Source organism: Haloarcula sp. Atlit-47R, assembly GCF_003665985.1.
In the GTDB taxonomy this organism is placed as follows: domain Archaea; phylum Halobacteriota; class Halobacteria; order Halobacteriales; family Haloarculaceae; genus Haloarcula; species Haloarcula taiwanensis.
Genome location: NZ_QPLQ01000004.1, coordinates 1 through 52,626, shown reverse-complemented (window position 1 = coordinate 52,626; position 52,626 = coordinate 1). Strand labels below are relative to the sequence as shown.

Below are 52,626 nucleotides of genomic sequence, written 5' to 3'. Positions count from 1 at the left end.
CGCTGTCGACGAATCGAACAGCGAAATCCTCCTCGACGTCGCGAAAATCGAAGCGCCTGTCGAAGAGCCGGAGAAATAAGCGGTCTGTACGGCCACGTAGCGTGCTGTAGCCTACTTCAGGGGTCGACGCGGTCGATCCACAGCGTCGGCGTCTCTATTTCGTCTTCAGTGGGAAGGGTGTCCGGCGAGTCCCAGACGCGCCCGGCCGCAGCGACGCCGCGGGCGTCTGCGACTGTGTCAAAAAACGCCTTTCCGCGTTCGTACTGCTGCCGTTTCATCCCGAGACCGAGCAGTCGTCGCATAAGCGACGCGATGGGACCACGTCCCTGTCGGCGCTGATCGACTTTCCGCCGCAGGTCGTCGTACGCGTCGTCGAAGGCACGGTCCATCAGCAGTTCCGCGTACCCCTCGACGGCGGTCATCGTCGTATCGAGTTCACCAAGCGTCGTCCGGTCGATGTTGCCGTCGGTGAGGTTGTCGATGGCGTCCTCCATCGCCGTTTCGAGATGGTCCGAGAGCCACGGGGCCGCGCCGAACTCCGCTGCGTGGGTGACCTCGTGGAACGCGATCCAGCGGCGGAAACGGTCCCGCTCGACGTTCAACTGATCGGCGACCCGGTTGATGTTGGGGCGCACGAAGTACAGCGCGTGGGCGTCGTTGTCCGCGAGCAGGACGGGGTCGTACTGGCCAAGAACGTTGTTTCCCAGGAACGACAATGCAACGGCCATCGACCCGGTGTTGACGACGCGGGCGATGCCGGGCATGTACTCGGCCTGCTGTTCGATCGGCTCCATCACGCGACTGAACGTCGCGACATTGGCGTCGATCCAGTGGTGGCGGTTCTGGATTTCGACAGTCTCGGGCAGATCAAAGGCGAGTTCACCGACCTCACGAACGCGGTCTCTGGCGTCCCGAACGTCGGTGGCGTAGCCGTCGCGTTCAGGCTTCTCGACGGTGAGGTCGCCTGTGTCAGTGGCCCCCTTTGCGGCGTCGGCGACAGCACTCCAGTCGATGGGGCCGTCGCCGGTCGCGCCGGCGACAGCCTGTACACTGTGGTATAATCCCATACGTCTGAAATGTGGCGGGAGGAAATAGGCCTTCTCCCTGTAAAAACGACTCCCCGCGTCCGGTTCGGGAGCGGGGCCTATCCGCTACAGGTCGCCATCGCTAGCAGCACCGTCATCGGACCCGCCGAGGTACAGGCGCAGCACGAGCGCGACAACTGCGACGACACCGAGTACCGCGAGTGCGAGGCGAGCGACACTGGGGCCACTGCCGCCTTCTGCGTCCGTTTCGTCGCGTGATCTGTCCGTCCGCGACCACGACGACGTGCTGTCTGAGCCGTCGTCATCGTCACCAGCGCTGAACGGAGCGTTCGCAGTGAACTCCGCACCGTCGAGATGTACTTCCAGGAAGGTGAATTCTGCCATAGTGACAGTTCGACGCCGCGGCTCTTAGCCGTGGCGGTACCGGGCTACGACGGCCGGTCCCATCCGTGTGCAGTCCGCTGTTTTCATGACCACGGGGGATCTATGTCGCCTATGGACACACGACGACGAGAGTTTCTCGAATCCCTTCTGACAACGCCCGGTCCGTCTGGATACGAGGCCGACAGCCAGCGGGTGTGGCTCGACTACGTCAGCGAGTTCGCCGACGAGGTTCGAACGGACGACTACGGGAACGCCGTCGCGAAAGTCGAGGGCGGCGACACGACCGTCGCCCTCGCGGGCCACGGGGACGAGATCGGCTTCATTGTTCGGGACTTCACCGACGACGGCTTCGTCAAACTGGGCCGCATTGGCGGCTCAGACAAGACTGTCTCGCGCGGGCAACACGTCACCATTCACACGGCCGACGGTCCCGTCTCGGGCGTCGTCGGACAGACCGCGATTCACCTCCGGGACTCGGATGACGACTCCGTGCCGGAGATCACCGAACAGCACGTGGACGTGGGTGCAGCGGACGGCGACGAAGTGGAATCGCTCGTCGACCGTGGCGACCCGGTGACGTTCGTCCAGACGCTGAGCGAACTGGAGAACGGCCGGCTGGCGGCCCGGGGGATGGACAACCGCATCGGTATCTGGGCGGCCGCTGAGGGCCTTCGCCGTGCGGCAGAGTCGGATGTGGACGCGACGGTTTACGCGGTCTCGACAGTACAAGAGGAGGTCGGCGTGCAGGGTGCAAAGATGGTCGGGTTCGACCTCGCGCCTGACGTTGCCATCGCCGCTGACGTGACTCACGCGACGGACGCACCGGGCTCGCCCGGCAAGGCCGCGACGGGTGTGGAACTCGGCGAAGGACCGGTCGTCGCTCGCGGGAGCGCGAACCATCCGGTCGCGGTCGACGCACTCCGGGAGACCGGTAAAGAGGAGGACATCGACATTCAGTTGCAGGCGACGGGCATCCGGACCGGGACCGACGCGGACGCCTTCTACACCTCGCGGGGTGGAATTCCGTCGGTCAACGTCGGCCTGCCGAACCGCTATATGCACACGCCGGTCGAGGTTATCGACCCCGACGACCTCGACGCGCTCGCGGACCTGCTGGCTGGTTTCGCCGTCCGAGCGGCCGACCGAGCGCCGTTTAGCGTCGAGGTCTAGGATATCGGAACCGTGGTGGGAGTGCCATCGCGCAAACGGTACGTTTAAGCGGCCATCACTATCCAAACCGTACATGAGTGGACGACCGCTGGATGTACTCGAAGCGTCCCTCGGTGAGACAGTCACCGTACAGCTGAAGGGTGGCGAGCTGTTCGAGGGGGAACTCACCGGCTACGACCAACACATGAACCTCGTCGTTGAGGATGAAGACACAACGATTATACGCGGCGATAACGTCGTCTCAATTACTCCATGACTGGCGCAGGAACTCCGAGTCAGGGCAAGAAAAACACCACGACGCACACGAAGTGCCGACGGTGTGGTGAAAAGTCGTATCACACGAAAAAGAAGGTCTGCTCGTCGTGCGGTTTCGGCAAGTCGGCCAAGCGGCGTGACTACGAGTGGCAGTCGAAAGCGGGCGAATAACACACTCAACACAAATGCACGAGAAGTGCGGCGTTGTTGGCATCTCTTTGGAGGACCGTGACGCCGCCCGACCGCTTTACTACTCCTTGTACGCGCTTCAGCACCGCGGCCAGGAATCGGCTGGCATCGTCACCCACGACGGGTTCCAGCAGTACAGCCACGTCGAAATGGGACTCGTCGGTGACGCCTTCGACCCCGGTGATCTGGAGGCGCTCAACGGCCCGAACGGTATCGGCCACGTCCGATACCCGACCGCCGGGAGCGTCAACGCCTGCTGTGCCCAGCCGTTCTCCGTTTCGTTCAAGTCGGGGTCGCTGGGCCTCTCGCACAACGGGAACCTCGTCAACGCCGACGAAATCGGCGACGAACTGGCCGACCTCGGCCACGCCTTCACGTCCGACGGCGACACCGAGGTCATCGCCCACGACCTCGCGCGTAATCTCTTGGAGGAGGACCTGGTCCGGGCCGTCAAGCGGACGATGAACCGTATCCACGGGTCGTACTCACTGACCATCATGCACGACGAGACGGTGCTCGGTGTGCGCGACCCGCAGGGCAACCGGCCGCTGTGTATCGGCGAACTCGAGGACGGCTACGTCCTCGCCTCCGAGTCGGCCGCCATCGACACGCTCGACGGCGAACTGATCCGGGATGTCAAGCCCGGCGAGCTCGTCGTCCTGCACGCCGACGGGACCGGCTACGACACGTACCAGCTAATCCAGCCCGAGAACACGGCCCACTGTTTCTTCGAACACGTCTACTTCGCGCGACCGGACTCGACCATCGACGAGAACCTCGTTTACGAGGTCCGGCGCGAACTAGGCCGGAAACTCTGGGAAGAGTCCGGCGTCGAATCGGACGTGGTGTTGCCGGTGCCTGACTCCGGACGTGCGTTCGCCTCCGGATACGCCGAAGCCGCACAGGACGACGGTTCGGACATCGAATTCGCTGAAGGGCTGATGAAAAACCGGTACGTCGGCCGCACGTTCATCATGCCGACCCAGGACGAGCGCGAGCGGGCCGTCCGGCTGAAGCTCAACCCCATCAAGTCGACTATCGAGGGCAAAAGCGTCACCATCATCGACGACTCTATCGTCCGCGGGACCACCTCGACGCAACTGATCCAATTGCTGAAAGACGCCGGGGCCGAGGAGGTCCACGTCCGCATCGGAGCGCCGCCCATCGTCGCGCCCTGTTACATGGGCATCGACATGGCCTCACGGGACGAACTCATCGCCGGGAACCAGTCCGTCGACGAGATCCGCAGCGAAATCGAGGCGGACTCGCTGTCGTATCTCTCCATCGACGCCATCGCAGAGACGCTTGACAAGAGCCAAACTGACCTCTGTCTCGGCTGTGTCACCGGCGAATACCCCTACGACATCGAGGGCGAGGCGACGGACCGCGACGTTGCCCGCCCCGATATCGGGACGCAATCGAGGCCGGCTGACGACTAGCGTCGTCGGTGCAGACTGGCACCACATTTTTGCGCAGTCCGAGCAAGGACTCACGCATGCCAGGGCCGTCCTTCCTCGCAACTGACCGAACTGCCCTCCGGTCCCCGGAGCGGGATGACCTCGACTGGATACAGCGCGTGTTTCACGACGAGAAGGTCTGGGGGCTGGGGACGTACGCCCGCCCGCCGACCACCGACCAGATGGAGTCCTACTACGAGGAGACGCTGTCCGACGAGGACTCGGTCCATCTACTGGTCTGTATCGACCCGGACGGAAGTCCCGGACGGGTCGAGGACCGAACCGAGCCGGTCGGACTCGTCGCCATGACCGACCACGACCCAGAGCGGGGCACAGCCGAACTGGCCTACTGGCTCGACCCGGATGCCTGGGGCCAGGGGTACGCCACCGAGGCAGCGGGCAGACTGGTCCAGTATGGCTTCGACCAGCGGGCGCTCCGGAAGTGGTCGGCGAAGATTGTTGGCGGGAACGACCGTTCCGTCGCAGTGGTCGACCGACTGGGATTCAGCAAAGAAGGCACGCACCGGGCGGAGTGGTATCTTGACGGCGCGTGGCGAGACATGTTGTGGTTCGGCCTGCTCAGAGCGGAGCGCTAGTCTTCACCAGATCAGGTACAGCATCGCGTAGACGGCGATACCCATCGAGAACGAGATCAGCCACAGCCCCGCGGCCAGCTTTCCGGCCCGCGGGTGGTTCGTCGACGGCAGTTCCGAGACGGGGTACGTGTAGGCCAGCAGCAGGACGTAGTACACCGCCGGGATAGCGATGATGGCAAGCAGGATGTGGATGGCGAGAAACGGCAGGTAGAAGTACATCTCGACGACCGACGGACCGGTGAAGTCCGTTGGCCCTTCGAGCGTTATCCGATAGAGATACAGCACGAGAAACAGGGCGAACAGGCCAAACGAGGAGAGCATCAGCTTTCGGTGTCGCGCGACGTTGCCGCGACGGATTGCTCGAACGCCACCGACGATTGTGCCGATAGCGAGGGCACTGACCACAGCGTTGGCGTGAGGGATTGCCCCGAGCACGCTCGCGGGCGCAGCGGGGAGAGCCGACCGGGGAATCGCCCCGAGAACGGCCCCAAACACGAGCGCGAGCGACACGACCGTCAACAGGCCAGTGAGTGCTGGCACGCGATACCGAGCCTGAAGATCCATACCGCAACTCCGGACTGGATGCAAAATACGGTTTCGAGTCACGTACGGCGAGGCGGGGTCGCTACGTGGGTTTCGCTGACGGCCGCTCAACACCGGTCACGTGCAGCCGGACCCGTCCCGTCGGGTCGTTGGAGAGGGCGATTTCCCACCCGTGGCCCTGTGCGATTTCTCGGATCACGGCGAGATGGAGTCCGCCACCCTCGTCACTGGAAGCGTAATAGAGCTCAAACGGTCCCTCCTGTCCCACCTCTAACGGGATGCTGTCGTGTTCAAGCGCGAATCCGTCGGCCGTGTCGGTGATCGTTATCTTCCCGGTGTCACCCTGCTCCGTGGCGAGCCGAAAGAAGTTTTCCGCAAGCTGACGCAGGCGGTTGCTATCGGCCAGTATCGTCTCGGTACAGTCGATTTCGATGGTCGACCCATCGGTGGTGACCGTCGTCCAAGCGTCGGCCATCACGTCGGAGAGCGCGACTGGCTCGACGGTGTACTGTCTGCCGCCTTCTCGGGCGATCTCCATGAGATCGTCGATGAGAAACGACATCCGGGTGTGGCTGCGCTGGATGGCGTCGAACTCCTCGGCGGCGTGTTCAGCGGCTAGCAGCTCGACCCGACCCATCGCCGCCTGAAGCGGGTTCCGGAGTTCGTGTGAGATAATCTGTGCGAGCTCTCGGAGCCGCTCTTTCTGCTGTTCCAGCTCCGTCGTCCGCTGCTGGAGCGCGTCTTTCGTCTGGCTGGCGTCGATAGCCAGCGCGATGTTGTGCCCGACCTCCCTGAACGTATCCTGTTCTTCCGCGTCGAAGGTGTCGACACTGTCGGCGTATACTCCGAGGACACCGTACGAATCCCCGCCGTACACCAGTGGGACCGCAAGAATTCGGGTGCAGTCCGTCTCCAGTGCCTCTGTGTCGTCTGCGACCGTTGCGTGGTCGATGTCTGCAACGACCAGTCGGTTTTCTGACTCAGCGCGGCGCAACGGGTCCGGTGCGGTAATAGAAACGTGGTCACGCTGTGACCCCAGCGCTCGAACGACCGGCCTGTCGTACTGACAGGTCACCGTACAGGCCTCAGTGTATCTGGTTGTGCCTGCCAGAACCGCCGTGACATCGCGTTCGATATCCATCCGCGACTGTGAGCGGACGAGCGCCTGATTGACCAGCCGGACAGCCTCGTTGAGCTGTTTTCGCTTGTTCGCCCGCTGCCGGGCCGGACTGGAAGCGACAGCGGCATCGACCTGTGCCAGAAGTCGCTGGTGGGCATCGCTTACTGTACTCGGAATGTAGCCGAACACGTCGCGGCTGTAGGCTTCACGGGCGATGTCGCCGTTTGTCACTTCGGCAAAGAGGACAACCGGGAGTTCGGGGTGGCTCTCCCGCAGCCGTTCGATCACGGTCAGCCCACCGAGATACTGTGTCCCGTCCACGTTCTCCACTTCGCAGTTCGTGACGACGCAGTCCGTGTCGTAGTCCTCGAGCGCACACTCCAGATCACGAACCCCGTCGAACTCGTTGACGGTGAGGCCACTGTCCCGGAGCATCGAAATCGCGGCCCTGTCCTGGCTCGGACTGCGGACGAACAGGACGGTGGGCTGTGACTTCATCACCCATCCAAAGAGACACGCACATAAAGAAGTTACACCAGACCTCTCTCTGCTGATGACGGTTCCCGTCTCAGCGCCGCTTGCTTCCGATTCAGGAGACAATTTATACACGTAGCACCGAATTCTATGCTGATGGGACAATCGGGACTGGAAATCCACCGGACCCAGTCGTCAGTCATCAGTGCGATGCAATCACTTATTGAAAGTGCCGATGAGAGTCTCACGATTGCGCTCCCGAAATCGGCCCTCTCTGCGTTTATGCCGCAACTCAGCGCCGCTATCGAGCGGGATGTACTGGTATTGTTACTTGTCCACGGCGATGAGACAGCATCGACGCCCGCATATGAGGACATCGCGACGGCGGTCCGGACAATCGAGAGCGGCATTACCCCGCTGCTTGTGACCGCCGATATGCAGCGCGGGCTCACTGGGCATTCCGGACTGCTGACTGACTCGATGGCAGAGCATCAGGCGACTACATTCGACAACGAGAACCTCGCACATGACGAGTTCACGATGTTTCTCGGCAGTCACTGGCTGATGGGAACGGAATGCTACGTCGCCGACATGTGTGCGTTCCCGCGGACGTTCTCCGCGTTTCAATTTGCAGTACTCATGGCGGCACTGGCGCTACGGGAAGGGACGCCGATCACTGCTCGCGCTCGGGTCCTTTCGACGACGGACCGAACTGAGACAACGATATCAGGACCCGTAATAAATGCCCGGCAGAGTCTCGTCTATCCCGCATCGAGCAAGAACCCGGCGGAACGGTCGCTCACCATCGACGCCGATTCAGGACCGGTCACTGTCGGCGGGGCCGGTGCGACAAAGGAAGCCTACGAATGTCTCGAAATCACGCTCGACAGGCTTGACGATCATTAACGCAACGAAAATCGACCCTCAACTGCGGAAAATCAGCGCTGGTGTGTCGCCCGTCCCTATTGGAAGGTGCGGCTGGCCGTGCTCTCTTCGGTGACGCCGGGTTCGGCCCGGTCGAAGCGCTGTTCGATCTCGTCGTAGCGCTCGCGGGTCTCCTCGGTGACGCTGGGGCCGACCTCCTCAAGCGCGTGCTCGAAGTGGTCCATTGTCACGCGGACGTTGCTGACGCTGTCACCGATTTCCTCGGGGTCCACGCTGTTGATGAACTCCCGGGTCGCGGCCATCGACGCTTCGCGGGCGACCGCTTCGATGTCCGCGCCGACGTAGCCGTCCGTGCGGCGGGCCAGTTCGTCGAGGTCGACGCCGTCGGCCAGGGGCTTGTTCCGGGTGTGGACCTGGAAGATGGCGCGCCGGGCGTCCTCGTCGGGGACGGGCACGTGGACGTGCCGGTCCAGCCGACCGGGGCGCAGGAGCGCGTCGTCGATGAGGTCCGGGCGGTTCGTGGTCGCGACGACCACGACGTTCTCCATGTCCTCGATGCCGTCCAGTTCCGTCAGCAGCTGGGAGACGACGCGTTCGCCGACGCCGGAGTCGGTCGTGCCGCCGCCCCGTTCGCTGGCGATGGAGTCGATTTCGTCGAAGAACACCACGGTTGGGGCGTTCTCGCGGGCCTTGCTGAACACTTCGCGGACGCCCTTCTCGGACTCGCCGACGAACTTGTTCAGCAGCTCCGGCCCCTTCACGGAGATGAAGTTCGACTGGGCCTCGTTGGCGACTGCCTTCGCGAGGAGGGTCTTCCCGGTGCCGGGCGGGCCGTACATCAGCACGCCCTTGGCGGCTTCCAGATCCATCGACTCGAACACGTCTTCGTACTCGAGCGGCCACTGGATAGTCTCCCGGAGTCGTTCCTTGGTGTCTTCGAGGCCGCCGACGGAGTCCCAGGTGACATCAGGGACTTCGACGAAGACCTCCCGGAGCGCGGAGGGCTCGATGCCCTTCATCGCCTCGCGGAAGTCCTCGTCCTCAATCTCTAGACGTTCGAGCACCTCGGCGTCAATCTCGTCGGATTCGAGGTCGAGTTCCGGGCGGATGCGCCGGAGGGCGTTCATCGCACTCTCTTTGGTGAGGGAGGCGAGGTCAGCGCCGACGAAGCCGTGGGTGTTCTCGGCGTAGTTTTCGATGTTGATTTCCTCGGAGAGGGGCATCCCGCGGGTGTGGACCTGCAGGATTTCCTTGCGGCCCTCCTTGTCCGGGACGCCGATTTCGATTTCGCGGTCGAAGCGGCCGCCGCGGCGCAGCGCCGGGTCGATAGCGTCGACGCGGTTCGTCGCGCCGATAACGATGACCTGTCCGCGCTCTTCGAGCCCGTCCATCAGCGAGAGTAGCTGGGCGACCACGCGGCGTTCCACGTCGCCCTGGGTCTCGCCGCGCTTGGGCGCGATGGAGTCGATTTCGTCGATGAAGACGATGGCGGGGGAGTTCTCGGAGGCCTCGTCGAACACCTCGCGGAGCTGCTCCTCACTCTCGCCGTAGTACTTCGACATGATCTCCGGGCCGGAGATGGTGGTGAAGTACGCGTCAATTTCGTTGGCGACGGCCTTAGCCATCAGCGTCTTCCCGGTACCGGGCGGGCCGTGCAAGAGGACGCCCTTCGGCGGCTCGATGCCGAGCTGCTGGAACAGCTCGGGGTGGCGCATCGGCAGCTCGATCATCTCCCGGACCTGTTCGAGCTCGCGGTCGAGACCGCCGATGTCCTCGTAGGTCACGTCGGGCGTGTCGCTCGCTTCGGGCGCGCCCTCGCCGCTGTGGACCTGCTCGGCGGGCATCTCGCTGACCTGGATGTCCGTGGAGTCGGTCACGACGACCGTGCCGGAGGGTTCGGTCTCCGCGATTTTCAGGGGAATCTTCTGTCCGGACATCGAGGAGAGCGGGCCGAGGCCGAAGCTCACCGGGACGGTCTGGCCCTGCGTGACGGCCTGCCCGCTGAGGTTGTTGCGAATCATCGGCCCGACGTTGCCCCGGACCCGGAGGTTCTGGGGTAGCGCGACGGTGACCGAGGTCGCGGGGTTGACATCGGCTTTCTCGATGTTTACGTGGTCGTCAATACCGACGTTGGCTTCCTGCCGGAGCTGCCCGTCGATACGGACGATGCCCTTCGCCTCGTCCTCGGGGTAGCCGGGCCAGACGCGGGCGACCGCGCGGCTGTCCTGTTTCCCCTCGAGAACGATGTAATCGCCGTTCTCGAGGTCGAGTTCGTCCATCGCGGCGCGGTCGATAGCCGCGAGGCCTCGGCCGGCGTCTTTCTGTTTGAGTGGTTTGACAGTAAGTCTCATCAGTTATCTCCCTCGCGCTCTGACAGTTCGATAGTGAGAACCCCGTGGTTCATAAACGCTCGTGCGTCGTCACCAGGGAGTTCCTGTTCGTACTGGTGGCCGTCAGCGACGACGATGACGGTCCCGTCGACCACATCGACACTCGCGTCGGCATCGGGTCCCACGTCCGCCGCGAGCACGACGCTGTCGTCGTACTCGAATCGGCGGAGGGGCGTCTCGTCGAACAACTGCTGTTCCGAAGTCATGCTAACTCAAAGTAAGCGAGATTAGTATATAAACCTATCGCTGAAATGCGCTGTACTGCGGGAAAATACTGGAAGTTGATTGAATGCGGTTCACACTGTATCTGGGCGCGCCAATCTTTTATCCACACCGCTTCCGAACGGTACCGCATGGAACGGGTCAGTCACCACGGGCGAGTCACGGCGTACAGACAGACACAGCCTGCTGGGGGAGGACCGACAGCGCTGTATGTCCACGGTAGCGGCGCGACACACCGAGTGTGGGGTCGCCAGTACGCCCCGTCCGGGCCAACCCACCCCGCTGTCGCGCTTGACATGTCAGGTCACGGAGAGTCGGACGATATCGACACCGCGGCCGGGACCACGACACTCGACGCCTACGCGGACGACGTAGTCGCTGTGGGGCGGGAGACAGACGCGGACGTGCTGGTCGGGAACTCGCTTGGCGGTGCCATTGCACAGTGGGTCGCGCTGGAGCGAGACTGGGCGCCCGAAGCGATTGTGTTGCTTGGGACCGGCCCCGAACTTCCGGTGTTCGAAGGGCTGCAAGAATGGCTTGCGGACGACTGGGACCGTGCTGTCGAGTTCCTGCACGAACGGGACCGCCTGTTCCACGACATCGATCACGCGGCCGTGTCGCGCTCACGCGAGCAGATGGAGGCAGTCGGGCAGGCAGTGACCCGCCGCGACTTCATGACCTGTCATGGCTTCGACGTGCGGGACCGACTGGGCGAGATTGATGTGCCCGTGCTGGCTGTCTGTGGCGAACACGACAAACTGACCCCACGAGCGTATCACGAGACGCTGGCCAGCGAGATCCCCGACGGCGAGGTGTCGTTCGTTCCCGACGCTGCCCACCTGGCGATGGTCGAACGAGCCGAGGTCTTCAACGACACTCTGACGGAGTTCATCGAGGAGGCGGTCTGAGCGGAGTGCGACCGGCGAGGGTTACTCGCCGGGGTAAACCCACGGACCGAGCGCGAAAAACAGCAGCGCGATGGCGAGCATCGCCCGTGGTCCGGCCCGGAACAGTGCCGCCGGCGCAACGACGGCGACCGCCTGCACGACACCCATCGGGATGGCGTGTTTTGGTCCCGGCTTCGGGTAGTCAAAGGGCGCGATCATCGCAAGCGAGAGCGCGAGCGCGCCGATACTCAACACGAGCGGGTTCGTGATACCGCTCAGATACGCCGTCGCGATGATGATACTCCCGAGCGTGTTCGGCATACCCGGCCGCTGGTCGGGAGAATCAAAGTACGTCGAGTAGAACGCCGTCCTGACGATGGAACAGACAACGTACGCGGAGGCGAGCAATGCGAGACCGACGAACACGGCCGGATGTGCGACCTCGATACCGCCGTAGGCGTCTGTCAACAGCACGTACAGAAAGAGACTCGGTGTCGCACCGAACGAAACCACGTCGGTCACCGAGTCGAGCAGCGGGCCGACCGCCGAACTGTCGCCGTTCCGGGCGACGATGCCGTCGATTGCGTCAGCGATGACCGCCAGCAGAATGAGGCGAGCGGCCAGATGCGGGTCGGTAAAGGCGATGGCTCCGGCGACGAACCCGACGACGGCGTTAAACAACGTCACCGTGTCGGCGACACTGAGTCGTCGGCGTACCTCGAAGCCCATGGTTCTCCGGTTGGCCACGGCGTATATGAAGGACTCGAAAGCGAACGCGCCTCGGTGCCGACCGACGCTCTATCACTCGTCCGAGAGGTCGTGGCCGAAGCGGAGACGAGCGGCGGTGGCGAGCGTCCCGACAACGAGGATGACCAGCTCCCAGCCGCTCCGGGCGATGGGGAACACGCGGTCGACGGCCTCGGGTTCCGGCTGTCCCGGGTTGGGGTCGATGCCGGTGCTCATCTGGACCTCGCTGGAGTTGCCCATCGACTGTGTGGTCGACCCACCGCTGCCCCCCGTGCCGGTGCCGCCGGGCGTCTGAGCGCGCGGTTCGGGCAGTTCGACGAACGTCTGGACGATGCCGCGCTGGCTCGACAGTTCTAGGTGACCGCTGAGTTGATAGAACTGGTCGTACAGCGGCCAGAAGAGGTTTGCACCGCCCGTAATCAGGTCTAGCAGTACGTGCCCGACCACATATACCACGACACAGAACCAACTGACCCGAACACCGTAAGCCCCCCAGCGGCTCCTGATATACGATTTGTCACGCACGTACAGGTCGACTCCGATAAGGAGCGCCAGCACCGCCGGGATAACGAGGTTCGTCGTCGCGGCCCGGTGGCCGGCCTGCCAGTAGAGCCCGATAAACGCGTCAACGTCGGGGAACGTGACGACGAGTATCGACAGTAGCAGCGACCGCTTATCGAATGCAGCGCCAAGCAGCGTTGCAGCGAGTAACCCCACGAAGGCGTAGTGAACCACCAGCGAAGGCATATACATTTCAACACCACCACAGAAATGAGCGTTGTGGTGGGCTCTATCAGAATACGAAACTACCCCACTTGATTAATATGGCCACAGTAAATACATTGTCAGTGGGGACGTGGTGGGGTGGAACGGCACCCATTAACAATTCTGTCGGCAGAGACGACATATCGAGTCACAACAGCGAAAACGACAATTGCTCAGTCCGCCGTTACGTCTTGCTGTGTCGTGGCCGCCGCCCCCTTCATCGGGGCGACGAGCTTGTAGAGCCCGTACAGAGCCAGGACCAGGATGCCGGCCAAGACCAGCCCGGTCCGGAGCGTCGGATCGACCATCGGAGTCGCGATGACCTCGCCCGCCTCGTTCGTCAGCGGTGCCGCGCTGTAGGGCTTACCCGCCAGTATCTCCACGATGCCGAGGACGACGACGCCCAGCAGCATCAGACCGCCGCTGAGTGCCATCGCCGCTTTGTCGATGACGGTGGTGTGTTGTTGCATTGGTGGTCACCTCCTTAACCGAGCAGGTACCTCAGTTTCGGGTTTCGTTTGACCAGTTTGGTCCTCTCGATGATCGCGTCAAGGCCGTAGTAGCGACCAGTCGCCAGCACGATCATCGTCATGAACAGCAGCAGACCCATGAAGTCGCTGTTGACCAGCCCGTGGCCGAAGCTCGCGTTGCCGATCCAGAACAGGGCCATGAAGAAGACCCCGAACACGGAGGCGAGCCTGACCAGCGCGCCGACCATCAGTCCGAGCCCAATGAGCGTCTCGCCCAGCGGGACCATCGCCTGAATGAACCAGCCTAGGTGTTCGCCCATCAGCACGGGGATCGGACCGAGTGCCGTGCCAGTCATCTGCTTGAGATACGTCGGCCCGTAGGTGTAGGCCAGCCCGTTCTCGATGAGCTTTGTCACGCCTGCGTGGAAGAACCACCAGCCGGTCACGACACGCAGGAACGCTAGCCAGTACGCGGTCCACGCCCCGCCGAGCTCGAACTCGAACTCGTCTGCCAAGGGGTTCGCCGCTTGATAGGACATCTGTGTCACCTCACATGTGGAATTCCGAACTACGGTGGCATATAAGGGAACGGGAGTTCTCACAGAGTGAAAACCCATCTCAGCGGCTGAGAAGGAATATATCACCGGGTTAGCCTGTCACCTCCTGTTCGGCCTCGGGTTTTTGTTGCTTCGGCGGAGTGCCAGTCGCTTACGGGCCACCGTGAGGTTCAAACCCTCCATGCGATTACGCTATGACACCAATGGTACTCGAACTGACGGGCGAACACACCACGGCGCGGGTGATGGTCGACGACGAATCGCTCGTCGAGAGCGGGTGTCGAGAGCAGATCGAGACGCTCATCGACCACCCGGCGTTCACCGAACCGGTGCGGATCATGCCGGACACGCACTGGGGAGCCGGCGCACCTATCGGATTCACCATGCCGCTGGGCGACCGTGTCGTCCCGAACATCGTCGGCGTCGATGTCGGCTGTGGAATGGCCGCGACAAACCTCGGACCGGACCTCCCGCTGGAAGACGCCGAGCGCGAGCGACGCGTCCGCGAGGCGGTCCCGATGGGGCGAAACGTTCACGACTACGACGACGCCGTCCACCTCGTCGAGGAGTTCCCGTTCGAGCGGGCTAACCGCGTCTTCGAGCAGTTCGACGCAGCCTACGCGGAGCGGTTCGGCGAACACATCGACCCTGTGGAGTTCGACTTCGACGGCTACGACGAGGAGTACTTCGAGTCGCTGTGTGACCGCGTGCTGGCAGACCAGCGCCAGGGCATGGGGTATATCATCAAGAGCGCGGGGACGCTGGGCGGCGGGAATCACTTTATCGAGTTCGGACAGGCACGCGAATCGGGCGACTACTGGCTGGTCATCCACAGTGGCTCCCGCTACCTCGGCAAGTCCGTCGCCGAATACTGGCAGTCGACGGCGACGGACCGCCGGACCATCGGCGAGATCCGCGAGCAGATTCCCGAGGAGTACGTCGAGTACCTGAAGTTCGACCCGGACACCGTCGAATCCCGGGACCTCTACGCCTGGGTCACCGGCGGCATGGGCGAGTCATACATCCGGAAAGAGCGGCTACGCCGGGAACTCGACGGCTCCGAGATCGAAGACGCCTTCGACGCGCTGGGACAGGTGCAGGACGCCATCCACAGCAGCGACGACGAGGACCGCAACACGGACCTCGATTGGCTCGAAGGCCGTGAGGCCCACGGCTACCTCGTCGATATGCTGTTCGCCCAGCAATATGCCCGCTGGAACCGCGACCTGATGAGCGACGCCGTCTGTGACGCGCTGGGTATCGACCCCGTCGACCGCTTTCAGTCGATTCACAACTACATCGACTTCCGCGACCTCACCATCCGCAAGGGGGCGACCCCGGCCCGCGACGGCCAGCGGCTGCTGGTCCCGTTCAACATGGCCGACGGGTCGATTATCGCACGAGGGAAGGGTAACGACGAGTACCACCAGACAGCACCACACGGCGCGGGTCGCGTGATGAGCCGTCGGCAGGCCCACAGCGAGGTCGACATGGACGAGTTCGCCGCGGCGATGGACGGCATCTACTCGGAGTCCGTCATCGAAGGCGTCCGGGACGAAGCGCCGATGGCGTACAAGGACGCCGACGCGATTCTCTCGGCCATCCAACCGACTGCCGAGGTGGTCGAGTACGTTGACGCTGTCCACAACCTGAAGGCGACAGAGTAAGCCAACCTGTTAGGTTGGCAGAAAGTGATTTGGACGCGAAGGCCGTTGGTCCTGTATGACCATTCTCGTTGCAATCGCCAACGATTCAGTCTCCCCGGCAGTCATCGATACGGCGGTTCGACTCGCAGACGGACTTGGTGAGGAACTGTACGTCGTCCACCTCGTCGACGAAGACACCGCCGACGGCACGGCCATGCAACTCCGGGACGAGATGCGGGACCGATTCCGCGACACCAATGTCGTGGCAACGGTCGCTATCGAACACGTCGGTCGGTCTGCAATGCGTTCGGGCACGCGGGTCGGCAACGAACTACTCGAACTCGCGGCTGACGTGGATGTGCAACATATCGTCATGGGCCACGAGCCGAAAGGTCTAGCCGGTAAAATCCGCGACGGCGACGCGGCGGTTTCGGTCATCGACGCCGCCGACGTGCCAGTCACGGTCGTCCCGGAGAGTCCGTCCGACATCTGAACGCTGTAGGCGTCGTCAAAGTCCAAGTTCTCGGCCGAGTACCATCCGCTGTATCTCGCTTGTGCCCTCACCGATTTCCATGAGCTTCGCGTCCCGGTAGAACCGCTGCGGGGCGAAGTCTGTCGTGTAGCCGTAGCCGCCAAGCACCTGGACGGCGTCTTCGGCGACCTCGCGACAGATTTCGCTGGCGTCGAGTTTCGCAAGCGACGAGAGTCGCGTTACGTCTTCTCCCTGGTCGTACATCGTCGCAGCCTTGTGAGTCAGCAGCCGAGCACGCTCTATTTTGCGGTCCATCTCGACGATTTTGTCCCGGACGGCGTCGAACTTCGAGATGGGACGGTCGAACTGTTCGCGTTCGGTGGCGTAGGATTTCGCGGCCTCGAAGGCCCCCTGTGCGAGTCCCGTCGAGAGCGCAGCAATAGAGATGCGGCCGCCGTTGAGGGTCTGCAGCGTCTGTTCCCAGCCGGCTCCTTCCTCGCCGAGCAGTCGGTCCGCAGGAATCCGGCAGTCGTCGAACTGGAGTTCACAGGTCGGCGAGGCGTTCAGCCCCATCTTGTCCCACTCGGTCGTCACCGCCCAGCCGTCGTCCTCGGGCGCGACGATGAACGTCGAGATGCCGTCGTAGCCCGCTCCGGGGTCTGTGACGGCCTTGACGAGCACCGAGCCGGCGACGGAGGCGTTCGTGATGAACTGCTTGGTGCCGTTGATGACGTACTCGTCGCCGTCTCGCTTGGCCGTCGTGTCCATGTCGCTGGCGTCGCTCCCGCTTCCCGGTTCCGTCAGCGCCCAGCCGCCGAGCTGTTCGCCGGTGGCGAGCGGTGTAAGCCAGCGCTCCTTCTGTGTGGCTGTGCCGAACAGCTCTATCGGCTTACTCCCGAGCGACGTGTGAGCCACGTACGAGAGTCCGATACTCCCAGAGACGCGTCCGAGTTCCTCGGCGACCAGCGCGTACATCAGCGTATCGCCGCCGAGCCCGCCCCACTCCTCGCTGATCGGCACACCCATCACGTCCAGTTGGCCGAGTTCCTCGAATATCTCGGCCGGGAAGCGGTGCTCGTCCTCGATGTCTTGTGCTATCGGTTGAATCTCATTCTCACAGAACTCGCGGACTGAATCCCGTATCATCCGGTGTTCGCCGGGAACGTCGAACTCCATACCGAAGCTATGTTTTGTGTTACTAAATAGCACACGCCGACAGACACAAGCCATTTGCCCGTCCACGGCGTTTCCTAGAGGGAATGGCGTTCCGGCGATTCCTCCGCGGGACGGTCCCCTGGGAGCAACTCGAAGGCGTGGTGCAGGCGGTAATCGAACGGTACGACGAGCCCGCGGCCCACGTGACGTTTCTGGAGGCCGATAACTGGCTCTCGACGCCGCTTGTCGTCAACGACCAGTGGTTCGTGAAGGTCATCACGGGGCAGAACTCGCTGGTTCACACGCTGTTGACCGCCGGCCGCAACATCGGCGCGTTTTCGTCCGGCACAGAGGGCTTTTTCGAGCACTTCGGGACGCCCTACGAGATGGCGGAACACGAGCTGGCGGCGACCCAGCGGATGCGGGAAATCGGCGTCAACGCTCCCGAGCCAATCGAGGCATTCGAATACGATGGAATGGGCGTGCTGGTACTTGAATACATCCCCGACTTCGAGCCGCTGGACGACCTCCCGGCCGAAACCGTCGAGCGACACAGTCCGACGGTGTTTGACTTCCTCCACCGGATGCACGAGGACGGCCTGGCACACGGCGACTTCCGCTGTGAGAACGTACTCGTGGCCCACGACGACCTGTACTTCATCGACGCCACGAGCGTCCGTGAAGCGGCGATCAGTGACGCCCGGGCCTATGATCTCGCGTGTGCGCTGGGCGCACTGGAGCCGCTCATCGGTGCACCGACCGCAGTCGCCGCCGCCGCACGTCACTACGATACGTCTGAGTTGCTGGCCGCGGAGGAGTTCCTCGATTTCGTCAACATCCGCCCGGACCACGACTTCGCCGCCGCAGAAATCCGTGGAGCCGTAGAGAAACGCGCGTAGGCTGACCGGAACGGCCTCAGTCTGCGGGGGGTGCCCCGACGGCTCGACTTCTGGCAACAACGCCGATACCGACGAGCACGACGGCCCCACCGACGACGGTCGACGGCCCGGGAGTCTCTGCGAGCAACAGCAGTGCCAGCAGCGCGCTCGCGACCGGCTCGCCGAGCAGCGAGACACTGACCATGCTTGATTCGACGTGTGCTAGCGCCCAGTTGAGGACGGTGTGGCCGAACACGCCGGGGCCGACAGCCATCGCGAGAAACAGCGCCCACTCCCGTGGTGGGTAGCCGGTCACGGGGTGGCCCGACGCGACGACGAAAACGAGGAGCGATACAGCCGCGACGCTGTAGACGACGGTCACGTACGGGACAAGGGGGAACCGCTGGCGGAGCGAGCGCCCGGCGAGGACATAGCCGGCGGCCATAACGCCACCGACGAGAGCCAAGGCGTTGCCGTACAGTGGCCGCGTGCCGACCGCTCCGCCGCCGAGCAGTTCGCCGATTGACATCACGACGATGCCACCGATAGCGACCAGAATGCCTGCCGTCGTGCCACGCGTGACGCGCTCGTCCAGCAGCGCCCACGCGCCGACGGCGACGAACAGCGGCTGACACTGGACCAGTGTGACCGACGCCGCGACGCTGGTCCACGCCAGACTCTCGAACCACGCGGCGAAGTGCACTGCGAGCGCGACGCCGGTCGCCGCCGCCGCCAGTACGTCCCGTCGAGCGAGCCGCCCGAACGCCGACCGGTGCCGCCCCAGCGCCAGCGGGGCTAGCAGTGCGGTCGTCAACAGAACACGGTAGAACGCCGCCACCGACGCCGCGGCATCGCTCCACCGGACGAGAATCGCGCTCGTACTGACCGCGAGAACGGCGACGACCAGCCCGATTCGCGGGTCGATTCGCGGCTCGGTCACGCCCATCCTGCTCCGTTGTGGCACGGAGACAGCACAGCCACATCTGGTATTGCGACGACACGTCTACTCATCCCGCGATAGTATCCGGCACGGGACTAAAGAAACACCGGATACCATAGTCGGGTCCGTGACGTGTTGGTTACCCTTCGAGCAGTTCCTTCGTCTGCTGATGGCGATACCGGAACATCGGCTCCATCCCGAGACAGCCAAAGGGGCCAAGCGCCCGGCCGAGCGGTCCGCCGGGCAGTTCGAACTCGACGTGGTCGTGGACGAGCGTCTCCCTGTCGCTCAGCGCCCGGAACGTGTGCGTGTGCTCCCAGTGGGGAAACGGTCCCTCCGCCATCACGTCGCGGAACATCGCCTCGTCGTCGCCTTCCTCCCGGGCGACGATGTTCGACACCCAGCGCTGGCGCGGCGGCACGCCGAAGGGCTTGATCGAGGAGACGACGACCGACCCAGCGGTCAGTTCTTCAGGGTCGGGCTCGCCATCCGGTCCCCGCTCCTCCTCGATGCGGATGTTCATCCAGTCGGGAGTCAGCGCGACCAGCCCATCGCCTGTCGCGTGGAATTTCCAGACTTCTGACAGCGGGGCTTCGACGCGAACCTGGCGCTCGTAAATGTCCATACACACAGTAGGGGAAGCGCCGGCAAAACACCCGCGATAGCCGCGACTGAGTCCGGGACGCGGTCAGGGCCAGATGCCGCCTTCCTCGGCCGCAGCGACGACACGCTGGATTGCGACGACGTACATCGCCGTCCGGAAGTTCGGCGCGCCGGTCTGCTCGTATGTCTCGACGAGGTCGTCAAACGCGTTCGTAATGATGGTCTCCAGTTCGTTGTTCACACGCTCTTCGGACCAGTAGAACCGCTGGCGATTCTGGACCCACTCGAAGTACGACACCGTGACGCCACCGGCGTTGGCGAGGATGTCTGGGAACACGGCCACGTCACGCTCGGTGAGGACGTCGTCCGCGTTCGGCGTCAGCGGGCCATTTGCCGCCTCCACGACGATGTCAGCCTGTACATCCTGCGCGAGGTCGCCGTCGATGGCGTTTTCGAGCGCCGCCGGAACGAGCAGGTCCACATCCATCGTCAGCAACTCCTCGTTCGTCAGCTCCTCCCTCGCGCCCTCGTAGCTGGCCAGCGACCCGGTCTCGCTCTTGAACGCCTTCGCGTCGCGGGCGTCGAGCCCGTCAGGGTTGTAGACGGCTCCGGAGGAGTCTGATACTGCGACGATGTTCGCGCCAAGGTCCTCGATGAGTTTTGCAGCCACGGAGCCAGCGTTTCCGTAGCCCTGCACGGCCACCGTCGCGTCCTCGATGTCCTTGCCGAGGTAGTCAAAGGCCTCCCGCGCGGTGAGCATCACCGAGCGACCGGTCGCCTCGACACGGCCCGCACTGCCGCCCGATTCCGGAGCCTTGCCGGTGATGACGCCGGGTTCGGTGGTGTTTTCCAGCGTCTCGTACGTGTCTTTGATCCAGTTCATCTCGCGCTGGCCGGTGTTGACATCGGGTGCGGGGATGTCCTGGTCCTCGCCGATAATCGGGCGGAGTTCCTTCGCGAACGACCGCGTTATCCGCTCGATTTCACTGGCTGAGTACTGTCGCGGGTCGATCTCGATGCCGCCTTTCCCGCCGCCGTAGGGAATGTTCACAGCAGCACACTTGTACACCATCCAGCCAGACAGTGCCTTGACCTCGTCGCGTGTGACCTGCGGGTGATAGCGGATGCCACCCTTGTACGGCCCTCTGTCACCGTTGAATTGTGATCGGTAGGCACGAAACACCTCGACGGAGCCGTCATCCATCTCCACGGAAAGGTTTGCCTCCAGCACTCGCTCGGGGTGTTTCAGCCGTTCAAGCACGTCAGTCGAATATTCGAGATAGTCCGACGCGTCGTCGATCTGCTCCTGTAAACTCTCAAACGGGTTCACCTCAGGCGACATACGGGTTATGTCTCAGACTGTGGGGAAAAGGGTACCGCCGTCCATGGGATTTTCCAGACAGAAATTACGCACAACGGAACTAATAGCCAAACGGAATGTCCGCGCCTGAGTCGCCTACAGCGACCCAATGCGTGCGGGCTGTTGGGTCGGTGAGCGAACGAAAGCTGAGTACAGTATACCCCCGAGGTAGCTACAGACTAATCAGGAGGGCCGCGTTAATCACGACCGCCGCCACCCACGGGAGCGCCAGCCCGAGCGGCACGACGACGCCGCGCTGATCGCTCAGCAGACGGCGGGTCACCCCCGCCAGCCCGAGAACGCCGACTTTCGTCACGCCGAGGACGGCGATCCCGAACGTCTCTATCGCAGCCCGCATCACGGGGTTGCCTTCGTGTAGGCCGTGCTGAAGGCCAACGTGTGTCAGCCACACGTCGACGATAAGCGTCACGGCGACAACAAGCCATAGTTCTCGCTCGACGGCTGCAAGCTCGTCGAGCAGGGCGCTACACCACCCGTCGATGGTCCCTATCGGGACCGTTCGGTCCGTTGTGAACACGTCACCCTCCGCAACCACGCCCCCATGTGGTCTGTTATGTTATTGTCATCCGGTATATTAAATACACACTGTTTACTATTGAAACCGAACTGGTAGGGACTGTATACTCCCTGGAAACGCGATGCCAGCGGGGCGACTGTCAACGACGGGTTCGGTACCCCGATATAGATTGCAGATAGTCCCCACACGCGATTATCACCTCTCATAATGGTGGCGCACCATTGATATCGGGTGCCGGGCTACCCATGTACTATGAGTGCCACCAGTGACCCTCGCGAGACAGCGCTGTCGACCGGGCGTCGTCGCTGGTGGCTTCCGCTGCTCGTTGCCCTTCTGTTGCTCACGCTGCTCGGTACTGTTGCTTCTGGCACCGCTGCGGCTGACGACACCGAGTCGCCGGAGTGGGGCAATGCGACGCGGGGCAACGCTACGACTATCGAGGTAACCCTGTTCGACGACGGCGGGTCGTTAGACACGAGTACGATTCAGGCAGCGGATTTCGAGCTAACTGCGGGCCGAGTAGAAAACGTCTCGGTCACATCAATCGACGCTTCCGGAACAAACAGGACGGGGGTGCGCGTCTCCCTCCTGTTGGAAAAAAAGGTCGACACAGACAACGTCACCGTCAGTCTCCGTGACGCCGCCAGCATCACCGACGAAGCGGGGAACGAGCTTCCGCACAAGTCAGTCACCGTCAGCGGGATGGACTCCGTCGTGCCGAAGTATCAGTCGTTCGAGGTAAGCCGCGTCAATAGCTCCACCGCCCGTATCTCTGTCGGCATTCACGAACCGATACAACAGCTTCGAGTCTCCGTCGGTGGCCCGTCGATAGACACACTCAACATCTCGGGATTCACCGAACGCACCGGTAACGTGAACACGTACACGCGGACGTACACGTTCCCCGAAGAAGGCGAGTACTCGTTGCTGCTGATGTCGGTGACCGACGAGAACGGAAACGAGAACTCTTTTGGACGACAGCAGACGTTCCTCTATGACGACTCCGCGCCGAACGTCAGTGTCGCTGGGCCGGAGAACGCAACTGTCGGCGAGTCAGTGACCTTCTCCGCAGCGGAGACGACAGACAATCAGGGCGTCGATTCGGTCCGGTGGCAAGTCGGGAGTGATACCATCCTCACCGGCGAGAATATCACCGTAGCCTTCGCCTCACCCGGCAGTCACGAGGTAACCGTGACAGTCGCTGACCCGCTCGGGAACACGGATAGTGTGACCAGAGTCGTGTCCGTCGTTGGGAACGGGTCCGCCGGGAACGTAACTGTGCGACAGCCGAACGCGACTACGGCGAACGTCTCGGTGAACGGGTCCGGCCAGACACAGCAAATTCGGTCTCCGGAGGGGCCACTCGTCACCGGTGAGAACGGAACGCTGGAACGGCTTGCCGCGTCGTTCCCGGGTAACGAATCCGCCACACTCACCGTCCGCTCCCGCCAGCCCACGCCAGCGTTCGTGACTGCCACCGGTCACACTGGCGTCAGCCGGTTCGATATCGACCACGGGTCCGTTCCGGCTGAGGGCGCGACGTTCACGTTTACTGTTGACCGTGACACACTGGCGGCAGTCGGTGCGGAACCCGAGGCTGTGACGCTGTTCCGGAAGGACGGCGGGTGGACGCCCTTAGCGACTGCTATTGCCGGCCGGAGCGAGTCACACATCGTCTACCGGGCTGACTCTCCGGGACTTTCGACGTTCGTCGTCGGAGTCGAACGGACGGCAGCGACAGACGTGGATGCGGAGGCGGCGACAACCAACTCGGAAACGTCGACGGCCGAACCCGAGACGACCGAGACACAGACAGAAGAACCCGGACAGCCGGATATCCTGGTCACGAACGCCACGGCAGTTCCATCGGAACTCGGCCCCGGCGAGCGAACCGTCATCGCCGTCGAGCTTGAAAACCGGGGGACTGCGAGCGGCGACCACAACGTGATCGTCGCGCTCAACACCTCGATACTGACAACGCGGACAGTCACGGTCCCCGCCGGCGAGACGCGAACGACGGAGTTTGCCCGCTCGATGCCGGACAACACCACTGGAAACTTGACTGTCGACGGGCAACGTGTCGGGAACGTAACGGCTGACAGCGGTGGCCTCCCGATTCCAGCGCTCCCGTCGGTCGGGATTCCGAACCCGCTCTCGCTGTGGCCCGACGGCATCGTCGGAACCGTTCTCGGCGGGCTACTGGGCGTTGCTATCGGACTGTACAGCGTTCTGAAAGCGCTGGCGATATACCTCGGCTACTGACTGACAGGGCGTCAGTCGATATTCGCTTCGAGCCGGTCGATCAGGTCGTCGTTTCCGAGATACAGCGGCGTCCGCTCGTGTAGCTCGTCGGGTTCGATTTCGAGCAGTGACTGGTCGCCGTCGGAAGACCGCCCGCCGGCCGACTCAAGGATGTAGGCCATCGGGTGGCCCTCGAACTGGACTCGAAGTTTCCCCTCGGGGCGTGACTCCAGTGCGGGATACGAGAAGATGCCGCCGTAGGTGAGCACCTGATTGATATCCGCGACCATCGCCCCGCCGTAGCGGAGTTTCAGTTCGTGGCGGATGTCCTCGGCGTAGGATTCAAATTCGTCGGTCCAGGCGTCGACGCCGCCGCCGAACCCGAAGACCGTGGGGTCCTCCGGAACCGTCACGTCGTCGTCGACGACCCGCTTGTCGCCGTCTTCGAGGATGTACTCGCGGACGCTGCCGTCCCGAGCGACGACCATCGAGGTGATGGGGCCGTAGATGACGAACCCGGCGGCGAGCAGATTGGTGCCGACCGTCGGCGGCTGCTCGCTGTAGACGCCGAAGATCGTCCCCATCCCGCTGTTGGGTTCGAGGTTGCTCGACCCGTCGAGGGGGTCCATCGCGACGTGGAGGCGACCGTCTGTCGTTTTCACGTCCGCGCGTTCTTCGCTGGCGTAAGAGGCGACGCCGTCGATGCCCAGCACCCGCTGCTCGAACAGTTCGTCGGCGCGCAGGTCAGCCGCGAGCTGGTCGTCGCCGGTGGGGTTGACGGAGTTGCTCTGGCCACGGTAGTCGGCAACAGCGCGGCGGACGTCCGGTGTCGTCGCGGCGATGGTGTCGATGACTTCCGTGACAGTCTGCTCGGCTTCGGTGGTCGAGATGTCGAGTGACTTACTCATTTGTCAGATGTAGGGGCAGAGACTGGCCATCCGGTGACCAGTCGAATTTTTCTCCGAGCCTGCTGCCCGCAGGGTCTCTCATCACAAGTTCGTTCTCTGGCACATCATAAGTATCTTTTTGCTGACATTTACTACATTTCGAGTGAATATTCCGCCGCGAAGCAGTGCTTGCCGCTAAGTCTGTGACTGATTCCCTCGGTAGATTTCCGGTCTCGTGATGAGGTGATACCGTCGGCAGACTTACACGACCGCCGGCCGAAGGCGCGGGTATGCATCTCGAAACAGTCGACACCGTCGGCGTCGTCGGCGCTGGAACGATGGGTAACGGCATCGCTCAGGTCGCCGCGACGGCCGGCTACGATGTCGTCATGCGCGATGTGACAGAAGAACTAGTCGCCGCCGGGTTCGAGGAGATTCAGTCGAGCTTTGAGACACTCGTTGCGCGCGATACAGTGACAGAACAGGAGGCGGAGGCGGCGACAGCCCGCATCACCGGCACCACTGAGATGGACGTCCTCGCGGACGCCGACCTCGTCGTCGAGGCTGTCACGGAAGATATGGACATCAAGCAGTCTGTGTTCGAGGACCTCGACGAGATCTGCGGACCGGACACGGTGCTTGCCAGCAACACGAGTACGCTCTCGATTACGACCATCGCCAGCGCCACCGACCGGCCCGAACAGGTCCTTGGACTACACTTCATGAACCCCGTCCCGGTGATGAAAGGCGTCGAACTCGTCGTCGGCGAGCACACCAGCGACGAGACGGTGACGCTCGGTCGGGAGTTCGCTCACGACATCGGCAAGGAGACCTGGGAAGCTGACGACAAGCCCGGCTTCGTCGTCAACCGCGTGTTGATGCCCTGGATAAACGAGGGCATCCGGGCCTACGACGAGGGGGTCGCCGATAAGGCAGACATCGACCGCGGGCTGACGCTGGGGACGAATGTTCCGATGGGGCCGCTCGAACTGGCCGACCACATCGGCCTCGACGTGGTCCTCGACGCCTCTGAAACGCTGTACGAGGAGCTGGGTGACCGCTACAAGCCAGCCTACCTGCTCAAACGCAAAGTCGCGGCCGGCGACCTCGGGAAAAAGTCCGGCAGGGGCTTCTACGACTACGACTGACAGACCCGCGGTGACAAATACCGACAGAGTACAATACCCGGCAACGGGCCGCGCGTTGGCCAACAGTAAAGACCCAACCAGCGTTAGAATCTATCATGGACTTTAGCCCCACACAGGAACAACGCCAGATACAGGACATGGTCGCGGACTTCGTCGACGAGGAAGTCAAGCCGCGGGCAGCGGAGATTGACGAAACCGATGAGTTCCCGTGGGACCTCGTCGACGAAATGGCCGACCTCGGCCTGATGGGGATGCCGATTCCGGAGGCATACGGCGGGGCCGAACTGGACTACCACAGCTACGCCATGGCCCTCGAAGAGATCTCGCGGGGGAGCGGCGGACTGGGCACAATCGTCGCCGCACACATCTCGCTGGCCTGCAATATGATCTACGAGTTCGGGAACGAGGCCCAGAAAGAGACCTACCTCACGCCGCTGGCAGCGGGCGAGGAAATCGGCGCGTTCGCCCTGTCCGAAGCGGGTGCGGGCAGTGACGTGCCGGCGATGGACACCACCGCCGAACCGGTCGACGGCGGTGACGCCTATCTGGTCAACGGCGGCAAACTCTGGATTTCCAACGGCTCCGTTGCCGACACCGTGGTCCTGTTCGCAAAGACCGACCCCGAGGCCGGCAACAAGGGCATCTCCTCGTTCATCGTTCGCCCCGAGGAGGACGACGGCTTCATCGTCGAAGGGACCGAGCACAAACTCGGCGACAAGGGCTGTCCGACCGCCGAACTGCGGTTCGACGACATGCGAATCCCCGCCGACCGCCGACTCGGCGAGGAGGGCCGTGGGTTCGTCCACGCGCTCAAGACGCTCAACGGCGGGCGCATCACCATCGCGGCCCGCGGCGTCGGCATCGCACAGGCTGCGCTGGACGAGGCGTTGAAATACGCCCAGGACCGTGAACAGTTCGACCAGCCGATCAGCGACTTCCAGGCTATCCAGCACAAGCTCGCAGACATGGACACGAAGACGCAAGCGGCCCGCCTGTTGATGCACCAGGCGGCTGATAAGAAGATGGCCGGCGAGTCGTTCGTCAAGGAGGCCGCCCAAGCCAAACTGTACGCCTCAGAGGTGTCCCGGGAAGTGGCCAACGAGGGCATTCAGGTCCACGGCGGCTACGGCTACACGAAGGACTTCCCGGCCGAGCGGTTCTACCGCGACGCCAAACTCAACGAGATCTACGAGGGGACCAGCGAGGTCCTCCGCAATACCATTGCCAGCGAACTTCTCGATTAGGGAATCGAGAGGAGTCCTTCGACGACGACCGCGCGCGTGAAGTAGAACGATTTTCCGTTCGCACGATACCGATTCGCGCTGATGGTTCCCAGCGCGAGGAGTACCGCCACGCCGACCGTTGCGGCGAGCATCCCGACGACTGCTGACGGCTGGATAGCTGTGCGTGCGAAGACGTACGTTGCGATGCTGGCGAGTGCCGCAAACGGGAGGGCGTCCAGACCTGCCAGGAAGAGCGAGCGGGACAGGGACATATCCGTGTTCTATGGGACCGCTCACAAAAGGATACCCCATCGATCAGTGCCGGCGTAGCGAAAGTCGTCGGGAGCCGACGAGCAGCGGCATCAACTGTCCTCGCCGAGCGCCGCCTGCATCCATTCGAACTGGTCCCGAAGCCGCCGCTCGCCGGCGTCGGTCAGCGAGTACTTGTCGGCGATGCCGTCCTCGCGGTGGTCGACGAACCCGGCCGACTCCAGCGCTTCGAGCGCGCCGTAGAAGCTCTTGGGTTCGATTCGCGTGTCGTAGCGGCGTTCGAGCCGCGTCTTCAGCCGTTGGCCGGAGAGTTCCCCGTCCGCTGCGGCGGCCAGCAGGACACACATGTCGCGCCGGCGGCCGCTCTGGAGCCACTTCGCCATGGGTGTCCCTGGCGGCCCGCTCGCTTCGCGTTTGCGGTTTCGAACCGCCAGGTTCGCATACCTCCACGCCATAGGACCGGCGATGACCGACTCCGAACTCCCCGTCGAGGCGTCGGCCGACGGCATCACGGCCACATATCGAGAGACAGACGAGGAACGGCTGTTGACCTTCGAAAGCGACTCCGGGAGCGCCGCGGTCGCACAGAATATCGAGGGGTACGCGATGCTGAAGGTCCGGCCGACCGCCGACGGCGACGAACTGGAGCGGTACTACGGCTTCGACATGGCGCTCGACCACGCGGCGGAACTGCTCGGCGTGTCGCCGAACGCGCTGCCGATTCCCGACCCGGCCGCCGACATGGGAATGTAGCCGCGGGCTACGGCGACTGCCCGTATTACTTGTAACCTGACAGTGTGAAATAATGCACGCGTCGACTATTCAGTTTGCTCACTGGTAAGTAGGTGATTACGAATCGACTCGTGAGGGACCGTCATCGGAACCATTCGGTACACATCCCGCAAAAATAGCAGTATTTGTGATATGTCCGTCAGAATAGAGGTATGTGTCGGACAGGTATCACAAGATTACTCCAGAAACATCATACAAATATTATAAACTTGCTTTAATAATCACTGCTACTCCTCACTCGCATGGTCGATTTCACTCGACGGCAGGTACTTTCACAATCGGTGGCTGCTGCACTTGGGGCCAGCGTCATCGGCGTGGCAAGCGGGGAAGAGGTCGAAGAAACAGACACACCGGGCGCTCCGAGCGTCGCCGGGAGTCTCAAGCGATTCTCGACGACAGCGTTTGGCGCGGAGGTGACCGGGCCGTTCGTCTTCGAAGACGGCTCGCTCCTCTACAGCCTCCAGCACCCGGAAGGGGAGAATCCCGAACCGTTCGGACGAGCCGCAGTGGGCTATTTCAGCGGCTTCCAGTTCGAGTTCGACGGGAGCAACGACGACTTCCCGGAAGTGGGGATTCCGGACACCGAGGAGAAACAGCGACAGGTCCGGTCCGCGGCCGGCGACTACGAAATCCTCGTCCAGGGCCGCGAACCTATCAACGGCGGCGAGGCGCGCCTCGGCGTGGTCCAGACGCCCGACGGGACAGACATCACACAGGAGAACTTCGCGGGCACACAGTACGGCGGCGCGGCGACGAACCCCGACTGCAATCAGTTCGTCCCGAGCAACGACGAGGGGACCGAGGGGTATCTGTTCACCAACTGGGAGAACAGCCCCGGATGCGTCTCGCGGGTCCCGCTCAGCCAGGACGAGAACGGCGAGTGGAGCGCGGACACCGAGAACGCGATGAACCTCACGAACACTGAATCACTCCGCGAACACGGCGGGACGCGGATCAACTGTTACGGTGACCTCAGTCCGTGGGGGACGATGATTTCCGCCGAGGAGAACTACGCACATCCCCGCGTCAGTCTGACGGCGACGGTGAGCGACATCGTCGAGGCTGGGACAGGCGAAGGACTCATTGGCGGGTGTCAGTTCTGGAACCGGCCGAACCCAAGTGAGATTTCCGGCGCAATCGAGTCCTACGCCGAGAGCGGCGACCTCGACGAGAACTTCTATGCACAGGGCTCATGGGCGCTCACCGGCGTCGAGTTCCTCGCGTACTACCTCGGGGCGGAGCGCGACGACCAGGGCGACGGCGAGAACCTCGCGACGACGCTGCTTGACGACGTGTACCCGAACCCGTACCGGTACGGGTACTTCGTCGACTTCCGCGAGCCGACCGCCGACGAACCCGAGGCGGTCAAGTACTACGTGATGGGGCGGGCTTCGTGGGAGGCACCCGACATCGAAGGCGACCAGCGGACCGTCTACGGCTGTTCCGACGGCGACAGCAAGGGCATCTACAAGTTCGTCGCCGACGAGCCGATTCCGGAGTACGACGACCCGATGGATGTCGCCGGAACGCTGTACGCCCCCAAGATTACCAACGACGCGGCCAACGCCGCAGAGGCCGGCCAGCGGAACTCCCCCGCACAGACCCCGCTGGAAATCGAATGGATCGAACTCGGCCACGCCACCAACGCCGAGGTCGAGTCCTGGGTCAGCGAGTACGACAACGTGACCCAGGCCGACTACCTCAGCGCCCACGCTGACTGGGAGGACGGCGACGAGGTCACCGCGGAGACGATCAAGCAGGCCGACCTCGCAGTCATCGAGAACGGGAACCAGAACTACATTTCGAACGAGGAAATCATCGAGTGGGCCGAGCAGTACGAGGCAAATGGGCCTGACGGCGTCGACGAAGAACTCCGGCGCGTCCCGTTCCTGGAGACCCGCGCGGCCGCCAAGGAAATCGGCGCGTCAATCGAGTTCAACAAGGCCGAGGGCGTCGACAGCGTCGACGACTCCCAGCCCGGCGATTTCATCTACTTCGGCATCTCGGAGTTTAACGACGCGCTCGCGGACGACGAGGGCGACATCCAGCTTGACCGCGTCGACGGCGGCGTCGTCTACCGCGGTGTGCTGGAATCGGACTACAACGTCTCGACGCTCGAACCGGTCATCACCGGTCCCGACTTCACCGACTCTCCGGAAGACGCGAACGACGCGCTCCGGAATATCGACAACGTCTACACAATGCGGGACGGTCGCGTGCTCTGCTGTGAGGACGGCTTTGGCGGCCCCGCTCGCTCGTACCCGAACGACGGCCTCTACGTCTACCAGCCCAACGTCGTCGTCAGCGCCAACTCCGCCGCGGTCGGCAGCGGGTCGACAGGCACCGTCTCGCTGACTGCCTCGTCGCTCCCTGCTGGCTTCTCCGGCGCTCGGCTGACCGTCAGCGTCTCGAACCCCGAAATCGCGTCTATCACCGGCGTCTCATTCCCCGACGCACTCGGACTCACCGAGAGTTCCATCAGCGACGACGGCTCGTCGGCGACAATCCGGGTTGCCGACGTCAACACGAACGTCCAGTCAGGCGCGATGGACGTGGAACTCGCGACGCTCGACGTCCGCGCCAACGGCGGCGGCACGACAGACCTGACTGTCTCTATCGAGCAGATGGACGACGAGAGCGGCAACGCCATCGAGGCAGAAGCTCGGAACGGTATCGTCGTGGGCGGCCCGCAGACGGTCGTCGGCGACGCCGCGCCGACTGATCCGGACGGCGACGGGCATTTCGAGGACCTCAACGGCAACGGCCGCCTCGACTACGAGGACGTGCAGGTGCTGTTCTCGAACATGGACTCCGACAGCGTCCAGCTGAACACCGGCGCGTACGACTTCAACGAGAACGGCAAACTCGACTTCGCGGACGTGACGGCGCTCTACGAAGAGGTCAACTAACGGCCGCAACCGAGATTCCCCCATCTTTCGATACAGCAACACAATGACCGACGACACCACTTATTCCATACGCGGTTGCGTCCGAGCCGCTGGCATCCCGCTCGCACTCGTCGCGCTCGTCTGCCTCGCAGGGACGGTCCCCGCGCTCGCTGCAGGGCAGAGTACGCCGACAATCAGCATCGAGACCGACTCCGTCCCTGCCGGTGAAACGATGGCCGCACCGGTCGTCCTCACCAGCGCGCCGAACGGACTGGCCGGCTACCAGCTCGAACTCACAGTTGACGACCCCGCGGTCGCCCAGTTCGAAAACGCGAGTTACCCGGCCAGCCTCGGTCTCACGACTGAACCCGTCATTAGTTCAGACGGCGGGACAATCACGCTTGAGGCGGCTGATCTCGACGGGCAGATCGAGCCCGGTGCCAGCGACGTGACGCTCGCGACGGTCCAGCTCGCTGGCGTCGACGGCGGCGAGACGCAGCTGACCGTCACGTCGAGCCAAATCGATGCCGACGGGGGCGGCGCGGTCGAGCCAACGACTGCGCCGACAGCGCTCGCAGTGTCACCGGGCGCGACGACGGAGACAGTGGCCGGCATGACCGACGCGTCGTCACCCGACAGCGAGTCCACAGCCGGGTCAGCCAGTACCCCGAGTACCGCAGGGACCACAGCGCCAGGCGGCGAGCAGTCGACGACCGGCGCGAACGGGTCACTCCCGATAGCGCTGGTTCTCACTTCACTCGCCGCGGTGGCAGCGCTTGCGGCCAGAACAAGCCGGCAACCGTAACACCAAACCGACCTATCCATGCCAAAATCAGACACCGCTGCTGCAGCGACGGACAGTTCCACCTACCGCGAGTACATCCTCGATGTGCGTATCGTCGAACGAACGACAGGCGAGGGTGACACACGGTACCGATTCGAGGCCCCGGACCACGAGGGGATCGCCTTCGATGACTCCGAGATGGCGACGCTGTACGCCGACGTGTACTTCGACGTGAACGGCTTTCAGGAAGCCGGAACCGGCGAGCGCGGCGTGCCGCCGACGGTTATCCAGGCCGGCCGGGACACGCTTGTCGCCTACTTCCTCACCCAAGAGGGTGTCGACGTCCACTGGGCCGCGTCCTTTTACGGCGAGAAACCGGAAAAAATCGAACGGTACGTCTCACGCGTCCGAAAGCGGTCAAAGAAGATCCGGGAGGGGGCAAAAGAACACGGCCACGTCTAAGTCGTCAGTTCAGCGTCGCCAGCAGTTTCAACGGCGAATTGACAGCGGACGAGGCTACTGCATACGCGGTCGGTACGCTGTCAGGATGGAACAGAAACCCACCGAAGCGACGCTGAGAACGAGGAGTGTCGCCGGAAGCAGCGCTGTTAGAACGCGGGGCTTTTTGATAGCGGGTGTGTGAGCGTCAGATAATGGTCGGTGATCAGTGATGTCGATTCGTGTCGACTGGCGACAGAGTATTGCCTTGACCGGCACTGTGATTAAATATCTCGCCGTCGCAATGCTGGTCCCGCTCGGGATTGCGTTGCTGTATGGAGACGATACCGCTGCCTTCCTGATTTCTATCGCGGTCGCTATCACGGTCGGTGTGGTGCTGGAGCAAGTCAGCGACACTCACGAACTCGGACCACGCGAGGCGCTACTGTTCGTCAGTCTCTCCTGGGGTGCCGTCGCGGTTATCGGCGCGATCCCCTACGTTATCGCGGGGTATGGCACTGAATCAGCGCTCGGTGAGCCCGTGAACGCGCTGTTCGAGTCGATGTCCGGGTTTACGACCACTGGCGCGACCGCCACCGACGAAATATCGTTCACTCGCCACTCACACGCGCTGTTGATGTGGCGACAGCTCACCCAGTGGCTTGGCGGGATGGGTATCATCGTCCTGATGGTCGCCATTCTTCCGGAGGCAGCCGTCAACGGGGCACAGTTGATCGAATCGGAAGCGCCCGGCCCCGAACTCCAGAAGCTGACGCCGAAGATAGCCGAGACCGCCCGACTCCTCTGGCTGTTCTATCTGGGCTTTACTGTCCTGCTCGTCCTCATCCTGTTTGGCCTCGGCCAGACATCGATGGCCCCGAACATGGACGCCTACAATGCCGTTGCCCACGGGTTCACGACGCTGCCGACCGGCGGCTTCTCGCCACAGGCTGAGAGCATCGCCTACTTTTCGCCGGCCGTCCAGTGGGTCATCGTTCCGTTCATGCTCATCGCCGGGATGAACTTCGCGCTGTTTTACCTCCTGTTGCAGGACGACTACGCTGCCTTCCTCAAGGACCGCGAACTACAGGCGTACCTCGGTGCGAACGCCGGCGTGGCCGTCATCCTCTGGGGGCTGCTGTTCACCGGGTCCGCGCCGCCACTTGAATTCGGTGGTATCACGCAGGGAGCGCTTGAAAACTCGCTCCGGCAGGCCACGTTTCAGGTCGCTTCGCTGCTGAACTCGACCGGGTATGCGACGAGCAACTTTGCCGAGTGGGGCAGCACCGCACAGGGTGTCCTGCTGTTCGCGATGTTTATCGGCGGCTCGGCAGGGTCGACCGGTGGCGGTATCAAGATCGTCCGATGGCTCGTCGTGTTCAAGAGTATCCGACGCCAGCTATTCACGACAGCCCATCCCAGCGCCGTCAAACCAGTCCGGCTCGGCGGGCAGGTCATCGACGAGAGCGTTATCAACGCGATATACGGGTTCACCCTATTGTACTTGCTCACGCTCGGTATCGCGACGGTGTTCCTCCTCCTCGATGCGGGCCGTGTCGGGCTCGAACTAACTGTGCTTGAAGCCTTCAGCGCAAGCTTAGCGACTATCGGAAACATCGGTCCCGGGTTCGGGTTTCTGGGGCCGTTCGGGACCTACGAACTCTTCCCGGGGACCAGCAAACTGCTGATGGTCTTCCTGATGTGGATCGGTCGGTTAGAGATAATTCCAGTGTTCGTGCTCTTTACTGGTGCGTTCTGGAACGAGTGAGTCCGGGAAGCTTTCTCCCTATCTGTAGCTGCCAGTTCGGTATATGCCTCCCAGACAGAGATGGCGGTATGTTCAGTCCTGAAAACGAACCGACACCGCCTGAGGGAGTTCCGGATCGGGTTCCGACGGAACTGCCACAGTTGACGCCTGACGAACTCCGCAATACAATCATCTACGCGCAGGAACTCCTGCGATTCCATGACGAGACGCAATCGCCGGTGGAGCGGGGTCCCAGCGAAGAAATCCTTCGCGCTTTACCACGTCGAGGAGGAGACCAGACCCGAAGGCGGCACAAAAGCCCGCTGGCTGTTTCTCGGCGAGGTGTACCCTGACCGAGAGTAAAGGACGGCCGGAGGGATGACCGGCGAGTCACGGGTCCAGCCCGTACAGTCCAGCGCGGATGAACACGAGTATCGGTATTATCTCCAGACGGCCGACCCACATGTTCAGCACGAACATCGCCTCCGCGACCGGAGACATCGACGGGCCGGTGATACCTGTCGAAAGGCCGACGTTCCCCTGCGCGCTGGCCACTTCGAACAGGGCATCGGCGTAGCCAAACGCGGGTCCTGCGACGTTGGTGAGGACAACACTGCTGGTGACGAGAATGATGAGCCACAGCAGCGTCACGATGGCCGCTTCGCTGAACTCCCGCTCCATCGACTCGCGGTCGAGCGTTCGGTCGCCGATGCGGACCGTAACCACTGCGTTTGTCGGGAGAAACACCCGCGAGAACTGCCAGACGATGCCGCGAACGATGGTGTACCCTCGGATGAGTTTGATGCCGCCGACAGTGGACCCCGCAGCACCACCAAGCACCATCGCGCCGGCCACGAGCACCTTGCCGCCGGCGCGCCAGCGACCGATCGGTGCCGACTGGAAGCCGGTACAGCTGAGGGCGCTGACCCACTGGAACGCTGAGTCCCGAACTGCATCGAGCTGTGGGGCGTCAAGCATCGGGACCGAAAACGGCAGGAACGACTGTGTGGCGAACGCGCCGGTGGTCTCGGAGACTGACCACGCGTTTTGTGTCGAGAGAGCGACGACACCGACTGCAAGCAGGATGAACAGCCAGCGGGTCTGCAGGTCCGACACCAGTTTGCGAATCTGCCTGTCATGCAGGACGACGTAGTGGACCGGGAACGCAATCGCGCCGAGAATCATAATCGGCAACAGGACGGCTTCGACGAGCGGCGAGTTGTACGTCGCAATCGAATTGTCAGTGACCGAGAATCCACCAGTCGTGAGGCCGGTCATAGCATGATTAAGCGCCTGCCACGCGACCTTCCACAGCGGCAGCGACTCCGCGTACTCGCTGTCACTGGCGAGGATTGCACCGAACAGCAATGCGAAGGAAAGCACCGTGTAGCCGGCGACGAGTTTCCAGACCGTTCGGACGGTGGAAACGACGCTTGGATGGATCTTTTCCTCGCGGGCCTCGCTCTGATAGAGCGCGTAACTGCCGCTGCCGGGCCGTGAAAGGATAGACACGGTCAGGACGATGACGCCGACGCCGCCGACGTACTGGATGAACGACCGCCACCACTGGACTGCGCGGGGCAACGAGGGCTCGTGAATCGCCATCGTCAGGCCGCTCCCTGTCCACCCGCTCATGCTCTCGAAGAAGGCGTGGAGTGGGTTTCGGAAGTACGCCAGGCTGGAGAGCGTTGTCGTTCCGCCGACCCTGATCGGCTCCCACGTACTCGTGGCCATCTCGGCCGGAACGAACGTGTCCATGACGGCAGGGGGCGTGAACCACGCGGTCAACAGGAGCGGGAGTGACCCGAACGCAGCGACCAGCAGCCACCCGCCGGCAGCAATAACCATACCATGTTTCATCTGTGGGGCTGGGGCATCGGCGAACCCGCGAGTCGCAAGGCCGCCGACAGCGGCAGTCATCCCGGCCGCAGTGACGAACCCGAAAGCGGCGTAGGCCTCCTGAAAGCCCAGCGCAATCGCGGCCGTGATCGTCATCAGTCCAGCTTCCATCAGCAGAAGCGAGCCGATATCGCGGGCAATTGTCTTCAGGTCCGCCGGGAACAGCCCGCCGTTCCGTCGCGACATATCAGCTGTGGTCCTCGGAATGACCGAAGATGTCGGTCACCTCCGGCGTCGCACCGTCCCCCGAGTAGACCGTGAGGAGGTCATCCGCTTCGATGCGCGTATCACCGCGGGGTGTTATCGGGTCGCTGTCGCCGTTTCGCTCGATTGCCACGATGAGCGTCTGCCCGCCGATGAGACCCGCTGTGTTGGCTTCCTGCAGTGTTTTGCCCGCAATCGGAGCCCCGGGCTGGACCGTTATTTCGAACACTTCCGCCTGATCGCCGATGCGCATGAAATCGACGATAGACGGTCGCTTAACCGCTCGATAGAGATATTCGGCGATCAGCCGCTGTGGGTTCTGCATCGTGTTGACGCCGATCTGGCGGAACACGTTCATATGCTCGGGGTTGTGGACGACTGAGACGATGTCCGGCACCGAAAGTTCCTGTGCCAGCAGACAGACCATGATGTTGGTCGCGTCCTGATCGGTTGTCGAGATGAGCGCGTCAGCACGGTCAGCACCGGCGTCCTCTAGCGTATCCTTTGCGGTTGCATCATCGTTAATCACAAGACAATCGTACTGTCTCGACGCGCGTTCCGCTCGCTCCTCGTTGCGTTCGATGACGACGACCTCGTTGCCGCCTGCTGTCGCAATTTCAAGCAACGGCGACCCGATATCGCCGGCACCGACGATGACGAGATACATTTTTGCCAGTGTACTGAACCGACAGTTGAAAGCCTACCGTTCGCAGGCACAGGGCGGACAGTGCCGTCCCTCGGTTACGTCCCGTTCCCAAACCACTATACTGTCCCCGACTGAATTCCACGGTATGGCACATCTCCCCGGGCAGTTCGACCATCCGGCGTGGCTGACAGCCGCCGGGACGCTCGCCGGCTATGGCATCATTCTCCTGTTCATGTTCCTGTTGCTGTTTATTCTGCCGTACCTCCTGTTCCCGGCCTGAGCCAAACCCGTACCGCTCACGTTTACTCGTATCTCGAATCGATGAGAAACCCGAGCGAGATGAGGCCACAGACCATCGACAGGAACCCGGCAATAGCGAGGCCAAACGGCGGGTCGTCGCCCGGATACGTTATGAGTCCGCCGAAGGACCCGACACTGATGACCAACAGTCCGGCTGTCAGCACTAGGTCCGCATACGCGTTCCAGGCGTCTTCGACAGCGGGTTCGAGACGAGCGAGCCACCATTCGGGCGTGTCCGCCTGAGCTGACGACCCGCGAACCAGAAGGCGGCGAACTGCGGGTCGTCCGCCTGCGACGGCGAGTGCAACAGTAGCGAGTACTGCAATCCCCGCCAGCGCCGACACTGGGACCACACGGACCTGCAACAGCACAAATAGGGTAACATAGCCAAGGACCGCGATACCTGCTGTGAGGCCGCGGAGCGCGTTCCCGATACTCATTCCTCGTTGCTGTTTCCTTTGAACTGGTCGATATAGTGTTACTCGTCTTACCGCGAACGGTCGCTTCGGGTGCTGGGGCCACCGTGCCCGATGCAGGGGTATCGCAGTTAGTAAATAGGTCCGCGCGGGAGTACAGGTCGATGGAAGGGAAGGCAGCAGCGCCCGCAGCGGGGACGGTGCTTAACGCGCTCGCGACCGGCCGCGGCGCGGCGTTTGCTATCGACGAGTACACGACAGCGACCGTCACGCTCACGACCGAGACCGACGGCGTCACCGGCGAGGTCGACGGTGCGCCGGACGCCGACACGCGGCTTATCGAACGCTGTGTCGAGTACGTCATCGACGCCCACGGCGGCCCACAGAACGTGGGCGTCCCGGCGGTCTCCGGCGGGACTGTCCGCACAGAGAGCGAGGTCCCGATGGCGTCGGGGCTCAAAAGCTCCAGTGCAGCCGCAAACGCGACTGTCATGGCGACGCTCGACGCACTCGACGCGACTGAGCGGATGAGCCGCGAGGACATGGCCCGCCTCGGGGTCATGGCTGCCCGCGACGTGGGCGTCACCGTCACCGGGGCCTTCGACGACGCGTCGGCGTCGATGCTTGGCGGCGTCACCGTCACCGACAACGAGGACGACGCGCTCCTGGCCCGCGAGGAAATCGACTGGGACGTGCTCGTCTGGACGCCGCCGGAACAGTCCTTCAGTGCTGACGCGGATGTCGAGCGATGCCGACAGGTCGCGCCGATGGCCCGTCTCGTCGAGGACCTCGCGCTCGACGGCGACTACCAACGAGCGATGACGGTCAACGGTCTCGCGTTCTCGGCTGCACTGGATTTCGAGACGGACCCGGTACTCGACGCGCTCCAGCACGTCGAAGGCGTCTCACTGTCGGGGACGGGGCCGTCATTCACCGCCGTCGGCGAGCGGGCGGCACTCGAAGCCGTACAGGACGCCTGGGATAACCGACCCGGACAGACCTGGCTGACGACGACACAAACAGAAGGGACACACACAGTATGAGCACGAATCCGAACCCAGAGGACATGTCGCTAGACGAACTGCGCGACGAAATCCGGACGATCGACCGCGAAATCGTCGAGAAGATCGCACAGCGAACCTACGTGGCCGACACCATCGCACAGGTCAAAGACGAGAAGGGGCTGCCGACGACTGACGAGCAACAGGAGCAGGCCGTGATGGACCGAGCCGGCGACAACGCAGAACAGTTCGACGTCGACGAGAACCTCGTGAAAGCGATTTTCAGGCTCCTGATCGAACTGAACAAGGTCGAACAGCGAGAGAGTCGGTAGCAGGACTAGTACTCCCAGAGGCGGTTGATCTGTGAGGCAATATCGGGATTGGCCGCCCGAAGCGCGTCGACATCGGTTTTTCCGTCGATATTGATAACGTGGACTTCTCCCCGTCGGCCGCCGTACACGTCCTGAAAGTCGTAGACGACCCCGAACACGTCGACGGTGTCGTGCACGTCGTCGCTGTTTCGGAGAAACTCGACCTGTCTGTCGACGTTGTACTCAACGAGTCGGTTGATGGCTGCCGCCCGCTCGATGTCCGTAGGGAGGTGCTCCAGCGCCGGTTCGAGGTGCGGCTTGAGGACGTTGAGACAGTGCTCAATACCCGCCGGTTCGTCCAGCCCGTTGGTCAGATCATCGTACGTCGCCGTCACCGCTCCGCAGCCGGTATGGCCGACGACGACAGCCGTTTCGGTCATCGTGTGTTCGATCGGATACAGCACGTCGCCGGACACCGCCTCGCCGGACTCGGTCCGCTGGATGACTCGGTTTCCGATGTTGCTACACGTAAAGAGATATCCCGGCTCGCTGTTGCCCCACATATGGTCCTGAAGCACCCGCGAATCGGAGCAACAGACCGTGACAGCATCGGGCGTCTGGGAGTTCTGGACCTGATCGAACCGGTCCCGGAACTCCGCCGCGTGGTCGGCGTTTCCGGCAAGTAAATCGCGTAATAACTGGCTCATGCGTGGGCAGATAGCCGCCACCAAGTAAACTCATTGGACTCGGGCAGTGAAACGACACGACGCGAACTGAACCGGATCAATCGGCATCTGTGGGCTCTAATATCCATGATTTTCAAAGCTCCGGCACACTTTTTATATGGATTACCGTAACTGATGTATGGAACCCCGTGGTGTTTCTTCCGTCATTGCGACGATTCTCCTCGTCGGTGTCGTCGTTATTCTGGGGAGTGTCCTCAGCATCTTCACGTTGGGAATCGCTGAGGATCTGGATGCCCCCGCACCACAGGCGAGTTTCGACTTCGACTGGGAGAAATCGACGCGAACGCTGACGATCAGGCATGAGGCTGGGGACGTGTTCGACCAATCGAACACCGAACGCCTTGAAGTCGTCATCCGAGACGAAGACGAAACGGGACAGAACGACTTCCTCATTGCCAGAGGGGACTGGGCGAACCAGTCTGACGGAAGATTGTCCGTTAGGGCCGGTGACACATTCGTTATTACGGGAGAACGCGGCGGTGGCGATATCGACGTTGAACGGGATGGAGCAGATGTCGATGACGACAGTGAAACTCACGAGCCCGAGATAGATGATCCGGTTCAGATCATCTGGTACGGAACGGACGGCACCAGTTTCGTCGTTTCGGAATACGTCATCAAATCCGGCGAAGACCCCTGAAACTCCAACTCAGAGGGCAGACCGACTCATGAACGCCCTCCCCTCACACACATAGAGACCCAATCGATCACCTGCCGAACCATGTCTCGGCGCAATCTTCGGCGTGATTCCCGGTGTCATGTTTGATACCCCGGCTGTCGTCGGGTAGGGCATCGCTGGTCGCTGTCCCTGATGACCCGAACACAGACCTCACGGACAGCCCCGTGGTAAGCGGTGGTCGAGACTCGCGGCTCACCCGCTAGTAATGCCGGAACTACTGCCCGCTCTGGAATAGTGAAGCGAAAACAGCGGAATCCACTGCTTTGTTTTTATAAGGAATGGGGTCGGAGGGTTAGCACCTTTCGAGGTACTGGTGTATTTATCTTCGATTCGGCTGGTCGTACTGCTGTAGGTTGGTCTAACTATCATCGGAATCTGAGAAATCCAGTTTATCGACGAAGGTGCGACGCCGCTCTTCCAGTTTCTCCACATCGCTGGCCTTGTCGTAATATCGCCGAAGCGTATCCGGGTCGCTGTTCACGCGCTCGCCAACGGCCTCGTAGGACAGGCCCGAGTTCAACTGCCACGTGATCGAGCCCGTCCGCACTTGATGGGGAGATCGCGACGACGGGCACTGGCTCGCGGTGTTGCGCTCAGTCCACTCACAGGTCCGCCGGGACTTCCCATGCGGACACGGACCCGCGACGCACGGCAGCGTCGCCTGATAAATCCAATTCTGAACCGTCGAGGTCGCAGGTCGGCCCTGTCGTCCGACCAGCAACGGCCGACGCCCATCCTCGTCACGCCGCTCCTGACGAACCTGCTCAATCCACACGTCCAACACCTCGCAGGTCTCGGCCGGCAGCCCAACAGGGCGCTCGCCGTCGACCTTCTTTTTCAGCGGCGTCGTGTCCGGATGGTGGCGGAACCAGACGAGCTGGTCGTCGGGCTGATAGTCCGACACATCGAGCGACCGAAGCGCCCCAAGCCGCGCCCCAGTGAACCACGCGAGTTCGAGCGCGACATGGTTCACGCTGGCGTACTCGACGCGAGACTCCCGATAATGCTGAATGAGGGCCTGCGCGTCCTCGGCCTCTAACAGCGTGTCGTCGGTCTCGTCGGTCTGGCTGAGAACCGGGATGTTGACCTTGTACGGCAACATCTCGTCGACGGCCTCGATGCCGGCCGCGTACTCCAGCCAGACCTTCAACGCCGTCATCTGGCCCTTGATCGTCGTCGGAGCGAGGTCCTGGCCCTGCCTGAACAGCTTGAACTGCTCCAAGTGCCAGCCCGTCACGTCGCCGATACACTCGATATCGTCGCGGTCTTCCGCCCACTCGACGAACTGACGAAGTCTCGTCTCGTAGTCGCGAAGCGTCTCGGCAGTGTAGTCCAGCTGCCGCGCGTCGAGGAACATCTCGTAGATCTCCCGAACCGACAACTCGCCGGGATCCTCGACCGGTGGCTGACTCACCGCGCGACACCTCCCGGTACTCGACGGTCGAAACAACCAACTGTATGCTCTATGAGTTCCTGCATGGGTCTCTGAGGTGACAGCGAGCGCGGCCAGGGTACCAAGCTGACACGCGCTCGCTGTCGAGAGACCCGCTCGGACTCGAACCGAGCTTCCACCTGTGGGCCTGAATCGCTGAAACCGCCGAGTCGCTACTCTCCGCCGCCTTCCGCCTTCTCAGGGTCGTACCGCGTCGGCTCCGTACCGTTGTTGTGACGCGTCGACCGCGCCTCGCGCACCTCCGCGCCGTCTCGAATCCGCTCCTCACAGAACGGGCAGACTCGGGGCTGATCGACGCCGTCGGGTGTGAACACGCGGGCGTACTGGTCCGTGACCGTCGACCCGCAACCCCGGCAGGTCGGCATCAGCGGCGCACCTCCAGCGCGTCGAGTGCGTCCCGAAGCATCGCCTCATCGGCACCGTTCGCCGCGTGGACGAGCTGCCGGACCAACCGACCCCGTTCCTCAGTATGGTGGTGAGCGTTGGGCCACGGAACGTTCTGCACCTCGGTCCACAACTTGTACATCATCTCTTCGTTGAATTCGAGTACGACGCGCCCCGATTCTTCGGTCGTGACCGCCAGCACCCACTCCTCGTCGTTCGCCGGCCCGTAGGACACGGATGGGTAATCTCCACCGGCTCGGTAGCGAGTGACGTTACGCGTCATCGTTGATTCCTCCGTAGCGATGCCGCAGGCGGTCAAGTTCGTCCATCAGTTCCGACGTGTCCGAAAGCGAGAGTCCGGACACCTCCGCCAGAAGGCGCTGGGAAGGGTCGCGCTTTGTCCGGCCGTCCTTCAGCTGGTCGACAGCGTCGAACAGCGCCTCGATGTCTCGCTTCGCCACGCCAGCGTTTCGCCCGTAGATGAGGTCTCGCGCGTCGTCGTCGGACAGGCCGGTCTGTCGGAGCCGTTCGAGGTCAGCGGTCAGTTCCGAAACCGTCTCAGCGGCTTCGGCCAGCGACTCCAGCCGGGCGACGAACTCGTCGGCATCCAGCGTCGTCAGGTTCTCGACGACAATCTCGTCGGGCCGGTCGGCGGCGTCCTCGATGAAGAGGCGGTCCAGCGGCGTCTGGTCTTGCCCACCGTCGGTGACGAGCTCCTCGTCGTCGCGCTGGTCGTCAGCCGGGTCGTAAACCGTCGTGACCCGCTCCATGTCGGGCGCTCGGCACAGTTCGTTCGTCCCGTTGTCGGCGTAGAAGTGGCTGAACTCGGCGTCGCAATCTGTACAGAGAACGACCTCTTGATTCTGGTAGTTCAGGTCGCCACCGCAATCGGGGCAGGTAACGAACGACCCGTCAGCGTAATGCTCAGTCTCCGTGGCCGTCTGCGTGCCACCATCGGTGATCCGCTCCGCGAACCGGTCACTACAGCACTTGAGCGCCGGGCCGCGCGAGCGGTACCGCGCGCCACAGACGCAGTAGTGCCAGCAGTCGTCGTCACGACCGCGGAGTCGTTCGGCGGTCTCAGCCCAAGACTCGCCGTCGGCGACGCCGATGTTCTGGATATCTTTCTCGGCGGCGTTAGGCATCGTCACCCTCCCGGAGTCCGTCGACCCGGAGACTATCGCCTCGTTCGAGGTTCGCGACGGCGTCACACCACAGCGGATGGTCCTCGTCGACGACGGTCATCTCGAAGTCCTCAACCGTGTCGCGGTCGAGCCACCGGATCTCGCGGTAGGCCTGTCCGGCGTCGACCACCTCGTCGTGGTTCGTAATGTGGCCCTCGTCGTCGTATTCGAGGTCCGCGTCGTCTTCGTAGGTCAGGAAGACGGCTCGGACGGTCGTCGAGTCGGTACGGTCGTCGCTGTCGGTAGTTTCACTCATGCTTGCTCCAGAACGTTTCATTCGGTTGCTTGATACCTAGATTTACAAGCAACGGACTCGGCGAATCAACCATCAGATGTCCGAAAACTGCGCGCTGTGCGGGGAGCCTGATCCCGAGTGGGACCTCCGACCCTGCCGTGAGTGGACGAACTATCTCCGGGAAGAACGAGACCTCGGCTGGGCGAAAACCCGCTGGCTCGTCCCGCTGTGTAGCGACTGCTTCGGGGACGTTGACGCCCTCCACGACACGTTCAAGCGCCGAGAACAAGTCTCCGAGAGTCGGCAAGAGCAGGTCGTCGCCGACGCCCATGCCGAACTCGACAAGCTCGATCTCGATTCCCTCGTTGTAGAGGAAATACAGTAACTCACCCATCCGAACCGACCCCCGGATGCGGCCGTAGAACGTACCCGAGCCCGTTTTCGGACGGTAGTGTATGCGAGATGTACAGACCGAACGTCTGCATCACATCTCGAAGTGGATACGAGTCGCCTTCCGGCGTCGTCACGACCGCCAGCACGTCCTTCACACGGCCGTCAGCATCTGTTCGAACCTCCGCCGATCCCACATGGCGAGTCTCAGATAGTCGATCACGCGCCTGCTTGAGACGGTTGTCCGCCGGTGCTCGCAGCGTGGCCGCCATTCGTTCGAAAGCCGCCGGACTACTGCCGGAGATATCGACCGGCGGCAAATCGTCGCCGTTGCGGATCGCGTCGAGGATGTACTGCTGCATCCCCTCGGCAGCCTCGACAGCCGCTTCGTTCAACCGCTCTCGCTGTTCTTCAGTCAGCTCCTCGGCTATGGAATAGTTCTCACTCATGCTTTTTTAGAACGCGCTCAGTCGTCAGTGCGGCCGCGCTGTGGCCGCAGGGGTCGATGGTCGTCCGGTCGTCCGCGGCGAGCCCGTCGACGGGCGTGCCACAGAACGGACAGGTAACGGTTGCTTTCCACTTAGTAGCCTGTTCGTAACGGTCTGAATCGTGCGGGAGGCTTTTGTCGCCCCCGTGTGTTGCCTTCATCACGGTTGGATTCCCGACCGACGCGGCCTCTCTGTTGTGAGCAGGGGGCCGCTCCCCGTTTTCCGAGGAACAGACCACCACCGTGAGCGCCGCGTCGGTCTTACTCACACGGTCAAATGCGCAAGCACTTAGTGTTTTGCATAGATTAGTGCAGATATGGTAGTGCCAGACGTAAATTGCACTGATAGCACGCATTTCGAAACATTCGGTGGGAATAAGCACCAACTTACCGACGGTGGAGACATGCCTCCAGAGGCCCGTCGGGAACTTGTTTTGGAGTTCGTCGCCCGGCACGACATTCCGCTGCCCCCGCTCGCTATCTGGGCTGGTTTGAACCGGCAGCACCGAGTCACCTTCTCGTATAGAACGATGCAGAATATCCTGGGCGATCTTGTCGAAGAGGGGGACCTGTTCAAAGTTGATACCGAATCCCTCCGGAACGGTGAAATAGAGGAAATTGAAGGCGATAGTTCCTCTCGGCGAGCATACTACTTCGTCACGGAGCAAGGGGTGAAGCGAGTTAAAGACGAAATAAGCGATAACTAACACTCCTTTTTCGTAGATAGACGAAACCACTAAGTCCCCGGAAGCCGTGAGTATCGAGTAGGAACACACGCGCCGCTGGTCGATTTTCCGCGCGAAAGGAAGATCGCCCACCGTGTCATCACCACGGCAGGCGCGTGGGTTCCGATTCGACCCATGACCGAATCCGAACTCCACACTCAAGAACGTACCGCACGCGAACTGCTCACCCAACAACCACTGTTCGTCGGGACGGCCGACGAGGTCGCGGTGTACTGGGACGGCTACGAACGCACCTTCGCCGTCGTCACGGAGGACGGCGACGCCACGACCGTCCCGCTGGCCGAGACGCCCTTCGACACGCCCGCGCAGTACTGCGAGCACGTCCGGGACGAACGCGGCTGGGACGTTGGCCCGCGTATCGGCGGCAGCATCGTCGACGACCTGAAACGCGCGCTGGCATGACCGACGGCGACACCAGTGGGTTCGTCTACGAGCCGGCGCGCGGCCCGAAGCGCCGCGTCGTGTTCGAGCCCCGTTCGGACGGCGACTACCTCCGCACAACCGCAGTCTGGAACGGGTGTCAGTGGCGCGAGACGGGGCGCGAAGTCGTGACGGACCTCCAGCGCGTCTGACTGCGACACCATCCCCGCATTTTTCAACAGCGCTCATGCCTCGATCTCCTCGATACCCAGCCCCAGCAGCGACTCGATCAGCCACTCGGGCAGCTCGGGCTCGGCGAGCAGGTCGTCTGCCACCACACTGGTCGAGAGAAGCGTCGCAACAGCTTCGCCGTCAATACCGAATTCCCAGCGTTCCTCGCGTTCGACCTCGATGCGGCTACTGTAATCGGGATCGCTGTGGTAGATGAACGCCTTCGTCTCGACTCCCTCGACCTTCTCGCGCTTGATTCGATCTGGCGTCTGAGTACGCGGCATATTTGCGGCGACGAGATGGTACGTAAAAGGACTGGGGCGCGGGTGACCGGAAACAGTTTTCACCAAAATTCAGACGAGAGAAAAACGTCTCACACCCACGAGAATCTCAAAAATAGCCGATGAACGGAAGATGAACGGAAGTGAACGGAAAGGCCGCCGTCTGGCGATTCTAAAATGAACGGAAATCAGACCAGTGAGCGGTACGACTTCCCGCGGCCGTTCCCTTCGTCGTCGATGAGGTCGTACTGTTTCAGGGACCGGAGGTAGCGCCGTCGCGTCGGTCGGGCCTTCGGCGAATCTATCTGGTCCTCGTAGCGAGCATGCAATGTCCCGGCGTCGACTTCACCAGCCTGCCGAATGATTCGGAACAGTAGGCGCTGGTGCGTCCCGAGGGCACGGATTTTCCGCTGTTTGACCTCACGCTGTGCGTCGTCGGCGATCTCGTCGACCACCGCCGGTGTCAACTCGCGCATCTCGTTGTCCTCAACGTGGGCAGCGGCCCGGCGCAACAGGGCAATAGCCTCGCGAGCGTTCCCCGCCGCGATGTCCGCGATGAACTCGACCGCGGTGTCGTCGACACGAGACGGCACCAGGCCATGAGTCACACGGGCATCGAGAATATCGATCAGTTCCGCGTGGCTGTACTTCTCCAAGCGGATGACTGGGGCAGCGCTTAGCCGGGAGTACACTCGCTCGTCCAAGTCGGCTAGCCACTCGTCCTCGTCGGTCGTGATACAAATAAACGAAACACCGGGGATCTCGTGGAGCACATACAGCGGCCGCTCGTCCATCACGGAGACCTCGTCGAGGATGATGATAACCTGATCGTCACACTCGCGGAGGCGGTCGACGGCCACCGAGGTCGGGGTCCCCTCGCGCCGTAGATCAGCTCCGAGCCCCATGTCGCGGACGGCCTTGTGCATCACTGCGGCGTCGGTGTTGTCGCTCATGCCGTTGACGTAGGCCCAGCGGACGCCGAGGTGTTCGGCTTCGAGCTGGCCGAGCGTGTACTTCGCGACGGTCGTCTTGCCGGCTCCGCTCGGCCCGAATATGAAGGCATGGTCGCCGCGATCTAGCTTCGACGGCGTGAGTTGTGACGAGAGATGGTCGATCTGGCCCTCACGATGGTAGAGGTCGCGCGGTACGAACTCGTGCCGAAGCGCTCTGGCGTCGGTAATCATTGCACTCCGGATGGTCAACGGAGACCAGTAAAAGGGCGAGCCATGTCCGGAGTGAAAGTGAAAGTGAAAGTAATCATATAGCATCTAATACGCAAAAAGCTAATTAGATGTAGCTAAGACGGTACGCCAGAGTGAGAAAAAATGGTTGATACAAGGGAAGTTGGTAAACAGGCAGGTGTCGCAATACTCGTTTTCGCTACCGTTGGCGTTGGTCTGGGCCTCTCAGGCTATCTCAGCGTCGGTGCTGCCCAGCAACAGTTCATCGGTAGTGGTGACGGGAGTGGCTTTGGACAGGTGTTCGTGGGCATAATTATGTTACAGAGTGGTTTCACAATGTTCCTGCTTGGGCCAGTCGTCGCATCATCTGCCGGTCTTCTGAACGGAATTGTCGGACAAGACCAAATTTCCAGTACAATTGGAACCAGTGCTGGAACGCTCCTTGGATTCTACGTGATGGTCGTTCTGGGCGTTTATATCATGGTGATGGCGGCAGACTTCGGATCGGGTGGTGGCGGCGGTTCGTCTACAGGAAGCGCCAGTAATATTCTCCAGCCCGTGCTCGCGGCAGGGGTTCCGACGACAATTGTAGGTGCGGTATCCTCATTTGTCGGGTCGCAGTTGGCGTAGACACTTGGAATACATTTTTGATCACGAGATCAGGCCGATTGTCGACAGTAACGGCTTCTTATACAAGTCGTAACAGACACCGCGATTTTCACTCGAAACCCGGTGTGTCCCCGCGCCGATCACGCCGTCCGCAACCACTATCCTAACGGAAACTAAAGTAATCGTAATGCGAATCGAAGCCACCGACGGGAACGAACACAAGGTCTGGCTCACCGACAGCGAGATCGAGGACCTCCGCCGAGCCACGAACAGCCAGCGCGACGACCTCATCATCCAACTGGGCGCGTTCGTCGGCCTGCGCGCCTTCGAGATTCCGCAAGTCCGCCCCGTCGACGTGAAGGCGACCGACAGCGGACAGTACCGCCTCCGCGTTCGCGCCGGGAAGGACACATCGGGCAACGGCGGGAAGCCACGGGACGCCTATCTCTCCGACAACGTCGAGCGCGACCTCCAGCGCTACCAGAACGAGCACAACATCGCGCCGAAAGACCCTTTTATCGATTTGAAACAACCCAGCGTCCGCGCGGTCGTCCGCCGCACCGCTGCCCGAGCTGCCGAGACGACCGGCGACGACGACTTCGAGAAGGTCAGCACGCACGATCTCCGCCGCCGCTTCGCTCAGCGTCTCCTGGTCGACGAGCAGGTGAACCCGCGCGTGGTGATGGCCGTCGGCGGCTGGGACAGCTTCGCCGCTATCGAGCCGTACCTGAACGCCCCCAGCGAGGACGTGATCGACGACGCGTTCGCAGAAATAGGTCTGTAGCGCTACTCGCCCTGCTGCTGCCCGTACACATCCTCGTCGACGATTCGCTCGGCGGCCAGCCGGCGGACAGCCTCACACTCGGACAACTCGGGAACGTCACCGTCACACACCCGAACGACGTAGGCACGCTCACCCAGTCGGTCCACGGTCAGATGCGCGTCACTTGGCTCCCCACCTTCGTCGACCAGGCCGTCGCGTTCGAGGAACTGCTTCGGAATCGTCACCAGTCCGGACCCGCTTCGATGCTGTAATTTCTGCATAAGCAGAGTGGCATGTTCTTGGCTATTATGTGTTGCTTCTATGTGAGTTCCGTGTAACGTTTGTCACCATATTCTGTAGCTCAACGGCGGGTATATGACCTGATAGCCACATCGCCGGCCAACCCGCGGCACAGCCGCGGGGGAGTACCCCTACCCATGGACGACAACACGGCCGGCGGCCGGAATCCGCCGGATAGCGCGGGCGAGACCGCGCATCGACCGTATCGAATCGACTGGCACAACATCGACGAGCGCCGCCGCGAGCGAACCCGGCACGAAGCCGCCGGCGCGAGCCGTGATCTCCCCACCGCCGAACTGGTCGGAGGTGGCGTGTGAGCGTCATCGAAGTCGACAACGCCCGCCGGTCGGACCTCTCGGTGGTGGGCTGGCTCGGTGTCGGTCTCTCCGCCACTGGGCTGGCCTACGCCGGCTGGACGCTGATGACCGCAGCGACCGTCGGTGGCGGCATCGTCGACGGACTGGTCGTCGGCGTCGGTGCTGCCCTGCTGGGCGGCTATGTGGCCTATGAGGTTGCCACGCCGGAGGTAGATGGCTCGTGCGACCACTGTGGCGACCGGATTGTCAACCACTCCGGCCGGGACAGCTTTGACGAGCATACCGTCGTCCACTGCAGTTCGGGCCCGCGGCGGGGCCGACTCGGGCCGCTGTCAGTGGTGATGCTCCGACGGCAAGCGGCTTTCTACTACTGTTCTGGCGATTGCGCTGATGCCGATGCTGACCGACGGCGGCTGCAGAGCCCGTCGAGGGTTGACGACTCGACTGCAGCTGCCCGGCTGGCGGCCACCGACGGCGGCACCGAACAGACAGACAACCAGGGCGTTCCCCAGCCCGAAACCGGGGATTCAGACCTATGATAGGACCATTCTCGACTGACACGAACAGTTCACGACCACTTGCGCTGCTGCTGGCTGGCCTTATCTGTGCCAGCATGGCCGTCGCTGGCGTTGGCGGCGCGGCCGCAGCGACGACTGAGACCGCCACACCGACCGAAACTTCGACCTCGGACACGCTGGCAGACAAGACCGTCGCCGTCGACAACCAGACCCAGCAGGTCTACCTCGAAGTGACGAACACCAGCGGACAGAGCGTCGATTACACGGTCTATGGCGTGTCTGACGGCATCACTACGCAGGTTGACTCTGGGCAGGTGTCGGCAGCCGACGGCGAGACCACGGAGAAGACATTCGCCGTTGACTCGTCGGAGTACGACAGCTACCGGATTGTCGTCGAGGAGGACGGCACGGACAGCGACTCCGAATCTGCGGAGTCCATCGAGATCGGCGAGATCGTCCAGCAGGAATCGGGCGGGGCCATCTTCGGCGGTGGCGGCGATGGCCTACTGACGCCGATGAACATCCTCATCGCGGCGCTGCTGGGGGCGGCGGCGTTCGTGCTGGGGCTGTTCGACCCGATCAAGCGCCGGATAGCGGGGTGAGACGGGATGTCATCGGACCCGAGTCTGGACCTCGGCGATGGCAGCGGGCAGGAGTCACTGAGTGGTGTGACAAACTTCCTGCAGGAGGGTGGTGACGCGGGTAAGGTGCTGTCTGCGTCGATTATCGGCCTGATTGTGTCGCCAGTCGTCGCAGTCATCGACGTGGTGAACGCGGTGGCGAACTTCTTTGCCCAGCCGTTCAACAACGCGGGCGATGCGATTGGGTCGCTCCTAACGGGGCTCTTCGAGGCTCCCGGGAATCTGCTGATTGCTGGTGCGGATGTCTCGGAAACCGTCCTGCGTTCGATTCTGGGCGAGACGTTGGCCGGACTGTTCGCGTTCCCAGTGACTGTCGGGCTGGTGATGATCGGGCTGTACGCAGTCGTGCGCTATCTCCGTGAGGACGAGACTGGCGATGTGCTGCCGGGCCTGCCTATCGACGTGCCAACGGATATCTTCGGCGTCGAAGAGGAGGACACGATAGACGAATGACGGCTCGCCAGCTTGACTTGCTGGGAGTGGTTGTATTGCTGTTTGGGTTCGTTGTGGTGGTCCCGACTGCCGATTTCAGTGCCGCCATTGCAACCCTCTTCGTTCGTCCATTCGCGACGAATCCTGTGCTGTCGGCAGGCACCGTCGCTGCTGCCAGCAGCGCTTGGTTGATTGCCTCGTTTATCCGATTAGAGCGGTCTGGTCCGCCCATGCCGCCGATGTCGGTGCCAGAGTGGCTGGCAGCCCGCCTAACCGAGGAGGAGACGGTCAACAAATGACGGCTCGCCAGCCCCACAACTCGGAGGTCACTGCCGATGGCTGATGACTCGGGGCTGACGAGCTTTATCAATAGCTCGGAGTCGTCTTCGGGATACCAGATTGTCGACACGGCGAACCCGGTCAACTGGACTCGCGTCGGCGCGTCGATACTTCTGTCGACAGTCGCGACGGTGTACATCGGCCTTCGGAGGTACATCGACGAGCTAATCGGTATCCCCGAGCGGCTCATCGAGGGCGCAACGTCGTTCGTCGGGGAAGTGTCGACCGGCGAGACACCGACGGGATCGGGCGTGCTTGGTGAGCTGTTCGTCCCGATTCTGCAGTGGTACCAACAGGACCTTTGGGCCAGTAGCGTCGAACAGTTCGGACTCTGGGGCTACCTCGTTGCGGTGGGGTTCACTCTGGTGACGCTGTTCGTCGTCGTGCGCGGCCTTCGAGAGGGAGCCCAACGGCTCGCTGGGGGCGAGTAGTATGGCTGACGACACTGGCCCCGTCACGGACTTTTTCGGCACTGAGAGGGCTACCCTCCTAAGTGATTTCGCGTCCTCTCCGACCGGGTTTATTCTGGGGCTGATCTTGACGCCGCTGCTGAATGGCGTCGAGGGCGTCGTTGAGAAAGTCCTCTGGGCAATCAACTACGTGTTTTTCGGCCATTCTCGGTCGTCAACAGTTGGTGACCTCGGGCTCGTGGATGTCCCGGCCGTCATCGCGACGACGCTCATTGACGCTGGGTCCGCAATCGGTGAGCCAGTGCTCAGTGTCATCGGTTCTGGTGTCCAGTTGCTGATTGACTTTTTCGACTGGACGGGACCGGCGGGGCTGCTGGGCGCGGCGATTGTGTTCGCGATTGTCGTGGTCGCGTACTCGACGTACCTGCGGACAGCCATCGAGAGTGCGCTGGACTTCATCCCCGGCGGAGGTGCCTTTATCAACTGATGTCGCTCAAAGAGTTCCTCACCCACCCAGCAAGTGCGGCAACGGCAACAGCGACGACACTGTTCGGTGCGTTCCAGCTCGACGTGATTGCGGTGCTGCTGCAGTGGGGCTGGGCGAACCTCGGGCAGTTGTTCTACGGAGCGACGTTGTTGGTAAGCTCCGCGCCGGTCCTGCCGATCACGCAGGCGACGGCATCGAAGTTCGTCGCTGGGCTGGCGGCGCTGTTGTTGCTGAAACTGCTGCTGAAAGCTCGCGAACAGATTGACAAACGAACGGACGGCTAAACTCATGACTCAGAACGAACACATCAAGCGGACGTATCGAGCAAGAACGGCGGACAGCGTGGAGGTGAGCCGATGCCAGAAGTGACGACGGCAACGGCGACCGGCTGGGCCATCATCGGGATGGTGTTCTACGTGATCGGCGAGTACACGTCGGTGCTGACAAAGACAGCCTACCCGATCAAGTGGTTCAAAGGCCGCCCGGCCCGGCTGACGACGGGACTGGTG

70 protein-coding genes (1 of these 70 only partly in view) are annotated in these 52,626 nt (G+C 62.4%); 38 read left to right on the top strand and 32 right to left on the bottom strand.

Features of this window, described 5'->3' with window-relative positions; translation table 11 throughout:
- Nucleotides 1-79 carry the end of an Rrf2 family transcriptional regulator gene (locus DVK00_RS15040; RefSeq protein WP_023843253.1) on the top strand. The gene continues 452 nt to the left of window position 1, outside the view, so the window shows 79 of its 531 coding nt (coding positions 453-531); its start codon lies beyond the left edge, outside the window; the stop codon is at nt 77-79.
- 37 nt (nt 80-116) lie between these two features.
- On the opposite strand, the gene DVK00_RS15035 is transcribed toward DVK00_RS15040, so the two are convergent.
- Both DVK00_RS15035 and DVK00_RS15030 read right to left on the bottom strand, forming a co-directional pair.
- Complete coding sequence (locus DVK00_RS15035; RefSeq protein WP_121537572.1) at nt 117-1,067, bottom strand: zinc-dependent metalloprotease; 951 nt, start codon at nt 1,065-1,067, stop codon at nt 117-119.
- Between the two features lie 84 nt (nt 1,068-1,151).
- Nucleotides 1,152-1,430 (bottom strand): hypothetical protein, encoded by a 279-nt coding sequence (locus tag DVK00_RS15030; RefSeq protein WP_101350005.1) that lies wholly within the window; start codon nt 1,428-1,430, stop codon nt 1,152-1,154.
- Nucleotides 1,431-1,541: 111 nt separating this feature from the next.
- On the opposite strand from DVK00_RS15030, the gene DVK00_RS15025 reads away from it, so the two are divergent.
- From DVK00_RS15025 to DVK00_RS15005, 5 genes are all read left to right on the top strand, one after another.
- Nucleotides 1,542-2,600, top strand: a complete 1,059-nt coding sequence (locus tag DVK00_RS15025; protein WP_121577952.1) for a M20/M25/M40 family metallo-hydrolase — start codon at nt 1,542-1,544, stop codon at nt 2,598-2,600.
- 73 nt (nt 2,601-2,673) lie between these two features.
- Nucleotides 2,674-2,856: an LSM domain-containing protein gene (locus tag DVK00_RS15020; protein WP_004517917.1), complete on the top strand. Its 183-nt coding sequence runs from the start codon at nt 2,674-2,676 to the stop codon at nt 2,854-2,856.
- Nucleotides 2,853-3,026: a 50S ribosomal protein L37e gene (locus DVK00_RS15015; RefSeq protein ID WP_004517916.1), complete on the top strand. Its 174-nt coding sequence runs from the start codon at nt 2,853-2,855 to the stop codon at nt 3,024-3,026. Before DVK00_RS15020 ends, DVK00_RS15015 begins: the two co-directional genes overlap by 4 nt.
- Nucleotides 3,027-3,040: 14 nt before the next feature.
- Nucleotides 3,041-4,483 (top strand): amidophosphoribosyltransferase, encoded by a 1,443-nt coding sequence (purF, locus tag DVK00_RS15010; RefSeq protein ID WP_121537574.1) that lies wholly within the window; start codon nt 3,041-3,043, stop codon nt 4,481-4,483.
- A gap of 56 nt (nt 4,484-4,539) precedes the next feature.
- Nucleotides 4,540-5,097: a GNAT family N-acetyltransferase gene (locus DVK00_RS15005; RefSeq protein ID WP_101350002.1), complete on the top strand. Its 558-nt coding sequence runs from the start codon at nt 4,540-4,542 to the stop codon at nt 5,095-5,097.
- Between the two features lie 3 nt (nt 5,098-5,100).
- Here DVK00_RS15005 and DVK00_RS15000 read toward each other — a convergent pair whose 3' ends face one another.
- Both DVK00_RS15000 and DVK00_RS14995 read right to left on the bottom strand, forming a co-directional pair.
- Nucleotides 5,101-5,661, bottom strand: coding sequence for a DUF420 domain-containing protein (locus DVK00_RS15000; protein WP_121577951.1), 561 nt, complete (start codon nt 5,659-5,661; stop codon nt 5,101-5,103).
- A 61-nt stretch (nt 5,662-5,722) separates the two neighbouring features.
- Entirely contained in the window at nt 5,723-7,258 is a 1,536-nt protein-coding gene (locus DVK00_RS14995; protein ID WP_121537576.1) for a histidine kinase dimerization/phospho-acceptor domain-containing protein, read from the bottom strand.
- A 129-nt stretch (nt 7,259-7,387) separates the two neighbouring features.
- Between DVK00_RS14995 and DVK00_RS14990 the strand changes: the two genes are divergently transcribed.
- Nucleotides 7,388-8,140, top strand: a complete 753-nt coding sequence (locus DVK00_RS14990) for a TrmB family transcriptional regulator sugar-binding domain-containing protein (RefSeq protein ID WP_121537646.1) — start codon at nt 7,388-7,390, stop codon at nt 8,138-8,140.
- Nucleotides 8,141-8,196: 56 nt separating this feature from the next.
- On the opposite strand, the gene DVK00_RS14985 is transcribed toward DVK00_RS14990, so the two are convergent.
- Nucleotides 8,197-10,470, bottom strand: a complete 2,274-nt coding sequence (locus DVK00_RS14985) for a CDC48 family AAA ATPase (protein ID WP_121577950.1) — start codon at nt 10,468-10,470, stop codon at nt 8,197-8,199.
- Entirely contained in the window at nt 10,470-10,715 is a 246-nt protein-coding gene (locus tag DVK00_RS14980) for a hypothetical protein (protein ID WP_101349998.1), read from the bottom strand. The genes DVK00_RS14985 and DVK00_RS14980 overlap by 1 nt, the downstream gene beginning before the upstream one ends.
- A gap of 147 nt (nt 10,716-10,862) precedes the next feature.
- On the opposite strand from DVK00_RS14980, the gene DVK00_RS14975 reads away from it, so the two are divergent.
- The gene (locus DVK00_RS14975; protein WP_101349997.1) at nt 10,863-11,639 is read left to right on the top strand and encodes an alpha/beta fold hydrolase; all 777 of its coding nucleotides are present in this window, start codon (nt 10,863-10,865) and stop codon (nt 11,637-11,639) included.
- A 21-nt stretch (nt 11,640-11,660) separates the two neighbouring features.
- Here DVK00_RS14975 and DVK00_RS14970 read toward each other — a convergent pair whose 3' ends face one another.
- The 4 genes from DVK00_RS14970 to DVK00_RS14955 form a co-directional block, all read right to left on the bottom strand.
- A complete protein-coding gene (locus DVK00_RS14970) occupies nt 11,661-12,347 on the bottom strand; it encodes a protein sorting system archaetidylserine synthase (protein ID WP_121577949.1) in 687 nt (228 codons plus the stop codon).
- Between the two features lie 72 nt (nt 12,348-12,419).
- On the bottom strand, nt 12,420-13,112 hold the full coding sequence (locus tag DVK00_RS14965; RefSeq protein WP_121512490.1) for a metal-dependent hydrolase: 693 nt from the start codon (nt 13,110-13,112) through the stop codon (nt 12,420-12,422).
- A gap of 191 nt (nt 13,113-13,303) precedes the next feature.
- Complete coding sequence (locus DVK00_RS14960; RefSeq protein WP_101349995.1) at nt 13,304-13,600, bottom strand: hypothetical protein; 297 nt, start codon at nt 13,598-13,600, stop codon at nt 13,304-13,306.
- Between the two features lie 14 nt (nt 13,601-13,614).
- A complete protein-coding gene (locus DVK00_RS14955) occupies nt 13,615-14,139 on the bottom strand; it encodes a DoxX family membrane protein (RefSeq protein ID WP_101351431.1) in 525 nt (174 codons plus the stop codon).
- Nucleotides 14,140-14,360: 221 nt separating this feature from the next.
- Between DVK00_RS14955 and DVK00_RS14950 the strand changes: the two genes are divergently transcribed.
- Both DVK00_RS14950 and DVK00_RS14945 read left to right on the top strand, forming a co-directional pair.
- Nucleotides 14,361-15,824 (top strand): RtcB family protein, encoded by a 1,464-nt coding sequence (locus DVK00_RS14950; protein WP_101349994.1) that lies wholly within the window; start codon nt 14,361-14,363, stop codon nt 15,822-15,824.
- A gap of 55 nt (nt 15,825-15,879) precedes the next feature.
- On the top strand, nt 15,880-16,296 hold the full coding sequence (locus tag DVK00_RS14945) for a universal stress protein (RefSeq protein WP_101349993.1): 417 nt from the start codon (nt 15,880-15,882) through the stop codon (nt 16,294-16,296).
- A gap of 15 nt (nt 16,297-16,311) precedes the next feature.
- On the opposite strand, the gene DVK00_RS14940 is transcribed toward DVK00_RS14945, so the two are convergent.
- A complete protein-coding gene (locus DVK00_RS14940) occupies nt 16,312-17,451 on the bottom strand; it encodes an acyl-CoA dehydrogenase family protein (protein ID WP_101349992.1) in 1,140 nt (379 codons plus the stop codon).
- A gap of 83 nt (nt 17,452-17,534) precedes the next feature.
- Between DVK00_RS14940 and DVK00_RS14935 the strand changes: the two genes are divergently transcribed.
- Entirely contained in the window at nt 17,535-18,329 is a 795-nt protein-coding gene (locus tag DVK00_RS14935) for an RIO1 family regulatory kinase/ATPase (protein ID WP_101349991.1), read from the top strand.
- 16 nt (nt 18,330-18,345) lie between these two features.
- Here the strand turns inward: DVK00_RS14935 and DVK00_RS14930 are convergent, their stop codons facing one another.
- The 4 genes from DVK00_RS14930 to DVK00_RS14915 all read right to left on the bottom strand — a co-directional run bounded on the left by DVK00_RS14930 (nt 18,346) and on the right by DVK00_RS14915 (nt 21,767).
- Nucleotides 18,346-19,254: a DMT family transporter gene (locus DVK00_RS14930; protein ID WP_101349990.1), complete on the bottom strand. Its 909-nt coding sequence runs from the start codon at nt 19,252-19,254 to the stop codon at nt 18,346-18,348.
- Between the two features lie 133 nt (nt 19,255-19,387).
- Nucleotides 19,388-19,873 carry an SRPBCC family protein gene (locus tag DVK00_RS14925; RefSeq protein WP_101349989.1) on the bottom strand — a complete coding sequence of 162 codons (486 nt, stop codon included), beginning with the start codon at nt 19,871-19,873 and terminating at the stop codon, nt 19,388-19,390.
- A 63-nt stretch (nt 19,874-19,936) separates the two neighbouring features.
- Complete coding sequence (locus DVK00_RS14920; protein ID WP_101349988.1) at nt 19,937-21,193, bottom strand: Glu/Leu/Phe/Val dehydrogenase; 1,257 nt, start codon at nt 21,191-21,193, stop codon at nt 19,937-19,939.
- 190 nt (nt 21,194-21,383) lie between these two features.
- Nucleotides 21,384-21,767, bottom strand: coding sequence for a DUF5658 family protein (locus DVK00_RS14915; protein WP_101349987.1), 384 nt, complete (start codon nt 21,765-21,767; stop codon nt 21,384-21,386).
- 234 nt (nt 21,768-22,001) lie between these two features.
- Here DVK00_RS14915 and DVK00_RS14910 point away from each other — a divergent pair, with 234 nt between their 5' ends.
- Nucleotides 22,002-24,011, top strand: coding sequence for a PKD domain-containing protein (locus DVK00_RS14910; protein ID WP_121577948.1), 2,010 nt, complete (start codon nt 22,002-22,004; stop codon nt 24,009-24,011).
- Between the two features lie 11 nt (nt 24,012-24,022).
- On the opposite strand, the gene DVK00_RS14905 is transcribed toward DVK00_RS14910, so the two are convergent.
- Entirely contained in the window at nt 24,023-24,898 is an 876-nt protein-coding gene (locus tag DVK00_RS14905; RefSeq protein WP_101349985.1) for a class 1 fructose-bisphosphatase, read from the bottom strand.
- A gap of 269 nt (nt 24,899-25,167) precedes the next feature.
- Here DVK00_RS14905 and DVK00_RS14900 point away from each other — a divergent pair, with 269 nt between their 5' ends.
- Both DVK00_RS14900 and DVK00_RS14895 read left to right on the top strand, forming a co-directional pair.
- Nucleotides 25,168-26,025 (top strand): 3-hydroxyacyl-CoA dehydrogenase family protein, encoded by an 858-nt coding sequence (locus tag DVK00_RS14900; RefSeq protein ID WP_101349984.1) that lies wholly within the window; start codon nt 25,168-25,170, stop codon nt 26,023-26,025.
- 95 nt (nt 26,026-26,120) lie between these two features.
- Complete coding sequence (locus tag DVK00_RS14895) at nt 26,121-27,269, top strand: acyl-CoA dehydrogenase (protein WP_101349983.1); 1,149 nt, start codon at nt 26,121-26,123, stop codon at nt 27,267-27,269.
- Here DVK00_RS14895 and DVK00_RS14890 read toward each other — a convergent pair.
- Together DVK00_RS14890 and DVK00_RS14885 are read right to left on the bottom strand one after the other, a co-directional pair.
- Complete coding sequence (locus DVK00_RS14890) at nt 27,266-27,520, bottom strand: hypothetical protein (RefSeq protein WP_101349982.1); 255 nt, start codon at nt 27,518-27,520, stop codon at nt 27,266-27,268. The two genes, DVK00_RS14895 and DVK00_RS14890, sit on opposite strands and share 4 nt — an antisense overlap.
- Nucleotides 27,521-27,610: 90 nt before the next feature.
- Nucleotides 27,611-27,901 carry a PadR family transcriptional regulator gene (locus DVK00_RS14885; RefSeq protein ID WP_121537588.1) on the bottom strand — a complete coding sequence of 97 codons (291 nt, stop codon included), beginning with the start codon at nt 27,899-27,901 and terminating at the stop codon, nt 27,611-27,613.
- 82 nt (nt 27,902-27,983) lie between these two features.
- On the opposite strand from DVK00_RS14885, the gene DVK00_RS14880 reads away from it, so the two are divergent.
- From DVK00_RS14880 to DVK00_RS22040, 6 genes are all read left to right on the top strand, one after another.
- Nucleotides 27,984-28,271 (top strand): hypothetical protein, encoded by a 288-nt coding sequence (locus DVK00_RS14880; RefSeq protein WP_101349980.1) that lies wholly within the window; start codon nt 27,984-27,986, stop codon nt 28,269-28,271.
- 281 nt (nt 28,272-28,552) lie between these two features.
- The gene (locus DVK00_RS14875) at nt 28,553-31,219 is read left to right on the top strand and encodes an alkaline phosphatase PhoX (protein ID WP_121577947.1); all 2,667 of its coding nucleotides are present in this window, start codon (nt 28,553-28,555) and stop codon (nt 31,217-31,219) included.
- Nucleotides 31,220-31,262: 43 nt separating this feature from the next.
- Nucleotides 31,263-32,003: a cell surface protein gene (locus DVK00_RS14870; protein ID WP_121577946.1), complete on the top strand. Its 741-nt coding sequence runs from the start codon at nt 31,263-31,265 to the stop codon at nt 32,001-32,003.
- Nucleotides 32,004-32,021: 18 nt separating this feature from the next.
- Complete coding sequence (locus DVK00_RS14865; RefSeq protein WP_121537592.1) at nt 32,022-32,444, top strand: hypothetical protein; 423 nt, start codon at nt 32,022-32,024, stop codon at nt 32,442-32,444.
- Nucleotides 32,445-32,652: 208 nt separating this feature from the next.
- On the top strand, nt 32,653-34,188 hold the full coding sequence (locus DVK00_RS14860; protein ID WP_121577945.1) for a TrkH family potassium uptake protein: 1,536 nt from the start codon (nt 32,653-32,655) through the stop codon (nt 34,186-34,188).
- Between the two features lie 198 nt (nt 34,189-34,386).
- Nucleotides 34,387-34,530, top strand: a complete 144-nt coding sequence (locus DVK00_RS22040; protein WP_232794542.1) for a hypothetical protein — start codon at nt 34,387-34,389, stop codon at nt 34,528-34,530.
- A gap of 27 nt (nt 34,531-34,557) precedes the next feature.
- On the opposite strand, the gene DVK00_RS14850 is transcribed toward DVK00_RS22040, so the two are convergent.
- Both DVK00_RS14850 and DVK00_RS14845 read right to left on the bottom strand, forming a co-directional pair.
- Nucleotides 34,558-36,252, bottom strand: coding sequence for a potassium transporter TrkG (locus tag DVK00_RS14850; protein ID WP_101349975.1), 1,695 nt, complete (start codon nt 36,250-36,252; stop codon nt 34,558-34,560).
- Nucleotide 36,253: 1 nt separating this feature from the next.
- Complete coding sequence (locus DVK00_RS14845) at nt 36,254-36,937, bottom strand: TrkA family potassium uptake protein (RefSeq protein WP_101349974.1); 684 nt, start codon at nt 36,935-36,937, stop codon at nt 36,254-36,256.
- 124 nt (nt 36,938-37,061) lie between these two features.
- Between DVK00_RS14845 and DVK00_RS22300 the strand changes: the two genes are divergently transcribed.
- Nucleotides 37,062-37,196 carry a hypothetical protein gene (locus DVK00_RS22300; RefSeq protein WP_255410226.1) on the top strand — a complete coding sequence of 45 codons (135 nt, stop codon included), beginning with the start codon at nt 37,062-37,064 and terminating at the stop codon, nt 37,194-37,196.
- Between the two features lie 22 nt (nt 37,197-37,218).
- On the opposite strand, the gene DVK00_RS14840 is transcribed toward DVK00_RS22300, so the two are convergent.
- Nucleotides 37,219-37,656: a hypothetical protein gene (locus DVK00_RS14840; RefSeq protein ID WP_121577944.1), complete on the bottom strand. Its 438-nt coding sequence runs from the start codon at nt 37,654-37,656 to the stop codon at nt 37,219-37,221.
- Between the two features lie 140 nt (nt 37,657-37,796).
- Between DVK00_RS14840 and DVK00_RS14835 the strand changes: the two genes are divergently transcribed.
- Both DVK00_RS14835 and DVK00_RS14830 read left to right on the top strand, forming a co-directional pair.
- Complete coding sequence (locus DVK00_RS14835; protein WP_121577943.1) at nt 37,797-38,675, top strand: shikimate kinase; 879 nt, start codon at nt 37,797-37,799, stop codon at nt 38,673-38,675.
- On the top strand, nt 38,672-38,965 hold the full coding sequence (locus tag DVK00_RS14830) for a chorismate mutase (protein WP_004592890.1): 294 nt from the start codon (nt 38,672-38,674) through the stop codon (nt 38,963-38,965). The genes DVK00_RS14835 and DVK00_RS14830 overlap by 4 nt, the downstream gene beginning before the upstream one ends.
- A 5-nt stretch (nt 38,966-38,970) precedes the next feature.
- Here DVK00_RS14830 and DVK00_RS14825 read toward each other — a convergent pair whose 3' ends face one another.
- Nucleotides 38,971-39,651 (bottom strand): carbonic anhydrase, encoded by a 681-nt coding sequence (locus DVK00_RS14825; protein ID WP_101349972.1) that lies wholly within the window; start codon nt 39,649-39,651, stop codon nt 38,971-38,973.
- Between the two features lie 157 nt (nt 39,652-39,808).
- Between DVK00_RS14825 and DVK00_RS14820 the strand changes: the two genes are divergently transcribed.
- A complete protein-coding gene (locus tag DVK00_RS14820; protein WP_121577942.1) occupies nt 39,809-40,330 on the top strand; it encodes a type IV pilin in 522 nt (173 codons plus the stop codon).
- A gap of 397 nt (nt 40,331-40,727) precedes the next feature.
- Here DVK00_RS14820 and DVK00_RS14815 read toward each other — a convergent pair whose 3' ends face one another.
- The 5 genes from DVK00_RS14815 to DVK00_RS14795 all read right to left on the bottom strand — a co-directional run bounded on the left by DVK00_RS14815 (nt 40,728) and on the right by DVK00_RS14795 (nt 43,646).
- Nucleotides 40,728-41,783 (bottom strand): site-specific integrase, encoded by a 1,056-nt coding sequence (locus DVK00_RS14815; protein WP_233560815.1) that lies wholly within the window; start codon nt 41,781-41,783, stop codon nt 40,728-40,730.
- A gap of 191 nt (nt 41,784-41,974) precedes the next feature.
- The gene (locus DVK00_RS14810) at nt 41,975-42,187 is read right to left on the bottom strand and encodes a hypothetical protein (RefSeq protein WP_121537598.1); all 213 of its coding nucleotides are present in this window, start codon (nt 42,185-42,187) and stop codon (nt 41,975-41,977) included.
- Nucleotides 42,187-42,489: a hypothetical protein gene (locus DVK00_RS14805; protein WP_121537600.1), complete on the bottom strand. Its 303-nt coding sequence runs from the start codon at nt 42,487-42,489 to the stop codon at nt 42,187-42,189. The genes DVK00_RS14810 and DVK00_RS14805 overlap by 1 nt, the downstream gene beginning before the upstream one ends.
- Nucleotides 42,479-43,351 carry a hypothetical protein gene (locus DVK00_RS14800; protein WP_121537602.1) on the bottom strand — a complete coding sequence of 291 codons (873 nt, stop codon included), beginning with the start codon at nt 43,349-43,351 and terminating at the stop codon, nt 42,479-42,481. The genes DVK00_RS14805 and DVK00_RS14800 overlap by 11 nt, the downstream gene beginning before the upstream one ends.
- Nucleotides 43,344-43,646, bottom strand: coding sequence for a hypothetical protein (locus tag DVK00_RS14795; RefSeq protein WP_121537604.1), 303 nt, complete (start codon nt 43,644-43,646; stop codon nt 43,344-43,346). The genes DVK00_RS14800 and DVK00_RS14795 overlap by 8 nt, the downstream gene beginning before the upstream one ends.
- Before the next feature lie 76 nt (nt 43,647-43,722).
- On the opposite strand from DVK00_RS14795, the gene DVK00_RS21185 reads away from it, so the two are divergent.
- A complete protein-coding gene (locus DVK00_RS21185; protein ID WP_147435887.1) occupies nt 43,723-44,010 on the top strand; it encodes a hypothetical protein in 288 nt (95 codons plus the stop codon).
- Between the two features lies 1 nt (nt 44,011).
- Here DVK00_RS21185 and DVK00_RS14785 read toward each other — a convergent pair whose 3' ends face one another.
- The gene (locus DVK00_RS14785) at nt 44,012-44,464 is read right to left on the bottom strand and encodes a hypothetical protein (protein ID WP_121577940.1); all 453 of its coding nucleotides are present in this window, start codon (nt 44,462-44,464) and stop codon (nt 44,012-44,014) included.
- A complete protein-coding gene (locus DVK00_RS14780; RefSeq protein WP_121577939.1) occupies nt 44,457-44,771 on the bottom strand; it encodes a hypothetical protein in 315 nt (104 codons plus the stop codon). Before DVK00_RS14780 ends, DVK00_RS14785 begins: the two co-directional genes overlap by 8 nt.
- 135 nt (nt 44,772-44,906) lie before the next feature.
- On the opposite strand from DVK00_RS14780, the gene DVK00_RS14775 reads away from it, so the two are divergent.
- The 3 genes from DVK00_RS14775 (at nt 44,907) to DVK00_RS21800 (ending at nt 45,820) form a co-directional block, all read left to right on the top strand.
- Nucleotides 44,907-45,209 carry a hypothetical protein gene (locus DVK00_RS14775; protein ID WP_121578076.1) on the top strand — a complete coding sequence of 101 codons (303 nt, stop codon included), beginning with the start codon at nt 44,907-44,909 and terminating at the stop codon, nt 45,207-45,209.
- Nucleotides 45,210-45,362: 153 nt separating this feature from the next.
- Nucleotides 45,363-45,650: a hypothetical protein gene (locus tag DVK00_RS14770; RefSeq protein WP_121577938.1), complete on the top strand. Its 288-nt coding sequence runs from the start codon at nt 45,363-45,365 to the stop codon at nt 45,648-45,650.
- On the top strand, nt 45,647-45,820 hold the full coding sequence (locus tag DVK00_RS21800; protein ID WP_199722472.1) for a hypothetical protein: 174 nt from the start codon (nt 45,647-45,649) through the stop codon (nt 45,818-45,820). Before DVK00_RS14770 ends, DVK00_RS21800 begins: the two co-directional genes overlap by 4 nt.
- Nucleotides 45,821-45,853: 33 nt before the next feature.
- On the opposite strand, the gene DVK00_RS14765 is transcribed toward DVK00_RS21800, so the two are convergent.
- Both DVK00_RS14765 and DVK00_RS14760 read right to left on the bottom strand, forming a co-directional pair.
- The gene (locus tag DVK00_RS14765) at nt 45,854-46,123 is read right to left on the bottom strand and encodes a hypothetical protein (protein WP_121577937.1); all 270 of its coding nucleotides are present in this window, start codon (nt 46,121-46,123) and stop codon (nt 45,854-45,856) included.
- A gap of 185 nt (nt 46,124-46,308) precedes the next feature.
- The gene (locus DVK00_RS14760) at nt 46,309-47,304 is read right to left on the bottom strand and encodes a Cdc6/Cdc18 family protein (protein ID WP_121537612.1); all 996 of its coding nucleotides are present in this window, start codon (nt 47,302-47,304) and stop codon (nt 46,309-46,311) included.
- Between the two features lie 141 nt (nt 47,305-47,445).
- On the opposite strand from DVK00_RS14760, the gene DVK00_RS14755 reads away from it, so the two are divergent.
- Both DVK00_RS14755 and DVK00_RS14750 read left to right on the top strand, forming a co-directional pair.
- Entirely contained in the window at nt 47,446-47,931 is a 486-nt protein-coding gene (locus DVK00_RS14755) for a hypothetical protein (protein WP_121537614.1), read from the top strand.
- A 166-nt stretch (nt 47,932-48,097) separates the two neighbouring features.
- Entirely contained in the window at nt 48,098-48,694 is a 597-nt protein-coding gene (locus DVK00_RS14750) for a site-specific integrase (protein ID WP_121537616.1), read from the top strand.
- A 2-nt stretch (nt 48,695-48,696) separates the two neighbouring features.
- Here the strand turns inward: DVK00_RS14750 and DVK00_RS14745 are convergent, their stop codons facing one another.
- On the bottom strand, nt 48,697-48,954 hold the full coding sequence (locus tag DVK00_RS14745) for a hypothetical protein (protein ID WP_121537618.1): 258 nt from the start codon (nt 48,952-48,954) through the stop codon (nt 48,697-48,699).
- Between the two features lie 156 nt (nt 48,955-49,110).
- On the opposite strand from DVK00_RS14745, the gene DVK00_RS14740 reads away from it, so the two are divergent.
- The 8 genes from DVK00_RS14740 to DVK00_RS21405 are packed head-to-tail and all read left to right on the top strand — an operon-like array spanning nt 49,111 to nt 52,401.
- On the top strand, nt 49,111-49,290 hold the full coding sequence (locus DVK00_RS14740) for a hypothetical protein (RefSeq protein WP_121537620.1): 180 nt from the start codon (nt 49,111-49,113) through the stop codon (nt 49,288-49,290).
- Nucleotides 49,287-49,829: a hypothetical protein gene (locus tag DVK00_RS14735; protein ID WP_233560814.1), complete on the top strand. Its 543-nt coding sequence runs from the start codon at nt 49,287-49,289 to the stop codon at nt 49,827-49,829. Before DVK00_RS14740 ends, DVK00_RS14735 begins: the two co-directional genes overlap by 4 nt.
- Nucleotides 49,826-50,410, top strand: a complete 585-nt coding sequence (locus tag DVK00_RS14730; RefSeq protein WP_121537622.1) for a hypothetical protein — start codon at nt 49,826-49,828, stop codon at nt 50,408-50,410. The genes DVK00_RS14735 and DVK00_RS14730 overlap by 4 nt, the downstream gene beginning before the upstream one ends.
- A 6-nt stretch (nt 50,411-50,416) precedes the next feature.
- Nucleotides 50,417-50,902: a hypothetical protein gene (locus DVK00_RS14725; RefSeq protein ID WP_121537624.1), complete on the top strand. Its 486-nt coding sequence runs from the start codon at nt 50,417-50,419 to the stop codon at nt 50,900-50,902.
- Nucleotides 50,899-51,180 (top strand): hypothetical protein, encoded by a 282-nt coding sequence (locus DVK00_RS14720; protein WP_121537626.1) that lies wholly within the window; start codon nt 50,899-50,901, stop codon nt 51,178-51,180. Before DVK00_RS14725 ends, DVK00_RS14720 begins: the two co-directional genes overlap by 4 nt.
- A gap of 36 nt (nt 51,181-51,216) precedes the next feature.
- Nucleotides 51,217-51,651, top strand: coding sequence for a hypothetical protein (locus tag DVK00_RS14715; protein WP_121537628.1), 435 nt, complete (start codon nt 51,217-51,219; stop codon nt 51,649-51,651).
- Nucleotide 51,652: 1 nt separating this feature from the next.
- Nucleotides 51,653-52,117 carry a hypothetical protein gene (locus DVK00_RS21410; protein WP_158598773.1) on the top strand — a complete coding sequence of 155 codons (465 nt, stop codon included), beginning with the start codon at nt 51,653-51,655 and terminating at the stop codon, nt 52,115-52,117.
- Nucleotides 52,117-52,401, top strand: coding sequence for a hypothetical protein (locus DVK00_RS21405; protein ID WP_053967973.1), 285 nt, complete (start codon nt 52,117-52,119; stop codon nt 52,399-52,401). The genes DVK00_RS21410 and DVK00_RS21405 overlap by 1 nt, the downstream gene beginning before the upstream one ends.
- The last annotated feature ends 225 nt before the right edge of the window (nt 52,402-52,626 follow it).

Coding starts and splice junctions, on each gene's coding strand:
- DVK00_RS15035 (WP_121537572.1), bottom strand. CDS start 1,067: ATGGGATTATACCACAGTGTACAGGCTGTCGCCGGCGCGACCGGCGAC.
- DVK00_RS15030 (WP_101350005.1), bottom strand. CDS start 1,430: ATGGCAGAATTCACCTTCCTGGAAGTACATCTCGACGGTGCGGAGTTC.
- DVK00_RS15025 (WP_121577952.1), top strand. CDS start 1,542: ATGGACACACGACGACGAGAGTTTCTCGAATCCCTTCTGACAACGCCC.
- DVK00_RS15020 (WP_004517917.1), top strand. CDS start 2,674: ATGAGTGGACGACCGCTGGATGTACTCGAAGCGTCCCTCGGTGAGACA.
- DVK00_RS15015 (WP_004517916.1), top strand. CDS start 2,853: ATGACTGGCGCAGGAACTCCGAGTCAGGGCAAGAAAAACACCACGACG.
- purF (WP_121537574.1), top strand. CDS start 3,041: ATGCACGAGAAGTGCGGCGTTGTTGGCATCTCTTTGGAGGACCGTGAC.
- DVK00_RS15005 (WP_101350002.1), top strand. CDS start 4,540: ATGCCAGGGCCGTCCTTCCTCGCAACTGACCGAACTGCCCTCCGGTCC.
- DVK00_RS15000 (WP_121577951.1), bottom strand. CDS start 5,661: ATGGATCTTCAGGCTCGGTATCGCGTGCCAGCACTCACTGGCCTGTTG.
- DVK00_RS14995 (WP_121537576.1), bottom strand. CDS start 7,258: ATGAAGTCACAGCCCACCGTCCTGTTCGTCCGCAGTCCGAGCCAGGAC.
- DVK00_RS14985 (WP_121577950.1), bottom strand. CDS start 10,470: ATGAGACTTACTGTCAAACCACTCAAACAGAAAGACGCCGGCCGAGGC.
- DVK00_RS14980 (WP_101349998.1), bottom strand. CDS start 10,715: ATGACTTCGGAACAGCAGTTGTTCGACGAGACGCCCCTCCGCCGATTC.
- DVK00_RS14975 (WP_101349997.1), top strand. CDS start 10,863: ATGGAACGGGTCAGTCACCACGGGCGAGTCACGGCGTACAGACAGACA.
- DVK00_RS14970 (WP_121577949.1), bottom strand. CDS start 12,347: ATGGGCTTCGAGGTACGCCGACGACTCAGTGTCGCCGACACGGTGACG.
- DVK00_RS14965 (WP_121512490.1), bottom strand. CDS start 13,112: ATGCCTTCGCTGGTGGTTCACTACGCCTTCGTGGGGTTACTCGCTGCA.
- DVK00_RS14960 (WP_101349995.1), bottom strand. CDS start 13,600: ATGCAACAACACACCACCGTCATCGACAAAGCGGCGATGGCACTCAGC.
- DVK00_RS14955 (WP_101351431.1), bottom strand. CDS start 14,139: ATGTCCTATCAAGCGGCGAACCCCTTGGCAGACGAGTTCGAGTTCGAG.
- DVK00_RS14950 (WP_101349994.1), top strand. CDS start 14,361: ATGGTACTCGAACTGACGGGCGAACACACCACGGCGCGGGTGATGGTC.
- DVK00_RS14945 (WP_101349993.1), top strand. CDS start 15,880: ATGACCATTCTCGTTGCAATCGCCAACGATTCAGTCTCCCCGGCAGTC.
- DVK00_RS14940 (WP_101349992.1), bottom strand. CDS start 17,451: ATGGAGTTCGACGTTCCCGGCGAACACCGGATGATACGGGATTCAGTC.
- DVK00_RS14935 (WP_101349991.1), top strand. CDS start 17,535: ATGGCGTTCCGGCGATTCCTCCGCGGGACGGTCCCCTGGGAGCAACTC.
- DVK00_RS14930 (WP_101349990.1), bottom strand. CDS start 19,254: ATGGGCGTGACCGAGCCGCGAATCGACCCGCGAATCGGGCTGGTCGTC.
- DVK00_RS14925 (WP_101349989.1), bottom strand. CDS start 19,873: ATGGACATTTACGAGCGCCAGGTTCGCGTCGAAGCCCCGCTGTCAGAA.
- DVK00_RS14920 (WP_101349988.1), bottom strand. CDS start 21,193: ATGTCGCCTGAGGTGAACCCGTTTGAGAGTTTACAGGAGCAGATCGAC.
- DVK00_RS14910 (WP_121577948.1), top strand. CDS start 22,002: ATGAGTGCCACCAGTGACCCTCGCGAGACAGCGCTGTCGACCGGGCGT.
- DVK00_RS14905 (WP_101349985.1), bottom strand. CDS start 24,898: ATGAGTAAGTCACTCGACATCTCGACCACCGAAGCCGAGCAGACTGTC.
- DVK00_RS14900 (WP_101349984.1), top strand. CDS start 25,168: ATGCATCTCGAAACAGTCGACACCGTCGGCGTCGTCGGCGCTGGAACG.
- DVK00_RS14895 (WP_101349983.1), top strand. CDS start 26,121: ATGGACTTTAGCCCCACACAGGAACAACGCCAGATACAGGACATGGTC.
- DVK00_RS14890 (WP_101349982.1), bottom strand. CDS start 27,520: ATGTCCCTGTCCCGCTCGCTCTTCCTGGCAGGTCTGGACGCCCTCCCG.
- DVK00_RS14885 (WP_121537588.1), bottom strand. CDS start 27,901: ATGGCGAAGTGGCTCCAGAGCGGCCGCCGGCGCGACATGTGTGTCCTG.
- DVK00_RS14880 (WP_101349980.1), top strand. CDS start 27,984: ATGACCGACTCCGAACTCCCCGTCGAGGCGTCGGCCGACGGCATCACG.
- DVK00_RS14875 (WP_121577947.1), top strand. CDS start 28,553: ATGGTCGATTTCACTCGACGGCAGGTACTTTCACAATCGGTGGCTGCT.
- DVK00_RS14870 (WP_121577946.1), top strand. CDS start 31,263: ATGACCGACGACACCACTTATTCCATACGCGGTTGCGTCCGAGCCGCT.
- DVK00_RS14865 (WP_121537592.1), top strand. CDS start 32,022: ATGCCAAAATCAGACACCGCTGCTGCAGCGACGGACAGTTCCACCTAC.
- DVK00_RS14860 (WP_121577945.1), top strand. CDS start 32,653: ATGTCGATTCGTGTCGACTGGCGACAGAGTATTGCCTTGACCGGCACT.
- DVK00_RS22040 (WP_232794542.1), top strand. CDS start 34,387: ATGACGAGACGCAATCGCCGGTGGAGCGGGGTCCCAGCGAAGAAATCC.
- DVK00_RS14850 (WP_101349975.1), bottom strand. CDS start 36,252: ATGTCGCGACGGAACGGCGGGCTGTTCCCGGCGGACCTGAAGACAATT.
- DVK00_RS14845 (WP_101349974.1), bottom strand. CDS start 36,937: ATGTATCTCGTCATCGTCGGTGCCGGCGATATCGGGTCGCCGTTGCTT.
- DVK00_RS22300 (WP_255410226.1), top strand. CDS start 37,062: ATGGCACATCTCCCCGGGCAGTTCGACCATCCGGCGTGGCTGACAGCC.
- DVK00_RS14840 (WP_121577944.1), bottom strand. CDS start 37,656: ATGAGTATCGGGAACGCGCTCCGCGGCCTCACAGCAGGTATCGCGGTC.
- DVK00_RS14835 (WP_121577943.1), top strand. CDS start 37,797: ATGGAAGGGAAGGCAGCAGCGCCCGCAGCGGGGACGGTGCTTAACGCG.
- DVK00_RS14830 (WP_004592890.1), top strand. CDS start 38,672: ATGAGCACGAATCCGAACCCAGAGGACATGTCGCTAGACGAACTGCGC.
- DVK00_RS14825 (WP_101349972.1), bottom strand. CDS start 39,651: ATGAGCCAGTTATTACGCGATTTACTTGCCGGAAACGCCGACCACGCG.
- DVK00_RS14820 (WP_121577942.1), top strand. CDS start 39,809: ATGGAACCCCGTGGTGTTTCTTCCGTCATTGCGACGATTCTCCTCGTC.
- DVK00_RS14810 (WP_121537598.1), bottom strand. CDS start 42,187: ATGCCGACCTGCCGGGGTTGCGGGTCGACGGTCACGGACCAGTACGCC.
- DVK00_RS14805 (WP_121537600.1), bottom strand. CDS start 42,489: ATGACGCGTAACGTCACTCGCTACCGAGCCGGTGGAGATTACCCATCC.
- DVK00_RS14800 (WP_121537602.1), bottom strand. CDS start 43,351: ATGCCTAACGCCGCCGAGAAAGATATCCAGAACATCGGCGTCGCCGAC.
- DVK00_RS14795 (WP_121537604.1), bottom strand. CDS start 43,646: ATGAGTGAAACTACCGACAGCGACGACCGTACCGACTCGACGACCGTC.
- DVK00_RS21185 (WP_147435887.1), top strand. CDS start 43,723: ATGTCCGAAAACTGCGCGCTGTGCGGGGAGCCTGATCCCGAGTGGGAC.
- DVK00_RS14785 (WP_121577940.1), bottom strand. CDS start 44,464: ATGAGTGAGAACTATTCCATAGCCGAGGAGCTGACTGAAGAACAGCGA.
- DVK00_RS14775 (WP_121578076.1), top strand. CDS start 44,907: ATGCCTCCAGAGGCCCGTCGGGAACTTGTTTTGGAGTTCGTCGCCCGG.
- DVK00_RS14770 (WP_121577938.1), top strand. CDS start 45,363: ATGACCGAATCCGAACTCCACACTCAAGAACGTACCGCACGCGAACTG.
- DVK00_RS21800 (WP_199722472.1), top strand. CDS start 45,647: ATGACCGACGGCGACACCAGTGGGTTCGTCTACGAGCCGGCGCGCGGC.
- DVK00_RS14765 (WP_121577937.1), bottom strand. CDS start 46,123: ATGCCGCGTACTCAGACGCCAGATCGAATCAAGCGCGAGAAGGTCGAG.
- DVK00_RS14760 (WP_121537612.1), bottom strand. CDS start 47,304: ATGATTACCGACGCCAGAGCGCTTCGGCACGAGTTCGTACCGCGCGAC.
- DVK00_RS14755 (WP_121537614.1), top strand. CDS start 47,446: ATGGTTGATACAAGGGAAGTTGGTAAACAGGCAGGTGTCGCAATACTC.
- DVK00_RS14750 (WP_121537616.1), top strand. CDS start 48,098: ATGCGAATCGAAGCCACCGACGGGAACGAACACAAGGTCTGGCTCACC.
- DVK00_RS14745 (WP_121537618.1), bottom strand. CDS start 48,954: ATGCAGAAATTACAGCATCGAAGCGGGTCCGGACTGGTGACGATTCCG.
- DVK00_RS14740 (WP_121537620.1), top strand. CDS start 49,111: ATGGACGACAACACGGCCGGCGGCCGGAATCCGCCGGATAGCGCGGGC.
- DVK00_RS14730 (WP_121537622.1), top strand. CDS start 49,826: ATGATAGGACCATTCTCGACTGACACGAACAGTTCACGACCACTTGCG.
- DVK00_RS14725 (WP_121537624.1), top strand. CDS start 50,417: ATGTCATCGGACCCGAGTCTGGACCTCGGCGATGGCAGCGGGCAGGAG.
- DVK00_RS14720 (WP_121537626.1), top strand. CDS start 50,899: ATGACGGCTCGCCAGCTTGACTTGCTGGGAGTGGTTGTATTGCTGTTT.
- DVK00_RS14715 (WP_121537628.1), top strand. CDS start 51,217: ATGGCTGATGACTCGGGGCTGACGAGCTTTATCAATAGCTCGGAGTCG.
- DVK00_RS21410 (WP_158598773.1), top strand. CDS start 51,653: ATGGCTGACGACACTGGCCCCGTCACGGACTTTTTCGGCACTGAGAGG.
- DVK00_RS21405 (WP_053967973.1), top strand. CDS start 52,117: ATGTCGCTCAAAGAGTTCCTCACCCACCCAGCAAGTGCGGCAACGGCA.